General features: G+C 72.6%; 48 protein-coding genes and 2 tRNA genes (2 of these 50 running past the window's edge). 10 read left to right on the top strand and 40 right to left on the bottom strand.

Annotated elements, in window-relative coordinates:
- The 8 genes from AC4BG9_RS03950 to AC4BG9_RS03915 form a co-directional block, all read right to left on the bottom strand.
- On the bottom strand, positions 1–814 hold the 5' portion of the coding sequence (locus AC4BG9_RS03950) for an endonuclease/exonuclease/phosphatase family protein (protein ID WP_490569775.1). It extends 164 nt beyond the left edge of the window; only the first 814 of its 978 coding nucleotides appear in the window; the start codon lies at positions 812–814; the stop codon falls past the left edge of the window.
- An 11-nt stretch (positions 815–825) separates the two neighbouring features.
- Entirely contained in the window at positions 826–1,998 is a 1,173-nt protein-coding gene (proB, locus tag AC4BG9_RS03945) for a glutamate 5-kinase (protein WP_490569774.1), read from the bottom strand.
- Positions 1,995–3,539 carry a GTPase ObgE gene (obgE, locus tag AC4BG9_RS03940; RefSeq protein ID WP_490569773.1) on the bottom strand — a complete coding sequence of 515 codons (1,545 nt, stop codon included), beginning with the start codon at positions 3,537–3,539 and terminating at the stop codon, positions 1,995–1,997. Before obgE ends, proB begins: the two co-directional genes overlap by 4 nt.
- 95 nt (positions 3,540–3,634) lie before the next feature.
- Positions 3,635–3,889 carry a 50S ribosomal protein L27 gene (rpmA, locus tag AC4BG9_RS03935; protein WP_110181809.1) on the bottom strand — a complete coding sequence of 85 codons (255 nt, stop codon included), beginning with the start codon at positions 3,887–3,889 and terminating at the stop codon, positions 3,635–3,637.
- A gap of 39 nt (positions 3,890–3,928) precedes the next feature.
- On the bottom strand, positions 3,929–4,231 hold the full coding sequence (rplU, locus tag AC4BG9_RS03930; protein ID WP_489966941.1) for a 50S ribosomal protein L21: 303 nt from the start codon (positions 4,229–4,231) through the stop codon (positions 3,929–3,931).
- A gap of 206 nt (positions 4,232–4,437) precedes the next feature.
- Positions 4,438–7,626, bottom strand: a complete 3,189-nt coding sequence (locus AC4BG9_RS03925) for an Rne/Rng family ribonuclease (RefSeq protein WP_490569772.1) — start codon at positions 7,624–7,626, stop codon at positions 4,438–4,440.
- 355 nt (positions 7,627–7,981) lie between these two features.
- Positions 7,982–8,704, bottom strand: a complete 723-nt coding sequence (locus AC4BG9_RS03920; protein ID WP_490569771.1) for a TIGR03936 family radical SAM-associated protein — start codon at positions 8,702–8,704, stop codon at positions 7,982–7,984.
- An 18-nt stretch (positions 8,705–8,722) separates the two neighbouring features.
- A complete protein-coding gene (locus AC4BG9_RS03915) occupies positions 8,723–9,919 on the bottom strand; it encodes a winged helix DNA-binding domain-containing protein (RefSeq protein ID WP_490569770.1) in 1,197 nt (398 codons plus the stop codon).
- A gap of 43 nt (positions 9,920–9,962) precedes the next feature.
- Between AC4BG9_RS03915 and AC4BG9_RS03910 the strand changes: the two genes are divergently transcribed.
- Positions 9,963–11,090 carry an endonuclease/exonuclease/phosphatase family protein gene (locus tag AC4BG9_RS03910; protein WP_490569769.1) on the top strand — a complete coding sequence of 376 codons (1,128 nt, stop codon included), beginning with the start codon at positions 9,963–9,965 and terminating at the stop codon, positions 11,088–11,090.
- 13 nt (positions 11,091–11,103) lie between these two features.
- On the opposite strand, the gene AC4BG9_RS03905 is transcribed toward AC4BG9_RS03910, so the two are convergent.
- On the bottom strand, positions 11,104–13,071 hold the full coding sequence (locus AC4BG9_RS03905) for a TIGR03960 family B12-binding radical SAM protein (protein ID WP_490570213.1): 1,968 nt from the start codon (positions 13,069–13,071) through the stop codon (positions 11,104–11,106).
- A 118-nt stretch (positions 13,072–13,189) separates the two neighbouring features.
- Here AC4BG9_RS03905 and AC4BG9_RS03900 point away from each other — a divergent pair, with 118 nt between their 5' ends.
- Positions 13,190–14,311: a calcium:cation antiporter gene (locus AC4BG9_RS03900; protein ID WP_490569768.1), complete on the top strand. Its 1,122-nt coding sequence runs from the start codon at positions 13,190–13,192 to the stop codon at positions 14,309–14,311.
- Between the two features lie 66 nt (positions 14,312–14,377).
- Here the strand turns inward: AC4BG9_RS03900 and rodA are convergent, their stop codons facing one another.
- The 9 genes from rodA to AC4BG9_RS03855 form a co-directional block, all read right to left on the bottom strand.
- Positions 14,378–15,577 (bottom strand): rod shape-determining protein RodA, encoded by a 1,200-nt coding sequence (gene rodA, locus AC4BG9_RS03895; protein WP_490569767.1) that lies wholly within the window; start codon positions 15,575–15,577, stop codon positions 14,378–14,380.
- Entirely contained in the window at positions 15,574–17,694 is a 2,121-nt protein-coding gene (gene mrdA, locus AC4BG9_RS03890) for a penicillin-binding protein 2 (protein ID WP_490569766.1), read from the bottom strand. The genes rodA and mrdA overlap by 4 nt, the downstream gene beginning before the upstream one ends.
- Positions 17,694–18,215: a rod shape-determining protein MreD gene (gene mreD, locus AC4BG9_RS03885; RefSeq protein ID WP_490569765.1), complete on the bottom strand. Its 522-nt coding sequence runs from the start codon at positions 18,213–18,215 to the stop codon at positions 17,694–17,696. Before mreD ends, mrdA begins: the two co-directional genes overlap by 1 nt.
- Positions 18,212–19,120: a rod shape-determining protein MreC gene (gene mreC / locus AC4BG9_RS03880; protein ID WP_490569764.1), complete on the bottom strand. Its 909-nt coding sequence runs from the start codon at positions 19,118–19,120 to the stop codon at positions 18,212–18,214. The genes mreD and mreC overlap by 4 nt, the downstream gene beginning before the upstream one ends.
- Positions 19,120–20,148 (bottom strand): rod shape-determining protein, encoded by a 1,029-nt coding sequence (locus AC4BG9_RS03875; protein ID WP_490569763.1) that lies wholly within the window; start codon positions 20,146–20,148, stop codon positions 19,120–19,122. The genes mreC and AC4BG9_RS03875 overlap by 1 nt, the downstream gene beginning before the upstream one ends.
- A 145-nt stretch (positions 20,149–20,293) precedes the next feature.
- Complete coding sequence (gene ndk / locus AC4BG9_RS03870) at positions 20,294–20,707, bottom strand: nucleoside-diphosphate kinase (protein ID WP_490569762.1); 414 nt, start codon at positions 20,705–20,707, stop codon at positions 20,294–20,296.
- 57 nt (positions 20,708–20,764) lie between these two features.
- On the bottom strand, positions 20,765–21,169 hold the full coding sequence (locus AC4BG9_RS03865; RefSeq protein WP_490569761.1) for a DUF4233 domain-containing protein: 405 nt from the start codon (positions 21,167–21,169) through the stop codon (positions 20,765–20,767).
- Positions 21,166–22,746: a bifunctional folylpolyglutamate synthase/dihydrofolate synthase gene (locus tag AC4BG9_RS03860; RefSeq protein WP_490569760.1), complete on the bottom strand. Its 1,581-nt coding sequence runs from the start codon at positions 22,744–22,746 to the stop codon at positions 21,166–21,168. Before AC4BG9_RS03860 ends, AC4BG9_RS03865 begins: the two co-directional genes overlap by 4 nt.
- Before the next feature lie 35 nt (positions 22,747–22,781).
- Complete coding sequence (locus AC4BG9_RS03855; protein WP_490569759.1) at positions 22,782–23,675, bottom strand: GNAT family N-acetyltransferase; 894 nt, start codon at positions 23,673–23,675, stop codon at positions 22,782–22,784.
- A gap of 77 nt (positions 23,676–23,752) precedes the next feature.
- Here AC4BG9_RS03855 and valS point away from each other — a divergent pair, with 77 nt between their 5' ends.
- Positions 23,753–26,365 carry a valine--tRNA ligase gene (valS, locus tag AC4BG9_RS03850; protein ID WP_490569758.1) on the top strand — a complete coding sequence of 871 codons (2,613 nt, stop codon included), beginning with the start codon at positions 23,753–23,755 and terminating at the stop codon, positions 26,363–26,365.
- Positions 26,366–27,526: 1,161 nt separating this feature from the next.
- Here valS and clpX read toward each other — a convergent pair.
- From clpX to metG, 13 genes are all read right to left on the bottom strand, one after another.
- Positions 27,527–28,807 carry an ATP-dependent Clp protease ATP-binding subunit ClpX gene (gene clpX / locus AC4BG9_RS03845; protein WP_490569757.1) on the bottom strand — a complete coding sequence of 427 codons (1,281 nt, stop codon included), beginning with the start codon at positions 28,805–28,807 and terminating at the stop codon, positions 27,527–27,529.
- Between the two features lie 129 nt (positions 28,808–28,936).
- Positions 28,937–29,545, bottom strand: coding sequence for an ATP-dependent Clp protease proteolytic subunit (locus AC4BG9_RS03840; RefSeq protein WP_490569756.1), 609 nt, complete (start codon positions 29,543–29,545; stop codon positions 28,937–28,939).
- Positions 29,546–29,548: 3 nt separating this feature from the next.
- The gene (locus tag AC4BG9_RS03835) at positions 29,549–30,163 is read right to left on the bottom strand and encodes an ATP-dependent Clp protease proteolytic subunit (protein ID WP_489967098.1); all 615 of its coding nucleotides are present in this window, start codon (positions 30,161–30,163) and stop codon (positions 29,549–29,551) included.
- Between the two features lie 193 nt (positions 30,164–30,356).
- Entirely contained in the window at positions 30,357–31,085 is a 729-nt protein-coding gene (locus AC4BG9_RS03830) for a hypothetical protein (protein WP_490569755.1), read from the bottom strand.
- A gap of 223 nt (positions 31,086–31,308) precedes the next feature.
- Positions 31,309–32,721 (bottom strand): trigger factor, encoded by a 1,413-nt coding sequence (gene tig / locus AC4BG9_RS03825; RefSeq protein WP_490569754.1) that lies wholly within the window; start codon positions 32,719–32,721, stop codon positions 31,309–31,311.
- A 43-nt stretch (positions 32,722–32,764) separates the two neighbouring features.
- Positions 32,765–32,837, bottom strand: a tRNA-Pro gene (locus AC4BG9_RS03820).
- Between the two features lie 35 nt (positions 32,838–32,872).
- Positions 32,873–32,946, bottom strand: a tRNA-Gly gene (locus AC4BG9_RS03815).
- A gap of 125 nt (positions 32,947–33,071) precedes the next feature.
- On the bottom strand, positions 33,072–34,163 hold the full coding sequence (locus tag AC4BG9_RS03810; RefSeq protein WP_490569753.1) for a PP2C family protein-serine/threonine phosphatase: 1,092 nt from the start codon (positions 34,161–34,163) through the stop codon (positions 33,072–33,074).
- Positions 34,156–35,040 carry an Fpg/Nei family DNA glycosylase gene (locus AC4BG9_RS03805; protein WP_490569752.1) on the bottom strand — a complete coding sequence of 295 codons (885 nt, stop codon included), beginning with the start codon at positions 35,038–35,040 and terminating at the stop codon, positions 34,156–34,158. The genes AC4BG9_RS03810 and AC4BG9_RS03805 overlap by 8 nt, the downstream gene beginning before the upstream one ends.
- Positions 35,033–35,539, bottom strand: coding sequence for a ribose-5-phosphate isomerase (locus tag AC4BG9_RS03800; protein WP_490569751.1), 507 nt, complete (start codon positions 35,537–35,539; stop codon positions 35,033–35,035). The genes AC4BG9_RS03805 and AC4BG9_RS03800 overlap by 8 nt, the downstream gene beginning before the upstream one ends.
- A gap of 35 nt (positions 35,540–35,574) precedes the next feature.
- Complete coding sequence (locus tag AC4BG9_RS03795) at positions 35,575–36,474, bottom strand: alpha/beta hydrolase (protein WP_490569750.1); 900 nt, start codon at positions 36,472–36,474, stop codon at positions 35,575–35,577.
- Between the two features lie 9 nt (positions 36,475–36,483).
- Positions 36,484–37,068, bottom strand: a complete 585-nt coding sequence (locus AC4BG9_RS03790) for an LURP-one-related family protein (RefSeq protein ID WP_490569749.1) — start codon at positions 37,066–37,068, stop codon at positions 36,484–36,486.
- Positions 37,065–38,855 carry a methionine--tRNA ligase gene (gene metG / locus AC4BG9_RS03785; RefSeq protein WP_490569748.1) on the bottom strand — a complete coding sequence of 597 codons (1,791 nt, stop codon included), beginning with the start codon at positions 38,853–38,855 and terminating at the stop codon, positions 37,065–37,067. Before metG ends, AC4BG9_RS03790 begins: the two co-directional genes overlap by 4 nt.
- A 54-nt stretch (positions 38,856–38,909) precedes the next feature.
- On the opposite strand from metG, the gene AC4BG9_RS03780 reads away from it, so the two are divergent.
- Complete coding sequence (locus AC4BG9_RS03780; RefSeq protein ID WP_490569747.1) at positions 38,910–39,605, top strand: GOLPH3/VPS74 family protein; 696 nt, start codon at positions 38,910–38,912, stop codon at positions 39,603–39,605.
- A gap of 61 nt (positions 39,606–39,666) precedes the next feature.
- Here AC4BG9_RS03780 and AC4BG9_RS03775 read toward each other — a convergent pair whose 3' ends face one another.
- Positions 39,667–40,278 carry a mycothiol-dependent nitroreductase Rv2466c family protein gene (locus AC4BG9_RS03775; protein ID WP_490569746.1) on the bottom strand — a complete coding sequence of 204 codons (612 nt, stop codon included), beginning with the start codon at positions 40,276–40,278 and terminating at the stop codon, positions 39,667–39,669.
- Between the two features lie 42 nt (positions 40,279–40,320).
- Between AC4BG9_RS03775 and pepN the strand changes: the two genes are divergently transcribed.
- Entirely contained in the window at positions 40,321–42,915 is a 2,595-nt protein-coding gene (gene pepN / locus AC4BG9_RS03770; protein ID WP_490569745.1) for an aminopeptidase N, read from the top strand.
- A gap of 111 nt (positions 42,916–43,026) precedes the next feature.
- On the opposite strand, the gene AC4BG9_RS03765 is transcribed toward pepN, so the two are convergent.
- Both AC4BG9_RS03765 and AC4BG9_RS03760 read right to left on the bottom strand, forming a co-directional pair.
- The gene (locus AC4BG9_RS03765; RefSeq protein WP_490569744.1) at positions 43,027–43,419 is read right to left on the bottom strand and encodes a DUF5130 family protein; all 393 of its coding nucleotides are present in this window, start codon (positions 43,417–43,419) and stop codon (positions 43,027–43,029) included.
- Positions 43,397–43,774 (bottom strand): hypothetical protein, encoded by a 378-nt coding sequence (locus tag AC4BG9_RS03760; protein ID WP_490569743.1) that lies wholly within the window; start codon positions 43,772–43,774, stop codon positions 43,397–43,399. The genes AC4BG9_RS03765 and AC4BG9_RS03760 overlap by 23 nt, the downstream gene beginning before the upstream one ends.
- A gap of 79 nt (positions 43,775–43,853) precedes the next feature.
- Between AC4BG9_RS03760 and AC4BG9_RS03755 the strand changes: the two genes are divergently transcribed.
- Positions 43,854–44,930, top strand: coding sequence for a mechanosensitive ion channel family protein (locus AC4BG9_RS03755; protein WP_490569742.1), 1,077 nt, complete (start codon positions 43,854–43,856; stop codon positions 44,928–44,930).
- Positions 44,931–44,959: 29 nt separating this feature from the next.
- Positions 44,960–45,373, top strand: coding sequence for a globin (locus AC4BG9_RS03750; protein ID WP_490569741.1), 414 nt, complete (start codon positions 44,960–44,962; stop codon positions 45,371–45,373).
- A 2-nt stretch (positions 45,374–45,375) separates the two neighbouring features.
- On the opposite strand, the gene AC4BG9_RS03745 is transcribed toward AC4BG9_RS03750, so the two are convergent.
- Positions 45,376–46,248: an acyl-CoA thioesterase gene (locus AC4BG9_RS03745; RefSeq protein ID WP_490569740.1), complete on the bottom strand. Its 873-nt coding sequence runs from the start codon at positions 46,246–46,248 to the stop codon at positions 45,376–45,378.
- A gap of 147 nt (positions 46,249–46,395) precedes the next feature.
- Between AC4BG9_RS03745 and AC4BG9_RS03740 the strand changes: the two genes are divergently transcribed.
- Positions 46,396–47,610, top strand: coding sequence for an acetyl-CoA C-acetyltransferase (locus AC4BG9_RS03740; RefSeq protein ID WP_490569739.1), 1,215 nt, complete (start codon positions 46,396–46,398; stop codon positions 47,608–47,610).
- A gap of 104 nt (positions 47,611–47,714) precedes the next feature.
- Positions 47,715–48,212, top strand: a complete 498-nt coding sequence (locus AC4BG9_RS03735; protein WP_490569738.1) for a MarR family winged helix-turn-helix transcriptional regulator — start codon at positions 47,715–47,717, stop codon at positions 48,210–48,212.
- A gap of 248 nt (positions 48,213–48,460) precedes the next feature.
- Here AC4BG9_RS03735 and ettA read toward each other — a convergent pair whose 3' ends face one another.
- The 5 genes from ettA to AC4BG9_RS03710 all read right to left on the bottom strand — a co-directional run bounded on the left by ettA (position 48,461) and on the right by AC4BG9_RS03710 (position 55,469).
- A complete protein-coding gene (ettA, locus tag AC4BG9_RS03730) occupies positions 48,461–50,143 on the bottom strand; it encodes an energy-dependent translational throttle protein EttA (protein ID WP_490569737.1) in 1,683 nt (560 codons plus the stop codon).
- A 77-nt stretch (positions 50,144–50,220) separates the two neighbouring features.
- Positions 50,221–50,700: a single-stranded DNA-binding protein gene (locus tag AC4BG9_RS03725; protein WP_490569736.1), complete on the bottom strand. Its 480-nt coding sequence runs from the start codon at positions 50,698–50,700 to the stop codon at positions 50,221–50,223.
- 155 nt (positions 50,701–50,855) lie between these two features.
- Positions 50,856–52,511, bottom strand: coding sequence for a GTPase (locus AC4BG9_RS03720; protein ID WP_490569735.1), 1,656 nt, complete (start codon positions 52,509–52,511; stop codon positions 50,856–50,858).
- 58 nt (positions 52,512–52,569) lie between these two features.
- Complete coding sequence (locus tag AC4BG9_RS03715; protein WP_490569734.1) at positions 52,570–54,351, bottom strand: dynamin family protein; 1,782 nt, start codon at positions 54,349–54,351, stop codon at positions 52,570–52,572.
- A complete protein-coding gene (locus AC4BG9_RS03710) occupies positions 54,348–55,469 on the bottom strand; it encodes a PrsW family intramembrane metalloprotease (protein ID WP_490569733.1) in 1,122 nt (373 codons plus the stop codon). The genes AC4BG9_RS03715 and AC4BG9_RS03710 overlap by 4 nt, the downstream gene beginning before the upstream one ends.
- A 48-nt stretch (positions 55,470–55,517) precedes the next feature.
- On the opposite strand from AC4BG9_RS03710, the gene AC4BG9_RS03705 reads away from it, so the two are divergent.
- On the top strand, positions 55,518–56,451 hold the 5' portion of the coding sequence (locus tag AC4BG9_RS03705; protein WP_490569732.1) for an aminopeptidase P family protein. Its footprint extends 515 nt past the window's final position; only the first 934 of its 1,449 coding nucleotides appear in the window; it begins with the start codon at positions 55,518–55,520; its stop codon lies beyond the right edge, outside the window.

The raw sequence follows: 56,451 nt of genomic DNA, 5'->3' as shown, positions 1-56,451 counted from the left end.
AGGTGGGCTGCCACCCGGAGCCGGCGACCTCCGCGGCGTCGCGCAGCCCGCCCGCGTCGAGCAGGTCGCGGAAGACGCCGTGGTCCGGCGTGGCGTTCAGGTCGCCGAGCAGGAGCCCGGGCGGACGGCCGGCCACCGCCTCGCGCAGCACCCGGTGGTCGCTGCGCCAGCCCTCGGCGTCCCCCATCGGCGACTCGGGGTGGGTGACCACCACCGGGACCCGCTCCCCCGCCACGTCGACCCGCACCGCGAAGGAGGTCCACTGGGTGGGGATCGCCCGCTCCCCCACCAGCGGGTGCCGGGAGTAGAGCATCGTGCCCTCCACGCCGTAGTCCGCCTCCCCGGCGTGGAAGGGCAGCTGCACGTTGAGCCCCGCCTCCTCCATCATCAGCAGCGCGTAGGGGGTGACCTCCTGGACCGCCAGCAGGTCGACGTCCTCCTCGGCGGCCAGACGCACCAGGTCCTCGGGGTCCGCGGACCCGTTGAGCATGTTGAAGGTCATCACCTTGAGTCGCAGCGCGTCCTCTCCCGGCTCGGGCTCGCCGCCCACGAACTGCGGTGCCAGCCAGCCCAGGTGGAGCACCAGCCCCACGACGGCGGGCACCCCGGCCAGCAGGGCCAGCCGGCGGCTGCCGCCGAGCCGGAGGTCGAGCGCGACCACGGCCAGGACCAGCAGGTAGGCGAGCACCGCCCAGGGGGCGAACGAGACCAGCCTGACCAGGAGCCCCTGGTCGGGCTGGAGCAGGCGCAGCCCGGTCAGGAGCACACCCCCGAGCAGGCAGGCCCCGGCCCCGGTCCGCAGCAGGAGGGTCACAGGCCCAGAAACTACTGCCTGGGGCCCGTCGCGGGGGGCGATCCGCCCAGACGCGGCTCCAGGAGGACGAGGTCGTCGCGGTGCACCACCTCGCGCTCGTACCCGGCGCCCAGCTCCCGCTTGAGCTCGTGGGAGGACTTCCCGAGCAGGCCCGGGATCTCGGCGGAGTCGAAGTTGACGAGGCCTCGGGCGACCGGGCGTCCCTCGGCGTCGGTCAGGTCGACCGGGTCCCCGGCCACGAAGCGGCCCGCGACCGCGGTGATCCCGGCGGCCAGCAGCGAGGCGCGCCGCTCCACGACCGCCCGTACGGCCCCCTCGTCGAGGATCAGCCTGCCCTGGGGCTCGGAGGCGTGCGCCAGCCACAGCAGCCGGGTGGGACGACGCCGCCCCCGGGCGTGGAAGAGCGTGCCGACGGCCTCGCCGGCCAGCGCGGGGACGGCGTTGTCGGCGGAGGTGAGCACCACCGGGATGCCGGCGCCCGTGGCGATCCGGGCCGCCTCCACCTTGGTCACCATGCCCCCGGTGCCGAGGCCCGCGGCCCCTGCGCTGCCGATCCGTACGCCGTCGAGGTCGCCCGCCCCGCGCACGTCGGCGAGCAGGCGGGTCCCGGCGAGGTCGGGGGGTCCGTCGTAGAGCCCGTCCACGTCGGAGAGCAGCACCAGCAGGTCGGCGTGCACCAGGTGGGCGACCAGTGCGGCCAGCCGGTCGTTGTCGCCGAAGCGGATCTCGGAGGTGGCGACGGTGTCGTTCTCGTTGACGATCGGCAGGGCGCCGAGCTCGAGGAGCTTGGCGAAGGTCTGGTAGGCGTTGCGGTAGTGCGCGCGGCGGGTCACGTCGTCGACGGTGAGCAGCACCTGGCCGGTGACGAGCCCGTGCCGGGCGAACTCCTGCTGGTAGTGGTGGGCGAGCAGGCCCTGCCCGACCGACGCGGCGGCCTGCTGGGCGGCCAGGCCGCGCGGCCGGCGGCGCAGGCCGAGGGGTGAGAGCCCGGCCGCGATGGCCCCGGAGGAGACCAGCACCACCTCGGCGCCACGGCCACGCACGGCGGCCAGCACGTCTGCGAGGTCTGCCACGCGCTGCCGGTCGATGCCGCCACCCGCACTGGTGAGCGACGACGACCCGACCTTGACCACGATCCTGCTCGCCTCGACGACCGCCGGGCGCAGGCTGCCGCCCTCGCTCATGCGTCGGGGTCGTCCTCTGCCCAGTCGGGGTCGTCGGGCGAGCCGATCTCGTACGAGCTGGGGCCGAAGCGCTCGGGCTTGTCCTGCTTGTCCAGCCGCCTGGCCACGTCGGCTCGGGTCTCGTTCTCGCCCCGCTCCTCCATCGCCGCGTCGATGTCGCGGCGGCGGGTGCGCGCCGGGCGCTGCTCGTCGAAGCGCTGGTCCTCGCCGCGGCGGCCCAGCATCTCGGCGCCGGCCTCGATGTCGGGCTTGAAGTCGAAGACCACGGAGTTGTCGGGGTGCCCGATCAGCACGGTGTCCCCGGCCTCGGCACCACGCTTGACCAGGGCCTCCTCCACCCCGAGCCGGTTGAGCCGGTCGGCGAGGAAGCCGACGGCCTCGTCGTTGCTGAAGTCGGTCTGGCGGATCCACCGCTCGGGCTTGGTGCCCCGCACCCGCCACGCGTCCCCGTCGCGGGTGATCTCGAAGTCGCCGCCGCCCCCGACCGCGGGCGGCCTGATGACGATCCGGGTCGGCTCCACGGCCGGCTTCTCGGTGCGGCTCCTGGACACGATCTCGGCCATCGCGAAGGTCAGCTCCCGCACCCCGGCCCCCGAGGCGGCCGAGATCGGGAAGACCAGCATGCCGCGCTCCCGCAGGTCGTCGATGACCATGTCGGCGATGTCGGCGCCGTCGGGCACGTCGATCTTGTTGAGCGCCACCAGGCGGGGCCGGTCCTCCAGCCCGCCGTAGCGGGCCAGCTCGGACTCCATCACCTCCAGGTCGTCGACCGGGTTGCGCCCGGGCTCGATGGAGGCGGTGTCGACGACGTGCACGAGGGCCGCGCAGCGCTCGATGTGGCGCAGGAAGTCGTGGCCCAGGCCGCGTCCCTCGGCGGCGCCCTCGATCAGGCCGGGGACGTCGGCCACCGTGAAGGTGGTGTCGCCGGCGCGCACCACGCCCAGGTTGGGCACCAGGGTGGTGAAGGGGTAGTCGGCGATCTTGGGCCGGGCCCTCGAGATCGCGGCGATCAGGGAGGACTTGCCGGCGCTGGGGTAGCCCACCAGCCCGATGTCGGCGACCACCTTGAGCTCGAGGTGGATCTCGAGCTCATCGCCGGGCTCACCGAGCAGGGCGAAGCCGGGGGCCTTGCGCTTGGAGGAGGCCAGCGAGGCGTTGCCCAGACCGCCGCGGCCGCCGGTGGCGACCACCATCTCGCTGCCGGCGCCGATCAGGTCGCCCAGCACGTTGCCCTGGGCGTCGGTGACCACCGTGCCGTCGGGCACCGGCAGCACCAGGTCGGAGCCGTGGCCGCCGTTCTTGTGGTCCCCCGCCCCGTGGCCGCCGTTCTCGGCCCGCCGCTTGGGACTGTGGTGGTACTCGATCAGCGTGGTGACCTGCGGGTCGACGCGGAGGATGACCGATCCGCCCGGTCCCCCGTTGCCGCCGTCGGGCCCGCCGAGGGGCTTGAACTTCTCGCGGTGCACGGACGCCACGCCGTTTCCGCCGCGGCCTGCGCTGACGTGCAGCGTCACGCGGTCGACGAAGGTGGGTACGGCCATGTGGAGCTCTCCTCGATGGGGGTGGAACACACGAAGGGCGTCCCCAGGTCTAGGGACGCCCTTCGTTGGAAATGTGTGCTGCGTGAAGCGTCAGGTCACTCGCCCGGGACGACGTTGACGACCTTGCGGCCACGACGGGTGCCGAACTCGACGGCACCCGCGACGAGCGCGAAGAGCGTGTCGTCGCCGCCGCGGCCGACGCCGCTGCCCGGGTGGAAGTGCGTGCCGCGCTGGCGGACGATGATCTCGCCGGCGCCGACGACCTGGCCGCCGTAGCGCTTGACGCCGAGACGCTGTGCGTTGGAGTCGCGACCGTTCTTGGTCGAGGCCGCACCCTTCTTGTGTGCCATGAGTTCAGTCCTTCGTGGATCGCGAGGGCGGGAAGCCGCTCAGACGGAGATGTCGGTGACCTTGACCTGGGTGTACTTCTGGCGGTGACCCTGGCGCTTCTTGTAGCCGGTCTTGTTCTTGTACTTCTGGATGATGATCTTGGGGCCCTTGGTCCGCCCGAGGACCTCGACGGTCACCGAGGCCTTGTCCAGGCCGGTGGCGGTGACGGCCTCGCCGTCCACCACCATCACGACGGGAAGGGTCACGGACTCACCGGGGGTGGTCAGGACCTGGTCGATCTCGATGACATCGCCGACAGCAACCTTCTGCTGCTTGCTGCCACTCCGCACGATCGCGTACACCGCGACTCACTCTCCTCGTCGGACTCGAACAGTCCATCAACAATCTCAAGACTCAGGGCACCCACCGCGCGCCGACGACTCGTGTCCGACAAAGGGCCACGACGTGCAAGCACACCAGCGGGAAGGTGTTGGGACACACCGAAGGTCAATACTACGGACGGGGGGACGTGCGCGCAAAACGCGGCCCGTCCCCCCGGCCGGTCGGGTCAGCGCTTGCGCGCGCCCTTCTTCTTGATCGGGACGTGCTCGACCTGGACGCCGTCGGCATCGTCGTCCTGGTCCGCCGGGGCCGCACCGGCACCGGCATCGGCCGACCCGGTCGTCTCCACCGCCGGCTGCACGGTCGCCGGCGGGCCGGCGGGCCGCGACGCCGCACGGCGGCGGGTCCGGGTGACCACCGTCGTGGTGGGCGCCGGCTCGGGGGTCGGCTCGGGCTCGGGCGTCGGCTCAGGCTCGGGCGTCGGCTCGGGCGTCGGCTCAGGCTCGGGCGTCGGCTCGGGCTCGGGCGTCGGCTCGGGCTCGGGCGTCGGCTCAGGCGTCGCCACGGGCTCAGGCGTCACCTCAGGCGCCGGCACGGGCTCGGGCGTCGGCTCGGGCTTGACCTCGACGGGCGCGTCGCCGTCGGCCGCCGGCGCAGCGGTGCGCTCCGCGAGGTCGGCGTTCTCCGGCTTGGCCATCGCGGCGACCACCTTGGGCGACGGCGCGGCCGGTGGAGCACTCGGCGGCGTCGGCCGGTCGGAGCCGCCGCCGGAGCCCTGAGCGGACTCCTTGCCGCGGCCACCGCGTCCCCGCCGGCCACCACGGCGCCCGTCGTCGTCGGAGGCCGCGGAGGACCGCGGCTCGACCGGCGCGCTCTGCACCACGACCCCGCGGCCCTGGCAGTGCTCGCAGTCGGTGGAGAAGGCCTCCAGCAGGCCGGTGCCGATCCGCTTGCGCGTCATCTGGACCAGGCCCAGCGAGGTCACCTCGGCGACCTGGTGCCGGGTCCGGTCACGGCCCAGGCACTCCACCAGTCGCCGGACGACGAGGTCGCGGTTGGACTCCAGCACCATGTCGATGAAGTCGACGACGATGATGCCGCCGATGTCGCGCAGCCGCAGCTGGCGGACGATCTCCTCCGCCGCCTCGAGGTTGTTCTTGGTGACCGTCTCCTCCAGGTTGCCCCCGGAGCCGGTGAACTTGCCCGTGTTGACGTCGACCACGGTCATCGCCTCGGTGCGGTCGATCACCAGGGAGCCGCCCGAGGGCAGCCAGACCTTGCGGTCCAGGCCCTTGGCGATCTGCTCCTCGACGCGGTAGGCCGAGAAGACGTCGCCCTGCTGGGCCGAGGCGTTGTCGCCCGGCTGGTAGCGCTCGAGGCGCTCGCCGAGGTCGGGCGCCACGTGGGTGACGTAGCCCTTGACGGTCTCCCAGGCGTCGTCGCCCTCGATGACCAGCTTCTTGAAGTCCTCGGTGAAGAGGTCGCGGACCACCTTGAGGGTCAGGTCCGGCTCTCCGTAGAGCAGCTGCGGGGCGTTGCCCTTGGTCTTGGCCTCGATGTCCTCCCAGCGGGCCTTGAGCCGCTCGACGTCGCGGGTCAGCTCCTCCTCGCTGGCACCCTCGGCGGCGGTGCGCACGATCACGCCCGCGGTGTCCGGGACGATCTCCTTGAGCAGCGCCTTGAGGCGGTGACGCTCGGTGTCGGGGAGCTTGCGGGAGATGCCGCTGGTGGTGCCGTCCGGCACGTAGACCAGGAACCGGCCCGCGAGGCTGACCTGGCTGGTCAGCCGGGCGCCCTTGTGGCCGACCGGGTCCTTGGTGACCTGCACCAGGATGCTCTGGCCCGACGAGAGCACCGACTCGATCTTGCGGGGCTGGCCCTCCTTGTGACCCAGGGCGGACCAGTTGACCTCACCGGCGTAGAGCACCGCGTTGCGGCCCTTGCCGATGTCGATGAAGGCGGCCTCCATCGACGGCAGCACGTTCTGCACCCGGCCGAGGTAGACGTTGCCGATCAGCGAGGTCTGGGACTCCCGGGCCACGTAGTGCTCGACCAGCACGTTGTCCTCGAGGACCGCGATCTGGGTCAGGTCCTTGCGCTGACGGATCACCATCACCCGGTCGACGGCCTCGCGCCGGGCCAGGAACTCGGCCTCGCTCACGATGGGGGCGCGACGACGGCCGGCCTCGCGGCCCTCACGGCGCCGCTGCTTCTTGGCCTCCAGGCGGGTGGACCCGGCGACGGCGGTGATCTGGTCCTCGGCGGAGCGGGTCTTGCGCACCCGGGTCACGGTGTTGTCCGGGTCGTCGGCCCCCTCGGCGGGGCCGTCCCCGCTGCGGCGGCGACGGCGGCGACGGCGCGACCCCGAGGACGAGGAGTCGTCGTCGGCGGCTGCGGAGTCGTCGTCGCCGGCGCTGGCGCCGTCGGAGCGCTCGGTGTCCTCGCCGTTGTCGTCGCTCTCGTCGCTCTCGCCGTTCCCGCCGCCCTCGGCGGAGTCGCCGGCCTTGCGGCGCCGGCGGCCGCCGCGACGACGGCGGCGGCGCGAGGGGGTGCCGTCGCCGGACTCCTCGTCGGACCCGTCGTCGTCGGCGGAGTCGCCGGACTCCTCGGCCGACCCCGCGGTGTCGGTCTCGTCGTCGGAGTCGGACGGGGCCTCGGTCGGCGCGTCGAGGACGTCGGTCAGCTCCGCGGCGGCGGCGGCCTCCTCGTCGTCCTCCGGGACCTCCACCACCTCGGGCGCCACCGGCTCGGCGACCTTCTTGGCCGCCCGGCCGCCGCGGCTGCGGGCCGACCTGGTGGTCCTGGTGACCTTCGGCGCGGCGGTGGCGTCCTCGGTGGGGGCGGACGCCTGGTCCGCCGTCCCCTGGTCCGCCGTCCCCTCAGCCGCCGCGTCCGCGGCCGGGGCGGTCGGCTGGTCGGTGCTCACCGGGGCCGCAGCCCGCTTGCGGGTGCGGCGGGCGGGGGCCTTGACCGGCTCGGGTGCCTGGAAGAGCGGCAGCGTGGCCGAACCGGTCGGCTCCGCCTGGGCCGGGGCGGCGTCCCCGGTCGGCTGGCCGGGCTCGTCCGCCGGCTGCGCGGCGGCGACCTTCTTGGCGGTGCTCTTGCGCGGGGCCCGCTTGGCGGCGGCCCTCTTGGCCGGCGCCGGGGTCTCCGGGGTCTCCACGCCCTCCGCGGCGGCGCCCGAGGCCGCCTCGGCCGGCGCCTCCCCGGCGGGGACCTCCAGGGCCTCCTGCCCGGCGGCCGCCTTCTTGGCCGTGCTGCGCCGCGTCGTGGTCTTCTTGGCCGCGGCGGCCTTCTTGGCGGGCGCCCTCTTGGCAGCCGCCTTCTTCGCCGTCCCCGGCGCGGCATCGCCGGCGGAGGAGGTCGGGGCGGTCGTCGCCTGCGTGGTGTCGTTGTTCTCGGTCTCGTCGAGCATGTGCGCTCCTCGACCGGTGCGCTGCACCGGTGTGTAGGACGCCGGGACCCGGATGCTCAGGATCCGCGACGCAAAGCCTTCGGTGGCAACGACACCCTCCGCGGGCGCGTCGGGGGATGTCCGCCGCGCACCTGCCGCGGTCGCCGGGCTGTGCCACCCCAAGTGTCACGGGTGCCACGTGGGCGGGCCTCTGTCACCGACTCGCCCTGGCCGCGTCGCGGTCTGGCGTCGACTTCCATCCTCCGTGCCGTCCGACGGGTGTCGGACCGGCGAGAACGTCGTCGGGTCCCTCTTGCCGACGTGTGCCGTCAGGAGCGACCGAGGCGAGTATCGCACATCGGCGGCTTCTTCACCGCTATGGCGCGGAGCGCAGCGGGTCGCCGATGACCCCGGTGAGCTCGTCCAGCGGCCCCTGCTCCAGCCGGGTGAGCAGGGGCGTGCCGGTGCCGAGCCCCTCGCCGTCGTCGGCGACCTTGGCCAGCGCACTCAGCACGTCGTCGGGCCGGACGGCGGGCACGCTGTGGCGCAGCACCAGCTCGAGCACCACCCCGGCGGGGCCGGGCTCGGCGACCAGCGAGAGGACCGCGCCGCGGGCGTCGAACTCCCGCAGGCCCTTCTTGGTCATCCTCTCGACCAGGACCTCCTCCTGGGCCAGGAAGCGTGCCACCAGGGGCTCGAGGTCGGCGGCGCCGGGCAGGCCGATGCGCCACCGGCTGCCGGTGAGCCGGTCGCTCAGCGACCCGCCCTCGGACTCCACCACGTCCAGCAGGTCCAGCCCCTCGGGCAGCGCCTCGTCGAGCTGGGCGAGCACGTCAGCCGGGTCGACCACCTGGGCGAGCGCGAGCTCGAGGTACTCCGCCTCGGAGGCCGCGCCGGTGGGCGAGGCACCGGCGTAGGAGATCCGGGGGTGCGGGTTGAAGCCCGACGAGTAGGCCATCGGGATCCGGGCGCGGAAGACCGCGCGCTCGAAGGCACGGCTGAAGTCCCGGTGACTGGTGAAGCGGAGACGGCCACGCTTGGCGTAGCGGATCCGGAGTCGCTGGACGGGAGGGGCTTGCTGCTCGGGCTGCTCACGCACGCCGCACACCGTAGCCCGTCACGGCAGCGGAGCCGACTTCCGCTGCCTGGCGGTGTAGGCGTTCGTGATGCGCACCCCACCCAGCCATGCGGTGAGCCGCGCCGCCTCCGCCTCCAGCCGGGACCGCGCCTCACGGCCCACGTCGTCGTGGAGCACGACCTCGACCACGCCCTGCTCGTCCTGCACCCAGCAGCCGACGATCCGGCCGTCCCACCAGGCGGTGGTGGCGCCGTTGCCGGCACTGTCGTAGACCCGCGGGCGGACGCCGGGGGCGAGGTGGAAGTCGCGTCCCTGCCAGCCCATCGTGGTCGGGTCCAGGGTGGGCAGCAGCGCGCCCCAGGGCTCCACCGGCGGCACCGGGTCGAGGTCGTCGGGCAGCAGCCAGCCGACGGCGCCGTCCTCCAGCTGCACCTGGGCGGCTCCCACGGACGCGAGGGCACCGCGCACCGCACGCCTGGTCGCGCCCAGCCACCAGACCAGGTCGTCCTCGGTCCCGGGACCGAAGGTCCACAGCCACCGCCGCACCAGCTCGGCGTACCCCGCCTCTTCGGGCCACGGCTCCGGCCGCTCGCCGAGCCAGCGCTCCGCGGTGCACCAGGTGGGACGGTGCTGCCACCACGGGGCCCCCACCTCCCCGCCGTTGGGCCCGGACATGAGCGCCCCCTCGGCGCCCAGCACGGTGGTCACGGGCGTGGCCAGCCAGATCTGCACCGCCCAGCGGCCACGGCCCCTGGTGATCCGGGCAGCCAGCGCCGGGACCTCGCCGCGGAGCTCGGGGACCGACCGGGGCGCCGGCCGGGCGCGCAGGTGGTCCAGCGTCGTACCGCGCACGTCGGCGAACCACGCCTCCCCGTCAGCGGCGAGACCTGCCGCCTCGACGTCCTTGGCCAGGCGCCTGCGCTCGGCCTCCGCGACCCGGGCGGCCGCGCTGCCCAGGACCGCCGGGAGCAGGTCGCGCGGCAGCACCCACTTGGTCCGCCGCATCGCCAGCTGGCTGACCAGGGAGCGGTCCTCGCGCAGGGCGCGGTCGACCTGCTCGACCGTGAGCCCCTCCACCCGCGCCCACAGCGCCAGGTGCACGCTGGCGGCCTCGGTGGCGTGCAGCGCGGTCATCGCGGTGGCGGCGGTGACCGGGTCGGGAAAGCGCGCCGCCGGTGCCAGGCCGTGGCGGCGGGCCAGTCGACTGCGTCGTTCCACGTCCGTCACGGTGCGCACGGACCTATCATGTCCTGGACGTCCCAGAGTGCTCGGAGCCCGGATGAACCGCTGGAGTAGCACCCTGCCCTGGGTGCTGGCGGCGGCGCTGGGCACGGCCTGCGTCGCCGTGCTGGGCGTGCTGGCGCTCGACCCCACGCCCGGGCCGGCCCAGACCGCGCTCGAGGCGCTGACCGGCCAGGAGCAGCGGCCCGACCCCACCGACGCCGCCTGGACGGCCGCGCCGAGCGCGACCCCCACCACGTCGGGGCCGAGCCACGAGTCCTCGACCCCCGAGCCGACCGCCTCGCCCGCTCCGTCCCCGAGCGGGTCGCCCGGCCCCCGCCCCGGCGACCCCCGCACCGCTCCGGTCCCCGCGCCCACGGTGCGCCCCCCGCTCGAGACGCCCGCCGAGACGCCGGGGCGGATCTGCGTGCCGATCCCCCGGCTGACCCCGCTGAAGGTCCTCACCTTCAACATCCACGGGGGGCTCGGCCCCCGCGGCCGCGACCTGCCGCGGATCGTGGCGGAGATCCGCGCGTCGGGGGCCGACGTGGTGATGCTGCAGGAGGTCGACCGGTTCCGGCCGCGGACCGGCGCGATCGACATGCCCGCGGTGCTGGCCGCCGAGCTGGGGATGGAGTCCGCCTTCGCCCCCAACGTCCGCTTCCCGGGCCGAGCCGAGTACGGCGTGGCGACGCTCTCCCGCCTGCCCGTCCTGGAGACCGAGCACGTGCTCCTTCCCAACGACCCGGGCAAGGAGCAGCGCGGGGTGCTGCGCACCCGCATCTCGGTGGGACCGGAGGAGGTCGACGTCTACAACACGCACCTCGACCACACCTCGGACCCGCTGCGCCGGCGGCAGGCCGAGGCGGTGCGGGGCCTCGTCGAGCGGGGCGGCGCGCCCGTCGTGCTGGGCGGGGACTTCAACGCCTCGCCGGTGACGGCCCCCTACGGGACCATCACCTCGGCCCTCTCCGACGCCTGGGTCCAGGTGGGTCAGGGCCGAGGCCCGACGGCGGGCCGCGCCCCGGGCGCGAGGATCGACTACGTCTTCGTCCACGAGGCGGTGATCCCCCGGGCCGCCCGGGTGCTGCCGAGCGCCGTCTCCGACCACGCCGCGGTCGGGGTCGACGTGCTGGTGGCCGGGATCAGCGGCTGCCAGTGGCTCTCCCGGCCGTTCACGCCGTAGCCGCCGGCTCGGGTCAGACGACGCTGAGCGGCAGCAGCTTCTGGCCGGTGGGCCCGATCTGGATCTCGGTGCCCATCTCCGGGCACACCCCGCAGTCGTAGCAGGGGGTCCAGCGGCAGTCCTCCACCTCGATGTCGGCGCCCTCGGCAGCAGCGAGGGCGTCCTCCCAGTCGGCCCAGAGCCAGTCCTTGTCGAGGCCGGAGTCGAGGTGGTCCCAGGGCAGGACCTCGTCGAGGTCGCGCTCGCGGGTCGTGTACCAGCCGACGTCGACGCCGGTGCCGGCCAGCGCCCGCTCGGCGCACTCCATCCAGCGGTCGTAGGAGAAGTGCTCGCTCCAGCCGTCGAAGCGGCCGCCGTCGCGCCACACCTCCTCGATGACCCGCCCGATCCGGCGGTCGCCGCGGGAGAGGAGCCCTTCGACGATGCCGGGCTTGCCGTCGTGGTAGCGGAAGCCGATGGCCCGGCCGAAGCGCTTGTCGGCGCGGACCACGTCGCGCAGCTGCTTGAGGCGCTCGTCGGTGGTCTCGTGGTCGAGCTGGGCGGCCCACTGGAAGGGCGTGTGCGGCTTGGGCACGAAGCCGCCGATGGAGACCGTGCAGCGGATGTCGTTGCGCCCCGAGACCTCGCGTCCCTTGGCGATGACCTTCTTGGCCAGCTCGGCGACCTGGAGGACGTCCTCGTCGGTCTCGGTGGGCAGCCCGACCATGAAGTAGAGCTTCACCTGCCGCCACCCGTGGGAGTACGCCGCCGCGACCGTGCGGATCAGGTCCTCCTCGGTGACCATCTTGTTGATCACCCGGCGCATCCGCTCGCTGCCGCCCTCGGGCGCGAAGGTGAGGCCCGAGCGGCGACCGTTGCGGGAGAACTCGTTGGCCAGCGAGATGTTGAAGGCGTCCACCCGGGTGGAGGGCAGCGAGAGCGAGACGTTGGACCCCTCGTAGCGGTCGGCCAGCCCCTTGGCCACGTCGGCGATCTCGGTGTGGTCGGCGCTGGAGAGCGAGAGCAGCCCGACCTCCTCGAAGCCCGACTTCCGGATGCCGTTCTCCACCATGTCGCCGATGGTCTTGATCGACCGCTCGCGGACCGGGCGGGTGATCATCCCCGCCTGGCAGAAGCGGCAGCCCCGGGTGCAGCCGCGGAAGATCTCCACCGAGAACCGCTCGTGCACCGTCTCGGCCAGCGGGACGAGCGGCTTGGCCGGGTAGGGCCACGCGTCGAGGTCCATCAGGGTGTGCTTGCGCACCCGGGCGGGGATCCCCGGGCGGTTGGGCACGACCGCCTCGATCGCCCCGTCGGCGCCGTAGGTCACGTCGTAGAAGCGGGGCACGTAGACGCCGCCGCTGACCGCCAGCCGGCGCAGCAGCTCGTCCCGGCCTCCCGGGCGGCCCTCGTTCTTCCACTCCCGGACCACCTCGGAGATCGCGAGCACCACCTCCTCGCCGTCGCCCAGCACCGCGGCGTCGACGAAGTCGGCGATCGGCTCTGGGTTGAAGGCGGCGTGACCGCCCACCAGCACCACCGGGTCGTCCTCGCCCCGGTCGGCGGAGTGCAGCGGGATGCCGGCCAGGTCGAGCGCGTTGAGCATGTTGGTGTAGCCCAGCTCGGTGGAGAAGCTGATGCCGAAGACGTCGAAGGCGCGGACCGGGCGGTGCGCGTCGACGGTGAACTGCGGGATCCGGTCCTCGCGCATCACCTTCTCCATGTCGGGCCAGACCGCGTAGGTCCGCTCCGCCAGGATCCAGTCGCGCTCGTTGAGCACCTCGTAGAGGATCTGCACGCCCTGGTTGGGCAGGCCCACCTCGTAGGCGTCGGGGTACATCAGGGCCCAGCGCACGGTCTCGCCGCCCTCGGACGACGCCGCCGCGCAGTCCCACTCCTTGACGGTGGAGTTGAGCTCGCCGCCGACGTACTGGATGGGCTTGGAGACCGACGGCAGACGCGGTTCGAGCAGGTGGAAGACGGACGCGACGTCGCTCGACATCTCCGTGCGGGTGTCGGTGACGTGGGACATGGGGGTGAACCTCTCGGACGGGTGCGGCGATCCTGACAAGCCTACGTGGATTTCAAGGCGGGACCCCTACTGCGGCTAGGTTTGTGCCATGAGTGCCTCAACGGTCCACGGCCGTTTCAACTGGACACTCGCCGTCCCCCCGCTGGCCCTGGCCATGCTGGTCGCGACCTGGTCCCGGCACGAGCACTGGGCCGTGCTGGTGGCGCTGGCCGTGGCGCTGGTCGGTGCGGTGGTCGCCGCCGTGCACCACGCGGAGGTGGTCGCCCACAAGGTGGGCGAGCCCTACGGCTCGCTGATCTTGGCCGTCGCGGTGACGGTGATCGAGGTCGGCCTGATCGTGATGCTGATGACCAGCGGCGGCGCCGGAGCCAGCACGTATGCCCGCGACACGGTCTTCGCGGCGCTGATGATCACCCTCAACGGCATCGTCGGCCTCTCCCTGCTGGTCGGCGCCCTCAAGCACCACCTGGTCAGCTTCAACGCCTCCGGCACCGGCGCGGCCCTGGCCACGGTGATCACGCTGGCCGGCGTCACCCTGGTGCTGCCCGCCTTCACCACCTCGGGCGTCGGCCTGGAGTTCTCGGCCTCCCAGCTGGCCTTCGCGGCGGTCGCCTCCCTGGTGCTCTACGTCTCCTTCGTGCTCACCCAGACGGTCCGCCACCGCGACTTCTTCGTCCCCGTCTCCAGCGACGAGCTCGGGCGCTTCACCGGCCTGCTCGACGCCGACGACGACGACCACGCCGACCCGCCCTCCAGCCGGATCACGATGCTCAGTCTCGGGCTGCTGGTGGCCTCGCTGGTCGCCGTGGTCGGCCTGGCCAAGCTGCTCTCCCCCACCATCGAGGAGGGGGTCCGGGGCCTCGGCCTGCCCTACACCGTGGTCGGGGTGGTGATCGCGCTGCTGGTCCTCTCCCCCGAGTCCATCTCCGCGGTGCGCAACGCCTCCCGGGACCGGGTCCAGACCAGCCTCAACCTCGCCTACGGCTCCGCGATGGCCTCGATCGGCCTCACCATCCCGACGATCGCGCTCGCCATGATCTGGCTCGACGGCCCTCTCGAGCTCGGCCTGATGCCGATGCAGATGGTGCTGCTCGCCATCACCGTGGTGGTCTCGGTCCTCACCGTCGTCCAGGGCCGGGCCAAGACCCTGCAGGGCACGGTCCACCTGGTGCTGCTGGCCGCCTTCATCTTCTTGTCGATGAACCCCTGAGCCCCGGGCCCGGGACGCCCGGGCGCCGGAGCACGTGACCGGGACGTCTCCGACCCCCGGTACGCCCTAGCGCTTGGAGAGCGCCCGCGGCGGGGAGAGCACCCGGGTGGGCAGGCTGGTGCTGTTGCGCAGGTGCACGTTCTGCAGCAGGCCGACGGCCAGCAGCCCGGCGAACATCGAGGAGCCGCCGTAGGAGACGAAGGGCAGCGGCACCCCGGTGACCGGCATGATCCCCAGGCACATGCCGACGTTCTGGAAGGCCTGGAAGCCGAACCAGCAGGCGATCCCGGCCGCCGCCACCCGGCCGAACATGTCGTCGGTGCCGCCCGCGATCGCCAGCGCCCGCCAGATCACGGCCGCGGTCAGCAGGATCACCAGCCCGGCACCGAGGAGTCCGAGCTCCTCCCCCACGGCGGTGAAGATGAAGTCCGTGTGCTGCTCGGGCACGAAGCCCGACTGCGTCTGCGACCCGTCGAAGAGGCCCTGGCCGAAGAGGCCGCCGTTGCCGACCGCGATGCGGGCCTGCTCGGTGTTGTAGCCGGCCCCCCGCGGGTCCAGGTCGGGGTTGGTGAAGGCCATGAAGCGGGCGAGCTGGTAGTCCTTGAGCAGGCCCCCGCTCACCGCCACGGCCGCGGTCGCGATGCCGCCGACCAGCAGGCCGGCCAGCCACCGGCGCGGAGCACCGGCCACCGCCAGCACGCCGAAGACGGTGGCGGCCAGGACCAGCATCGTGCCGAGGTCGGGCTGGGACATGATCAGGGCCGCCGGCAGCCCGGCGATCAGCAGCATGCCGACCACGTCGACCGACCCCACCGAGCGCCGCCAGCTGCCCTCGGTGCGCTCGGCGACCAGCAGGGCCATCCCGACCACCACGGCCAGCTTGGCGAACTCCGAGGGCTGGATCGACATGCCGGCCAGCTGGAGCCAGGAGCGGGAGCCGTTGATCGTGGAGCCCATCGTGAGCACCAGGACGAGCCCGACGATCGAGGCGAGGTAGACCAGGGGGGCCAGGATCCGCACCCACCGGTGGTCGGTGGCGGTGACCAGGATCAGCAGCACGACGCCGATGGCGACGTTGACCAGCTGCTTGCGCAGGTAGGCCGTGGAGTCGCCGCCGGTGAGCAGGTCACGGCTCCCGGTGGTGGACCACACCATCAGGGTGCCCACGACCAACAGGCCGGCCACGGCGAGCATCAGCACCCAGTCGAGGCCCGGCGCTCGCAGGGACCCCGCGACCCGGACGGATCCGGGCGCCCGCCCGCTCACCGCTTCCTCCGGGTGGGCGGCATGATCGTGCCGTCTGCCTGGAAGGAGGGCAGCCTCGCCGGCGGGACGACCCCGGGGATCGCCGCCTTGCGGGCGACGACCTGGTCGCCCTCGACGCCGTACAGCGTCTCCCAGACGGCCCGGACCGAGTCGCCGACGCTGCCGGAGCCGGTCCCGCCCTGGCTGATCATCATCACCACGGTGTAGTCCTCGGTGTAGGAGGCCACCCAGCCGGTGGTCTGCTTGCCGTAGACCTCCGCCGACCCGGTCTTGGCGCGGATCTGGACCTGGTCGAGGGGGAAGCCGATCAGCTTCCAGCTCATGGTGCCCCGGGTGGAGACCCCCTTGAGCGCCTCGTCGATGAAGGCGAGCTCCTGCCGGGAGGCCTTGACCCGGCCCTGGCGCTTCGGCGGGATCTTGCGCAGCACCGTGCCGTCGGGGCTGACGATGGCCTTGCCGACCCGCGGCTCCCACAGGGTGCCGCCGTTGCCGAGCGAGGCGTAGGCGCGGGCCAGCTGGAGGGGGGTGACGATCGTGTCGCCCTGCCCGATGGAGAAGTTCACCGCGTCGCCGGCGCGGTAGGCGAAGCCCTCCACGCAGAACTCGCGGGCGAACCGGTAGACGAAGTCGGAGGTGTCGGCGTCCTGGGGCTTGCCCGCGATGTCGCAGTAGTAGTCCTTCTGCGACTCGAAGTAGGAGCGCTTCCAGGCCCGGTCCGCGATCCGGCCGGGTGCCTCGCCGGGCAGGTCGATCCCGGTCTCGGCGCCGAAGCCGAAGTCCTTGGCGCCCTCCACCAGCGGGTCCCGGGCCTCGACGTCGGCCACGTCGGAGCCGAGCCGCTGCCAGTAGTCGTAGCCGATCCGGTAGAAGAAGGTGTTGCAGGAGACCTCGAGGGCCCGGGCGAAGCCGATGGTGCCGTGGGCGCCGGACTCGAAGTTCTTGAAGACCCGGTTGCCGACCTGGAACCCCGACGAGCACGGCAGCGTGCTGTCCATGCCGTAGCCGTTGCCCAGCGCCGCGGCGGTCATGAAGGGCTTCCAGGTGGAGCCGGGGGCGAACTGCCCCTGGGTGGCGCGGGAGAGCAGCGGGGTCCCCGCCTTCTCGGAGTAGAGACGGGCGAGGTCCTCCTCGCTGATCCCCCCGACCCAGACGTCGGGGTCGTAGGTCGGCTGGCTGGCCATCGCCACGATCCGGCCGGTCTTCGTCTCCATCACCACCGCGGCCCCCGCGTCGGCCTCGTAGGGCCGGCCGGTGACCTTGTCGACCTGGGTGCGCTGGTAGGCGATGGAGCGGGCGAGCTCCCGCTCCACCACCCCCTGGACCTTGGCGTCGATGGAGGTCACCAGGGTGTCGCCGGGGGTCGCGGCGATCTCGCCGTCGTCGCCCAGGACCCGGCCCATCGAGTCGACCGCGACGCGGCGGTAGCCGGGCATCCCCCGCAGCCACGCGTCGTACTCGCGCTCCACGCCCGCGCGGCCCACCACCGAGGCGCCGTTGAGGGACCGGTCGTCGGCCTCGCTGGCCCGGTCGAACTCGGCCTCGGTGATCGGGCTGAGGTAGCCCAGCACGTGGGCCAGGTTGACCCCGTGCGGCCGGGGGTAGGCGCGCACGTGCTGCTGCTCGGCGATCACCCCGGGGTAGTCCTCGGGCTGCTCGAGGACCCGCAGGGCCACCGACTGCTCCACGTCGGTCGCGACCGGCACCGGCTGGAAGGGCGAGCCGTTCCAGCAGACCCCGGCGACAGCCCCCTCCCGGCCGCAGTCGATCAGCTTGCGCTCGACCTGGCCGGGCTTCTGCCCGACGACCGCGGCGACCCGAGCCACCAGCTGGTCGCGCTCGTCGTCGGCGAGCTTGGCCAGCACGCTTCGATCGACCGCGACCACCCAGGAGAGGCGGTTGGCGACCAGCGGGCGACCCATCGCGTCGACGACCAGGCCTCGCTGGGGCTGCACCACGATGTCGCGCACCGACTGGTCGGCCGCCTGGGCCTGGTAGCCCTCGCCGTCGATCACCTGGAGGTAGTAGAGCCGGACGAACAGGGTGGCGAAGAGGGAGAAGACCAGCGCCTGCACCACGATGAGGCGCAGCCGGCTCCGCTCGGACCCGGTGACGGCCATCAGGCGCTCGCCCGCTCCCGCGCCGAGACGCCCATCGCGCCGAAGAGTCGCATGGTGAGGGGCAGCACGAAGGGCGTCAGCAGCAGGTCCCACAGGACCGCCACACCGATCACCGCCAGGATCTCCGGGACCGTCCCCACCGGCTCGCCGAGGAGCAGGCCGGTGAGCGCGAAGACCGAGGTGCCGACGAACGAGCAGGCGGCCACGCAGGCCAGCACGACGGGGGTCGTCGGGCGCGTGTCCTGGCGGACCCGGGCGGCCACCCAGGCCACGATCACCAGGGCCAGCGCCCACCGCCCGGCGACGTGGTCGGCCGGCGGGGCCAGGTCCAGGAGCACGCCGGCGAAGAAGCCCAGGGGCAGCGCGAAGGACGCGCCGCGGGTCAGGCCACCGGCGACCACCACCAGCAGGACCAGGTTGGGGACCACCCCCTGCCACGCCAGGTGCGGGAAGAGCGAGACCTGGAGGGCGAGAGCCAGGACGACGGCCAGCAGCCCGCCGAGGGCGCGGGTCGGGTTCATCCGATCCTCCCGTCGGCCTCGACCAGGGCGCGGTCGCTGGCGGTGCCCTGCGGCACGACCACGCCGACCACGTCGAGCGCGGAGAAGTCGACGAACGGCTCGATGACCGCCCGCTGGGACTGCTCCCGGACGCTGGCGAAGACGTCGGTCACCCGCCCGACCGGGACGCCGGCCACGTAGGGCCCGGCCCCGTCGCTGCCCCAGGTGACCACGGTGTCGCCCTGCGCGGGCACCACCTTCTGGTCGACCAGCTCGAGGTCGAGGGTCTCCTCGTCACCGCCGCGGAGGAAGCCCAGCTCCATCGAGGAACCGAGACGGCCCCCCACCACCGACTCCGCGTCGATGACCAGCAGCACGGTGGCGTGCCGGGCGGTGACCCGGACCACCCGCCCGACGAGGCCGTCGTTGTTGACCACCGTCATGTCGGGTCGCAGCCCGGCGTCGGCGCCGGCGTCGAGGGTGACCGTCCGGGTGAAGGACTGGGCGGGCCCGTAGGCCACCACCCGGGCGGGCACCAGGCTCCGTCCCAGGTCGGCGGCGGCCGCGGTCAGCCCCTCGAACTGGGCCAGCCGGTTGCGGTCGAAGTCACCGGTGGCGACCTGCCCGCGGAGCGCTGCGTTCTCGGCCTCGAGCTCGCGCAGGTCGCGGCGCAGGTCGTCCTTGTCGCGGAACCAGGCGGGGACGGCGGTGAAGGGACGCACCAGCGCCGAGGTCACCGACTCCACCGGGGCGAAGGCCTCGCCGACGCCGGCGCGCAGGTGCTCGACGGGCGAGTCGTCACCGGTGGACTGGTCCAGCGTCATCAGCGTCGCGGCGGCCAGCACCAGGGCGACGAGCGTGGAGCGTGGCGGACGGGACCCCTCGTCGAGGCCGCGCCAGCGGCGCTCCCGGTCGAAGGGCGCCATCATCTCCTCCGGGGGTCCGAGACCAGGACCTGCTGGAGCGCCTCGAACTCCTCCACGCACCGCCCCGCCCCGAAGGCGACGGACTCCAACGGGTGCTCGGCCACGTGCACCGGCATGCCGGTCTCGTGACGCAGCCGCTCGTCGAGGCCGCGCAGCAGGGCGCCGCCCCCGGTCAGCACGATCCCGCGGTCCATGATGTCGCCGGCGAGCTCGGGCGGAGTCTGGTCGAGGGTGGCGCGGACCGCGTCGACGATGTCGACCACCTGCTCCTCGAGGGCGTGGCGCACCTCGGAGCTGGAGACGACCACCGTGCGCGGCAGCCCGGAGACCATGTCGCGGCCGCGGATCTCGGCCTCGGGCTCCTCCGGCAGCGGGAAGGCGGAGCCGAGGGTCATCTTGACCTCCTCGGCGGTGCGCTCCCCCAGCATCAGGGAGTACTCCTTCTTCATCCAGGCCATGATCGCCTGGTCGAGGTCGTCACCGGCGGTCCGCACGCTGAGGCTGGTCACGATCCCGCCGAGCGAGATGACGGCCACCTCGGTGGTCCCGCCGCCGACGTCGACGACCATGTTGCCGGTCGCCTCGTGGACCGGGAGGCCCGCGCCGATCGCGGCCGCCATGGGCTCCTCGACGATGTAGACCCGGCGTGCCCCGGCCTGGTAGCCGGCCTCCTTGACCGCCCGCTGCTCCACCGCGGTGATGCCGCTGGGCACGCAGATGACCATCCGGGGCTTGGCGAAGTAGCGCCGCCGGTGCACCTGCTGGATGAAGTAGCGCAGCATCTGCTCGGTGGCGTCGAAGTCGGCGATGACGCCGTCCTTGAGCGGGCGGATGGCGGCGATGTTGTCCGGGGTGCGGCCGATCATCCGCTTGGCCTCGTGCCCGACGGCGAGCACCTCGCCGGTGCTGGTGTTCATGGCCACGACGCTGGGCTCGTCGAGGACGACGCCCTTGCCGCGCACGTAGACCAACGTGTTGGCAGTGCCGAGGTCGACCGCCATGTCGCGGCCGATGACGCTGTTCGCCATGCGCAGGTGCCTTCACTGGTCGTCACTGGGGAAGGGCCACGCGTGACGGAGGTGGCCTCGACTCAGCGTAGGGAGAAGGCAGCACCGATCACGGCAGGACACGCGCGCGGGGCGGCACCGCCGCGCCGCGCGGTGCCGGCGCGGCTCAGCCGGCGAGCTCGGGGAACCAGATCGCGATCTCGCGCTCCGCCGAGGCGGTGCTGTCGGAGCCGTGGACCAGGTTCTCCCGGTTGGACATCGACAGGTCGCCGCGGATGGTGCCGGGGGCGGCGTTGCGCCCGTCGGTGGCACCGTTGAGCGCGCGCACCACCTCGACGGCGCCGTCGCCCTCGAGCACCAGCGCGACCAGCGGCCCGCTGGTGACGAACTCGCGCAGCGCCGGGTAGAAGTCCCGCTCCACGTGCTCGGCATAGTGGGCGTCGGAGACGGAGGCGTCGATGGTCCGCAGCTCCATCGCGACCACGGTGAGGCCCTTGGCCTCGTATCGGGACAGGATCGTCCCCGCCAGGCCGCGCTGGACGGCGTCGGGCTTCAACAGGACGAGAGTGCGCTGGGTCATATGACCAGCGTAACCACCGACACCGGAACCGGACCCACGGCGTGGGCGTCGGGGCCCTCAGCCCTGGGGGTCGCCCGCCCGGTAGGCCGCCCAGGCCTCGGCGCGCTCCCGCTCGATCTTGCGGCCCAGCCAGTCCGCCGCGCCCCACAGCGCGGCGAAGATGCCGCCCAGCGCGAACATCATGGGGATCACGAAGCCCAGGCCCACCGCCGCCACCTGGACCACCCACCCGGCCTTGTAGGCCCACTCGGCACGCAGCATCCCGGCCAGCAGCAGCGAGACCACCGCCAGGCCCAGCCCGACCGTCAGGGCGGTGCCGACCGGCACGTCGGCGATGGTGACCATCACCGGCGTGGTGAGCCCCAGGGCGATCGCCTCCAGGCCCAGCACGGCGGCGCACATGCCGCGCCGCGGCGAGCGCTCGGTGTTCGGGGCGGCGGGGGTGGGGGTCTCCTCGCTCACGCCTGCTCCCCCGGCCAGTCGTCCTGCCCGTCCTGGCCGTCCTGGCCCTCGTGGCCGTCCTGGCTGTCCTGGCCCTCGTGGCCGTCACGACCGTCGAGGTCCCCGAGATCGTCCGGGTCGTCGTGGAGGTCGAGGTCGTCCAAGTCGTCCAGGACCGACGGGCCGACGCCCGCCAGCCGTCGGTAGCCCGCCGGCCCGTCGCGCCGGGGGCCGCTGCGGGGCACGGCCGGCTTCAGCATCGCCCGCGCCTCCCCCACGGTGACCACGGAGCCGGTGACCAGCACCGCTCCGGCGCCGACCGAGTCGCCCAACTCCTGGCCGACCTCGGCCAGGGTGGCCGCGCGGTCGATCGCGTCGGCCAGTCGGGGCACCACGGTCACCCGGTCCTCGCCGAAGACCTGCACCGCCACCTCGCCGAGCGTCTCGGCGCGCATCGCCCGCGGGGTCGAGGCCTGGGTGACCACCAGGTGGGCCAGGTGCGGCTCGAAGGCCGCGAGCATCCCCTCGTAGTCCTTGTCGCCCATCACGCCGATGACGCCGATCAGCGGCGAGAACGCGAAGGAGTCCTCGAGCGCGGCGGCGGTCGCCTCGGCGCCGTGGGGGTTGTGGGCGGCGTCGAGCACGATCGTCGGCGAGCGCCGGATCACCTCGAGCCGGCCGGGCGAGGTGACCTCGGCGAAGGCCGCCCGGACCAGCTCCTCGTCCAGCGGGGAGTCACCGAGCAGCGCCTCCACGGCCGCCAGCGCGACCGCGGCATTCTGCGCCTGGTGAGCGCCGTGCAACGGCAGGAAGACGTCGTCGTACCGGGCGCGGAGGCCCTGCAGGGAGAGCATCTGGCCGCCGACCCCGGGCACCCGGGAGACGACGCCGAAGTCCACCCCCTCGCGGACCACCGTGGCACCGACCTCGGACGCCCGCTCCAGCAGCACGGCCGCCACCTCGGGGGTCTGCTCGGCGAGCACGGCGGTGCTGCCCGGCTTGATGATGCCGGCCTTCTCGACCGCGATGGAGACGGCGTCGTCGCCGAGGTACTGGGAGTGGTCGACCGCGATCGGCAGCACCACCGCCACCTGTGCCTCGACCACGTTGGTGGCGTCCCAGGAGCCCCCCATCCCGACCTCGACCACGGCCACGTCGACCGGGGCGTCGGCGAAGGCGGCGAAGGCCATGCCGACGACCGTCTCGAAGAAGGAGAGCGGGTGGTCGGCGTCCGCGTCGACGAGGTGGGTGTAGGGGGCGACGTCGTTGAAGGCGCGGACGAATGCCTCGTCGCTCAGCGGCTCGCCGTCGAGGCTGATCCGCTCGGTCATCCGCTCCACGTGCGGGCTGGTGAACCGGCCGGTGCGCAGCTCGAGGGTGCGCAGCAGCGTGTCGATCATCCGGGAGGTGGAGGTCTTGCCGTTGGTGCCGGTCAGGTGCACCACCTGGTAGGCGCGCTGGGGGTCGCCGAGCAGCTCGGTGAAGGCCTGGATCCGGTCGAGCGACGGCTCCAGCCTGGACTCGGGCCAGCGCGAGAGCAGGGCGTCCTCTGCCTCGGCGAAGGTCTCGGCGGGGCGGGGCTGCGCAGACTCGGTCATGATGGGCCGAGTCTATGGCCTGGCCCGCAGGGCGCTCAGCCCGCCAGCCCTGCGAGGTTGACCATGTCGACCACCGGCTCGTAGCCCAGCCGTTCGTAGACGGCGTTCGAGGTCGGGTTGGCCTGGTCGGTGAACAGGCAGGCCCGCCACCCGTCGGCGAGGATCCGGCGGGAGACCTCGGCCACCGCCGTGCTGGCGTACCCGCGCCCACGCTGCTCGCCCGGGGTGTAGACCGGCCCCACCCGGGCCACCCCGAAGGCCGGCGGGTTGGCCCCGGTCAGGTGGACCACCTCGCCGTCGTCCTCCCAGAGCCAGACCCGGCCCGCCGCGATCCGGCGCCGCACGGAGGCCAGGTCCTCCCCGAGGTCGTAGTGGCTGCCCACGGGTCGACCCGCCTGCGCGTCGGCGTCCGCGGCGAACGCCTCGATCCAGGCCAGGCAGAGCGCCGCCTCCTCGGGGCGGGCCGCCCGCAGGCGTCCGGACGCCGGTCGGGCGGGCGGGACCAGGACCCGCAGCTCGAAGAGGCGGGTGTGCTGCTCGACCACCACGCGGCCGCCGGCCAGCCGCGCGGTCTCGTCGGCGAAGGCGCGTACGGCGGGCAGCGCCCCGTTGGCGCCCCGCACCTCCTCCCCCCGTGCGTGCAGGGTCCGGGCCAGCTCCCGCGCCGCGGCTCCCGGCATGGGCAGCACGAACAGCGGCCGGGGCGCGAACCGGGCGGCCCGCATCGCCGCGCCGGTGACGGCGCCCGCCTCGTCGCGCGCCACGACGTACCAGCTGCGCGGGTCCTGAGGGACCCCGTCGGCCACCTCGGCGGCCGCGCGGGCGGCGAAGGTGGCCACCACCGTGCTCACCACCGGCTCCGCCGCCAGGTGGTCGCTGGCCGCGGCCAGGAACGCCGCGGGGTCGTGGTGGAACTCCAGCCGTGTCATGCGCCGAGGGTAGGTGCCCCGCCCACCACCGGGAACTCGTTTAGCCGACACCGAGGCGCCCTCCTAGACTTCGCCGTATGACTGAGAACCAGACCCCCGACCTGTCCCCGACGACGCCCGCGCCGCGCGACGTCGTCGTACCGGACAAGCCGGCGCTGGAGGGTCTGGAGGCCAGGTGGTCGCAGCGGTGGAAGGACGACGACACCTACCGCTTCGACCGCACCCAGCCGCGCGAGAACGTCTACTCCATCGACACCCCGCCGCCCACCGTCAGCGGGTCGCTGCACGTGGGCCACGTCTTCTCCTACACCCACACCGACCTGATCGCCCGCTACCAGCGGATGACCGGCAAGAGCGTGTTCTACCCGATGGGCTGGGACGACAACGGCCTGCCCACCGAGCGCCGGGTGCAGAACTACTACGGGGTGCGCTGCGACCCCTCGCTGCCCTACGACCCCGACTTCACCCCGCCGGAGAAGCCGGACCCCAAGCGTCAGGTCCCGGTGAGCCGACCCAACTTCGTCGAGCTGTGCGACCAGCTGGTCCAGGAGGACGAGAAGGTCTTCGAGTCGCTGTGGCGCACCCTGGGCCTCTCCGTGGACTGGAACCACCAGTACACGACCGTGAGCAAGCCGGCCCAGGTGGTCAGCCAGCGCGCCTTCCTGCGCAACTTCGCCCGGGGCGAGGCCTACCTGCAGGAGGCCCCCACGCTCTGGGACGTGACCTTCCAGACCGCGGTCGCCCAGGCCGAGCTCGAGTCGCGTGACTACGCCGGCGCCTACCACCGCGTGGCCTTCCACCGGCCGGACGGTGAGACGGTGGAGATCGAGACCACCCGGCCCGAGCTGATCCCGTCGGTGGTCGCGCTGGTCGCCCACCCCGACGACGAGCGCTGCCAGCCGCTCTTCGGCACCACCGTCACCTCCCCCGTCTTCGGGGTGGAGATCCCGGTCCTGGCCCACCCGGCCGCCGAGATGGACAAGGGCGCCGGCATCGCCATGAGCTGCACCTTCGGCGACCTGACCGACGTCACCTGGTGGCGCGAGCTCCAGCTGCCGGTGCGCACGGTGATCGGTCGCGACGGCCGCTTCACCCGCGAGACCCCGGAGTGGCTGGGTGCCGCGGCCACGGCGTACGCGGAGCTCGCCGGCAAGACGGTCTTCTCCGCCCGGGAGGCGATGGTCGCGCTGCTGCGCGAGAGCGGCGACCTGATCGGGGAGCCGAAGCCCACCCAGCGGATGGCGAACTTCTACGAGCGGGGCGACAAGCCGCTGGAGATCGTCTCCACCCGGCAGTGGTACATCACCAACGGCGGCCGCGACGAGGACCTGCGCACCGAGATGCTGGAGCGGGGCCAGGAGATCACCTGGCTGCCCGAGCACATGAAGCACCGCTACGACAACTGGGTGCGCGGCCTCAACGGCGACTGGCTGATCAGCCGCCAGCGGTTCTTCGGCATCCCGTTCCCGGTCTGGTACCCCCTGGACGCCGAGGGCGAGCCGGACTACGACCACCCGCTGCTGCCCACCGAGGCGGAGCTGCCGATCGACCCGTCCACCGACGTGCCCGGAGGCTACGAGGAGTCGCAGCGGGGCAAGCCCGGCGGCTTCGTCGGCGACCCGGACGTGATGGACACCTGGGCGACCTCGTCGCTGACCCCGCACATCGCGGGCGGCTGGGGCACCGACGACGACCTGTTCTCCCGGGTCTTCCCGATGGACCTGTGCACCCAGGGCCACGACATCATCCGCACCTGGCTCTTCTCCCGGGTGGTCCGCTCCCACTTCGAGAACCACGTCACCCCGTGGTCGCACGCGATGCTCTCGGGCTGGATCCTCGACCCGGACCGCAAGAAGATGTCGAAGTCGAAGGGCAACGTCGTGGTGCCCACCGAGATCCTCGAGAAGTTCGGTGCCGACGCCGTGCGCTGGCGCGCCGCGCTCGCCCGGCCGGGCCTGGACTCCCCCTTCGACGAGACCCAGATGAAGGTCGGACGCCGGCTGGCCATGAAGGTGCTCAACGTGGCGAAGTTCGTCCTCGCCGGCGTGGGCGCCACCGACCCCAACCCGGTCACCGTCTCCGAGCCGGTCGACTGCGCCCTGATGGGCCGGCTGGCCCAGGTGGTGCGCACCGCGACCGAGGCGTTCGAGAAGTACGACTACACCACTGCCCTCGAGGTCACCGAGCGGTTCTTCTGGGAGTTCTGCGACGACTACGTCGAGCTGGTCAAGGAGCGCGCGTACGACGAGGACGGCGGCGCCGCGACCGGGTCGGCCCGGGCCGCGCTCGCGGTCGCGCTGCACGTGCAGCTGCGGCTCCTGGCGCCGTTCCTGCCGTACGTGACCGAGGAGGTCTGGTCGTGGTGGCGGGAGGGCTCGGTCCACACCCAGGCGTGGCCCACCCCGCTCGAGCTCGGCTCGGCCGCGGCCTCCGACCCGGAGTCGCTGACCGGCGTCGCCGCCGCGCTGGCCGGGGTGCGCGGGGTGAAGTCGAAGGCCAAGGTCTCGATGCGCCACGAGCTCTCCAGCGTCATGGTGACCGGACCTGCGACCCTGGTCTCGGGTGCCGAGTCGGCAGCCGGCGACCTGCGCAGGGCCGGCAAGATCACCGGCGACCTGGCCTTCGTGGTCGACGAGGGCGCACAGGAGATCCGCGTGGAGGCCGAGCTCGCGCCCGTCCCGGAGGACTGAGCGAGCGGCTGCTGCCGCCGCACCCCCCCGGTTGCGCCGGTGCGCACACCTGCCGCCCCGGCCGGTGTGCGCCCGGTCAGCCTCGACCGGGGCTCTGGGGGCCCCGCGGTGCCGCGTGACCCGGTGCGCCCGGGGTGGCGGGGGTGGACTGGGCTCCCCGCGGGAGCTGGGGCGACGCAGCGGCCGGCAGCGGCTCCGGCCGCCCCTGGGGAGGCGTTGACCGGCCCCGTCCTGCCGTGGGCGGGGGCGTGGGGGGCACCGGGCCGGCCGGGTGCGGGGTGGGCACGGGGCTCACCGGGGCCGCGGGGGTCACCGGAGGCGCCGGAGCGACCGGGGTCACGGGGGCCTGCACCGCCGGCGCCGGGCCCTTCCCCCGGTGGCCGGGCTTGCCTGCCGGGACGGCGGGCGCGAGGCCGGGCGGAGCGGTGACCGGCTTCCTGACGACCGGCGGCGCCGGCTGGGGCGCCTTCGGTCCCTCCCCGGGCCGCTGGACCGGCGGGGTGGTCGGCGGGACCGTGGGCGGTGTGGTCGGCGAGAGCGTGGGCGGTTCGGTCGGCGGAGTCGTCGGCGGGGTCGTCGGCGGGGTCGGAGGGACCGCGGTGGGGTCCGTCGGGACCGGCGTCCGCGGCTCGAACCGCCGGGGCGCCGGTGGCGTCGCTGCGTGCCCCCGGGTCTCGGCCGGGGAGGAGACGGCGGGTGCGGCAGGCTGGCCGACCGTCGCGCGCGATCCCTCACTGCGCGTGGCCGGACGCAGCAGAACGGAGACGTCCGTCGGGGCGTGTGCATCGGGCTCGCCCGCCGCCGGCCGACCGCCATCCACTCCGCGGGCGGGAGCGCCGTCCGGGATCCACAGCTGGCCCGTCACCGGGCCCGGCAGGGCGCGGAGCACCCCGACGATCGCCTCGCTGCGGATCGCGTGGCCCAGGAAGAGGGCGCACAGCACCGCGACGGCGATGAAGGCGAACAACGGCCTCTTGTGCTCGGCGCTCATGGCAGAGTCCTGTTCCTCCCGAGTGGATCCGACCCGTCAAGTGTGCGACGCGGAGCGGGGTCCCGGGGGGCAAAAGGACCAAATGGTCACAAGTGACTACCCAGCCTGCCCCGAGTGGGTCAGGCCTTCGCGAGACCCACGGCCCCCCGGGGGGGCAGAAGGGCCGTGGCTCAGGCCGAGCGCTTCTTCTTCTCCGGCTCGCGGATCACCAGGGTCGGAGCCACGTCCTCGCGCACGACCTCGTTGGTCACGATGACCTTCGCGACGTCACCGCGCGACGGCACGTCGTACATGACGTGGAGCAGGACCTCCTCGATGATGGCGCGCAGCCCGCGGGCCCCGGTGCCACGCTCGAGCGCCTTCTCGGCGATCGCGGCGATCGCGTCCTCGGTGAACTCCAGCTCGACCCCGTCGAGGTCGAAGAGACGCTGGTACTGCTTGACCAGCGCGTTGCGGGGCTCGGTGAGGATCTGGACCAGCGCCTCGGTGTCCAGCTTGCTGACGCTGGCGATCAGCGGGAGCCGGCCGATGAACTCGGGGATCAGGCCGAACTTGGTCAGGTCCTCGGGGCGCACCAGGGCCATCAGGTCCTCGGCCTCGCGCTCGGCCTGACCGCGCACCTCGGCGGTGAACCCCAGCGACTTCTTGCCGACACGCTGCTCGACGATGTGCTCGAGCCCGGCGAAGGCACCACCCACGATGAAGAGGATGTTGGTGGTGTCGATCTGGATGAACTCCTGGTGCGGGTGCTTGCGCCCGCCCTGGGGCGGGACCGACGCGGTCGTGCCCTCCAGCATCTTGAGCAGGGCCTGCTGCACACCCTCGCCGGAGACGTCACGGGTGATCGAGGGGTTCTCCGCCTTGCGGGCCACCTTGTCGATCTCGTCGATGTAGATGATGCCGGTCTCGGCCTTCTTGACGTCGTAGTCGGCGGCTTGGATCAGCTTGAGCAGGATGTTCTCGACGTCCTCGCCGACGTAGCCGGCCTCGGTCAGCGCCGTGGCGTCGGCGATGGCGAAGGGGACGTTGAGCATCCGCGCCAGCGTCTGGGCCAGGTAGGTCTTGCCGCAGCCGGTGGGGCCGATGACCAGGATGTTGGACTTCGCGACCTCGACGACCTCGTCCTTGTGGTGCTTGCCGGCGGTGCCGCTCAGCCCGGACTGGACGCGCTTGTAGTGGTTGTAGACCGCGACCGCCAGGGACTTCTTGGCGTGCTCCTGGCCGATGACGTAGGAGTTGAGGAACTCGAAGATCTCCTTGGGCTTGGGCAGCTCCTCGAGGCCGACCTCGGTGCCCTCGGCCAGCTCCTCCTCGATGATCTCGTTGCACAGCTCGATGCACTCGTCACAGATGTAGACGTTCGGGCCGGCGATGAGCTTCTTGACCTGCTTCTGGCTCTTCCCGCAGAAGTTGCACTTCAACAGGTCGCCGCCGTCACCGATGCGTGCCACGGGCGATCATCCTCCGGTTCGGCCGGGCGGACCCGGCGTGGTGCTGCTGAAACTCCTTGACGGTACCCCGTGCCCGCCCCTGTCGGGGGCGGGACACGGAGACCGACGTGACTGTGTCCGGACCGCTCGTCAGCCGAGAGCGAGCGCGCTCGAGCGCGGAGCGAGCACCGAGTCGATCAGACCGTAGTCGACCGCCTGATCGGCGGTGAGGATCTTGTCGCGCTCGATGTCTCGACTCACGGTCTCGATGTCCTTGCCGCTGTGCTCGGCGATCATCTTCTCCAGCAGCTCGCGCATGCGGAGGATCTCGTTGGCCTGGATCTCGATGTCGGAGGTCTGGCCGAACGTGCCCTCGGTGTAGGGCTGGTGGATCAGGATGCGGCTGTTGGGCAGCGCCATCCGCTTGCCCGGCGTGCCGGCGGCCAGCAGGATCGCGGCGGCCGAGGCGGCCTGGCCCAGGCAGACGGTCTGGACGTCGGGCTTGATGAACCGCATCGTGTCGTAGATCGCGGTCAGGGCCGTGAAGGAGCCACCCGGGGAGTTGATGTAGATCGAGATGTCCTGGTCGGGGTTCATCGTCTCCAGGCAGAGCAGCTGCGCCATCACGGCGTTGGCCACGTCGTCGGAGATCGGCGAGCCGAGGAAGATGATGCGCTCCTCGAAGAGCTTCGCGTAGGGGTCGATCCGGCGGAACCCGTAGGAGGTCCGCTCCTCCCACTGCGGGATGTAGTAGTTCATCGATCAGTCCTTGTCGGAGTCGGTGGAGTGGGCGGGACGACCCTCGTCGGCGGCCTCGCGGGCGCTCTTGATGACCTGGTCGACCAAGCCGTAGTCGCGGGCCTGGTCGGCGGTGAACCACCGGTCGCGGTCCGCGTCGGCCTCCACCTGCTCGACGCTCTGACCGGTGTGCTGGGCGATGAGCTCGAGCAGCACCTTCTTGATGTGCAGCGACTGCTGGGCCTGGATCTTGATGTCCGAGGCGGAGCCGCCCATCCCGGAGGACGGCTGGTGCATCATGATGCGCGCGTGCGGGAGGGCGTAGCGCTTGCCCTTGGTGCCGGCGCAGAGCAGGAACTGACCCATCGAGGCGGCCAGGCCCATGCCCACGGTCGCGACGTCGTTGGGGATGTAGTTCATCGTGTCGTAGATCGCCATCCCCGCGTCCACGGAGCCACCGGGGCTGTTGATGTGGAGGAAGATGTCGGCCTCTGGGTCCTCCGCGGAGAGCAGGAGGAGCTGCGCGCAGATCGCGTTGGCGTTCTGGTCACGGACCTCGGAGCCGAGGAAGACGATCCGCTCCTTGAGGAGCCGCTGGTAGATGTGGTCGTCGAGCCCGTAGGAACCGCCGCCGTTCATCTGCGGCGTCGTCTGGGAAGCGCTGGAGTTCGGGTTCACGCCAGTGACACTAGCCCGTGGCTCCGACAGTTCCACGCGTTATCCACGCCTGTTCGCCCACAGCGCACAGCGGCCCGGACCGTGGGTCCGCGCCGCTGTACCCGCGTGTCGGCCCCGGCGGGGTGCGGCCGGGGCCCGTCCCTCCCCCGGCGCCTCAGCCGACCAGGTGGTTGCCGAAGAAGACGCAGGCGGGCGCGTCGTTGCGGTAGCCGATCCACACGCTGACCACCTCGCCGGCCGCCGTCACGAACTCGGCGGTCGCCGAGCCCAGCCCGTCACCGGCATCGGCCTCGAAGGTGAGCCCGGCGGCGCTCAGGTTGCCGGACCCGTTGGTGCGCAGCGCCTCGTTGTTGTCGATCGCGGTGGTCCGCAGCACCCCGCCGGGCACGGAGGAGGCCGCCAGGAGCCCGGGCACGCCGCCCCCGCACGAGGCGGTGACGGTGAACCCTCGGTCGGAGACCAGGGTGACCGGTGCACCGTCGGGCGCCACCCGGGCGACGAACTTCTTCACGTCCAGTCCCCCGACCTTGCCGGCGTTGGCGGCGTTCTGGGCGTTGGTGGCCATCGTGGCGTTGTCGGCCAGCGCCGCCCGGTCAGCCAGCGCCGCCCGGTCGGCGGTCAGGGCCCTGGTCGCGGTCTCCGCACTCCGGGCGGAGGCCACCGACAAGGTCGGCGCCTCGCGCTTCAGGATCTGGGCCGCCTGGCGGCGCGCGATCTTCGTGGCCAGCTTCTTCACGGCCTTCGTCTCGGCCTTCGAGAGGGGCGGCGCAGCCTGGTGGCGCTCCGCGCTCTGCGACGAGCCCGCGGTGGCGTTGCTCCCCCACGCCACGCTCAGTGCCAGCACGGCCACCGCCAACCCGGCGACGCCTCGGTTGTTCCTCATCATCATCTCGATCCTCGTCCTCGGCTCCGTGATGGTTCTCCGTCAGGCCGGGAGCCACAGGGCGTGGCGGAGTCCGCACGAGAGAAGGCGGATCCTCCTTTGTAGACCCAGGATCAACGTCTTCGCATCCGTAGTCCTGCGTATTGCCAGGTGCGGACAACGGGAAACGCCCCGCCGACGACCTGGTGGTCGCCGACGGGGCGTTCGGGAGGACGAGGGTGGCTCAGGCCTTCTCGGAGTCCTCGGAGTCGGTCTCCGAGCCGGACTCGGCGGCCGGCTCCGAGTCGTCGGCCTCGTCGGCGGGCTCGCCGAGGGTGCCGTCGGGGCGCAGGTTCTTCAGGTCGACCACGTTGCCGGAGGCGTCCTTGACCTCGGCCGACTCCACGACCCGGGCCAGAGCCTTGCCGCGCAGGATCTCCTGCACCAGGTCGGGGATGTGGTTGTGCTCGAACATGTGGTTGGCGAACTCCTGCGGGTCCTGGCCGGACTGCTGGGCGCGCATCACCATGTGCTGGGAGAGGTCGTTCTGGTCGACCCCCAGCTCCTCCTTCTTCGCGATGGCGTCGAGGACGAACTGGGCGGTGATCGCGTCGCGGACCCGGCGCTCGAGGTCGGCCTCGAACTCCTCGGTGGTCTGGCCCTCGTCCTCGAGGTACTTCTCCATCGTCATGCCCGCGTAGACCAGCTGCTGCTCGATGTTCTGGCGACGCGCGTTGAGCTCGTCGGTGACCAGGGTGTCGGGCAGCGGGATGGAGACCTTCTCCAGCAGGGCCTCGAGGACGGCGTCGCGCGCGGCGGCGGCCTGCTCGAGCCGCTTGCCGCGGCCGAGGCGCTCACGCACGTCGGCGGTGAGCTCCTCGACGGTGTCGAACTCGGAGGCGAGCTGGGCGAACTCGTCGTCGAGCTCGGGCAGCTGCTGCTCCTGGACGCCGGTCACCGTGACCGTGACCTCGACGTCGAGGCCGACCAGGTCACCGCCGACCAGCTGGGAGGAGAAGGTCTTCTCGTCGCCGGCCGCCATGCCGACCAGCGCCTCGTCCAGGCCGTCGAGCATGCCGCCGCGACCGACCTTGTAGGACATGCCGGAGACCTCGCCGCCCTCGACGGTCTCGCCGTCCTGGTCGGCGCGCAGGTCGATGGTGACGAAGTCGCCCTCGGCGGCGGGGCGCTCGACGTCGACCAGGGTGCCGAACCGCTCACGCAGCGCCTCGACCTGCTCCTCGACGTCGGCGTCGGAGACCTCGGTGTCCTCGACCTCGGCCGAGACACCCTCGTAGTCGGGCAGGTCGAACTGGGGCTTGACGTCGACCTCGGCGGAGAACTCGATCAGCTCGTTGTCCTCCAGGCGCGTCACCTCGATCTCGGGCTGGGCCAGCGGCTCGAGGTCGTGCTCCTGCATCGCCTCGATGTACTTGGCGGGCACCACCTGGTTGATCGCCTCGTCGAGGACGACACCGCGGCCGACCTGGCGGTCGATCACGGCCGGCGGGACCTTGCCGCGCCGGAAGCCGGGGACGTTGATCTGCTGGGCGATCTTCTTGTACGCCGCGTCGAGGCTCGGCTTGAGCTCCTCGAAGGGCACCTCGACAGTCAGCTTGGCCCGGGTCGGGCTCAAGTTCTCGACGGCGCTCTTCACAGGTGTTCTCCTTCATCGGTGGTACGTGGTCGTCGTGTGGAAGTCGGGGCGACAGGACTCGAACCTGCGGTCTCCTGCTCCCAAAGCAGGCGCGCTAGCCACTACGCTACGCCCCGCCAAGTGCCCTCGGCCTTGCCGGTCAGGGGCTCCTTGGAGCGGATGACGGGAATCGAACCCGCGTAATCAGTTTGGAAGACTGAGGCTCTACCATTGAGCTACATCCGCGTGCACGCCTCACGGAGGGCTCGCCGCCGCGGAAATGCGCGCTGCCATGGTGCCACACGCCGCCCCCCGATCCGTAACCGAGGGCGGGCCGCCGACCGGGCGGACCCGGGGCCGGAAGGGTCCGCCTACCGGCGCAGGTGTGCCATCAGCAGGGCGCGGTCGTCGTCCGGCGACCCGAGTGCGTCGATCAGCCGCGCGGCCCCGTCCTGGAAGTTCCCGCGGAGGATCCGCTCGGCCTGCCCCAGCATCCGGTCGATGCCCAGGGCGATGTCCAGCCCTCGGTCCTCGACCAGGCCGTCGGTGTAGAGCAGCATCGCGTCGCCCGGACGCAGCCACCCCGCCGCGGCCTCGAAGGTCGCGTCCTCGATCAGCCCCAGCAGGGGCCCGTGCGCCTCGACGACGCTCCACCGCCCCGTCCCCGCGTCGTGGACGGCCGGCGGCGGGTGACCGGCGGAGCGGATCTCGAAGCGTCCCGAGGAGAGGTCCAGCGAGAGGTGCACCGCCGTGGCGAAGCCCTCCTCCCAGTCCTGGCGCAGCAGGTAGGCGTTGGCGGCGGGCAGGAACTCCGCCGGTTCCATGGCGCCCAGCAGCCCGCCGAAGGCCCCGGAGAGGAGCAGCGCCCGGGTGCCGGCGTCCTCGCCCTTGCCGGAGACGTCGACCACCGCGACCTCGAGGCGCTGCGGCGCGGAGCGGCTCGCGACCACGAAGTCGCCGGCGAACGGCGTGCCGCCGGCCGAGCGCAGCTCCCAGTCGACCTCCCAACGGGGCGGCAGGGGCGGGATCGCGCCCTGCTTGAGGATGCGGTCGCGCAGGTCGACCAGCATCGACTCCCCCATCACGCCGGCCACCCCCAGCCGGGAGCGCCGGAACGACCCCAGCAGCACGATGAAGCCCAGCCCGAAGAGCACCGCCACGCTCACCGCGACCAGCAGCGTCACCCGCGGTTGCTGGGTCACGGTGACGGCCAGCGTGAGGAGCACGAAGACGATGAACCACGGCAGCTGGCGCGGGCCCAGCACCAGGCTGGCCACCACCATCGGCAGCACGAGCAGGATCAGCGGCGCCACGCTGGGCAGCCCGATGATGGCCGCGGCCATCAGCAGGGTCACCACGACCAGCAGCACCAGCTCGTCGGACATGCCCGTGCGCACGGCGCGCTGGTAGCGCTGGCGGACTCGTCGGGTGGAGGCGGCCAGCACCGAGTTCCTCTCAGCCATGGGTGTCCTCGCGTGCGGGTGCCTGTGATCCTAGGGCCCGCGACCGGAAACGGGGCTGGCATCGAGGACACCAGAAGATGTTCCGGCCGGCCAGCACGTCGGTGCGCACCGCGGTGCCGCACACCAGGCACGGCTGACCGGTCCGGCGGTAGACGTAGACCTCCCCGCCGTGGTCGTCGCGGCGGGCGGGCCGCCCCATCGCCTCGGGGGTGTGCTCGGGCCGCACCGTGTCGATCCGGCCCAGCCTGACCCCCTCGGCCATCAGCTCGGCGAGGTCGTCCCACACCGCCCGGAACCGCGAGGGGCGCACGCTGCTGCCCGGGCGCAGCGGGTGCAGCCGTTGCCGGAACAGCACCTCGGCGCGGTAGACGTTCCCGACTCCTGCGATCACGTCCTGCGACATCAGCAGCTCCCCGATCGAGCGGGGGCTGCGCCGGATCCGCTCCCAGGCCGCTGCCGGGTCGGCGTCCGATCGCAGCGGGTCGGGGCCCAGGCGCGCGAGCACCTGCTCCACGGCCGCCCGGCCCACCAGGTCGCACCGGGTGGCACCGCGCAGGTCGGCCCAGGCGAAGGTGCCGGGCCCGGTCGCGGCGACCAGCCGGAGCCGGACCTGCCCCACCGGCTCCGGGACCGTCGCCGCCCGGGGGTGGACGGCGAAGGTCCCGTAGAGCCCCAGGTGGACGTGGACGAAGCGGTCGCCGGCGAACTCGACGAACAGGTGCTTGCCCGCGGAGTCGGCGCCGACCAGCAGCGAGCCGTCGAGCTGGCGCGCCTCGGCCTCGAAGCGCCCCTGGGGGCTGGAGACGGCGACGAGGTGTCCGGTGAACGTGCGGCCCAGGTCGTCGGCGAGCCGTCGGAGGGTGTGCCCCTCAGGCATCCGGCCCCTTCAGGGCCGACTCCGGGAGCGGCGGGAGGTCGCGGGTCTGCTCGTAGTCGGCCATCTGGGAGATCCGGCGCACGTGCCGCTCGTCACCGGAGAAGGGGGTGGTGAGGAAGACCTCGACGAAGCGGGTCATCTCCTCCAGGGAGTGCATCCGGCCGCCGACCGAGACGACGTTGGCGTCGTTGTGCTCCTTGGCCAGCGCCGCGGTCTCCTCCGACCAGGCCAGCGCGCAGCGGACCCCGAGGACCTTGTTGGCCGCGATCTGCTCGCCGTTGCCGGAGCCGCCGATCACCACGCCGAGGCTGTCGAGCCCCTCGGCACGCTCCGCGGCGACCGCCTCGGCCGCACGCAGGCAGAAGACGGGGTAGTCGTCGAGGGCGTCGTAGACGAAGGGGCCGTGGTCGACGACCTCGTGGCCGGCGTCCACCAGCCAGTTCGTCAGGTGGTCCTTGAGCTCGAGGCCGGCATGGTCAGATCCGAGGTGCACGCGCATGACGGCATTCTCTCACCCACGGACGCGGCGCCTCCTCACAGGTGCTGGCGCAAGAAGCCCGCCACCTGTCCCATCAGCGGCTCGGCGGCGTCGAAGGCGTCCGGGTGACGCCAGAACCCGTGCAGCATCCCCAGGTAGCGGGTGCCCACCACCTCCACGCCGAGCTCGGCCAGCCGGGCGGCGAGCAGCTCGCCCTCGTCACGCAGCGGGTCGTGCTCGGCGGTCACCACCAGGGTCGGCGGCAGGGTGCCGAGCCGCTCGGAGCGCAGCGGGGCGAAGTCCGGGTCCTCGAGGTCCTGGGGCGAGGCGGCGTACTGGTCCCAGTACCAGCGGGCCTGCGCCGGCTCGAAGCCCTCCACCTCGGTGCGGTAGGACTCCCCCGCCATCGTGGGGTCGAGGAAGGGGTAGATGAGCACGAGCCCGGCGAAGCTCCCCGGGTGGCGCAGTGCGGCGACCAGGGCCAGGTTGGCCCCGGCGCTGTCCCCGTGCCCGAAGACCCGCGTGCCGGGCTCCAGGCCGAGTGCGGCCAGGCCGCCGTCGCCCAGCCAGGAGACCACCGCCGACACGTCGTCCGGAGCGGCCGGGAAGCGGTGCTCGGGCGGACGCCGGTAGTCGACGCTGAGCACCGCGAGGCCCGAGCGGTTGGCGAGCCGGCGCGCGGAGGCGTCGTGCACCTCGACGTCGTTGAGCACGAACCCGCCCCCGTGCAGGTGCACGACCAGCCCGGTTCCCGGGTCGCCCGCCGGTCGGTAGAACCGCGCGGGCACCCCGGCGGCCTCCACGTCGCGGACCTCGGCGACCTCCTCGCGCGGCGCGGCGAGCGCCGCGGCGCGGTCGGCCGCCCGGGAGGCCGCCACGTCGAAGCCGGGGTCGGTCACCGACGGCTCATCGGCAGCTGACTCCAGCACGGCCCGCGCCTGTGGATGCAGCACCATCTCTCCCCCTCAGCGACCCATCAGAGCGTCCATCGCCACCGCGAGGGCGGCGGCGACCCGGAAGTCCACCCGCGGGTCCGGCACGTCCACGGTGTAGCGGTCGGTCAGGCTCCGCTGTCGCGAGACCGAGATCAGCGGCGCCCCGCCCGGGTCGACGAAGTCGAAGTGGATCGGCAGGAACGGCACGTCGGTGAACCGGCGCACCAGCGCGACCAGGAGGCTCCGCTCCTGACCCGTGCCGGTGTAGCCGGGGCCCTCGAGGTGGAACGTCGAGCGCAGCAGGCTGGTGCCGAAGTCCTTGCGGAAGAACCCCAGCGGGGCGCCCGCCCCGTCGGTGATGTCGTAGCCCGCCCCGAGGTCCATCGCCTGACGGGCCTTGAACCCGAAGACCGCCTGGCCGCGGGTCGAGTCGCTCCAGAAGGTCACCTGCTCCTTGAACGCGAAGCGCTTCTGCTCGGCGAAGGCCAGCAGGGCACCCGGCGAGCCGTCCGGCTCGGCCGCCTGCACGTCGTAGCGGTTGACCATCATGGTGATCTGCTGCCGGAGGTAGAACCGGGGCACGTGCCGGACGGGCTGCCCTGCGGGTGAGGTCATGCCAGGCCCAGCCGGGCGAGCTCGTCGTCCACCAGCGTGGGGTCGAGCTTGGTGAAGACCGGTGCCGGCTTCTCCACCGGGGTGCCCACCACCACCGGCCTGCTCTCCCAGGCACGGATCGAGGTGTAGTCGCCGGTGATCACCGGGTAGCCGGCGCCGCCGTCGAGGTCGTCGACCTCCTCGATCCTGGGCAGCGGCTGCACCGTGCCGTCGCCGCCGAGCGCCCGGTCCACCTCGTTGGCGGTGAACGGCAGGAACGGGCTGAGCACGGTGTTGAGGTCCTGGACGCACTGGGTCATCACGTGCAGCACGGTCGCCAGCCTGGCCGGGTCGTCCTTGATCTTCCAGGGCTCGGAGTCGGTGACGTACTTGTTGACCTCCGCCACGGCGCGCATCGCCTCGGTGATGGCGTGGCGCATCCGGTTCCGCCCGATCTGAGCGCCGACGGTGTCGAAGGCCTCCGCGCAGGTGGCCAGGATCGCCCGGTCGGCGTCGGTGAGCTCGCCGGCGGCGGGGATCTCCCCGAAGTTCCTGGCGACCAGGGTGGCGGTGCGGCTGACCAGGTTGCCCCAGCCCGCCACCAGCTCGGAGTTGGTGCGCTGCACGAACTCGGCCCAGGAGAAGTCGGAGTCCTGGTTCTCCGGGCCGGCGGCGGCGACGAAGTAGCGGAAGGCGTCCGCCTGGTAGCGCGACAGGAGGTCGGCCACGTAGATGACCACCTTCTTGGAGGAGGAGAACTTGCGTCCCTCCATCGTGAGGAACTCCGAGCTCACCACCTCGGTGGGGAGGTTGAGGACGCCGTAGTCGTGCACCTCGCCACCCTTGCTGCCCTGACCGTTGTAGGCGAGGAGCTCCGCGGGCCAGATCTGGCTGTGGAAGGTGATGTTGTCCTTGCCCATGAAGTAGTAGGACAGGGCCTCGGGGTCGTTCCACCACTGGCGCCACGCCTCGGGGTCGCCGGTGCGGCGCGCCCACTCGATGGAGGCCGAGAGGTAGCCGATGACGGCGTCGAACCAGACGTAGAGCTTCTTGGTCGGGTTCTCCTGCCAGCCCTCCAGCGGCACCGCGATGCCCCAGTCGATGTCGCGGGTCATGGCCCGCGGCCGGATCTCGGAGAGGATGTTCTTGGAGAACTTGATGACGTTGGGGCGCCAGGTCCCCGAGGCGTCCCGCTCGTCGAGCCAGGCCCCCAGCGCCTCGGCCAGGGCGGGCAGGTCCAGGAAGAAGTGCTGGGTCTCGACGAACTCCGGCTTCTCGCCGTTGATCCGCGAGACGGGGTCGATGAGGTCGTGGGGGTCGAGCTGGTTGCCGCACGCGTCGCACTGGTCGCCGCGGGCGCCCGGGGTGCCGCAGATCGGGCAGGTGCCCTCGATGTAGCGGTCGGGCAGGGTGCGCCCCGTGGACGGCGAGATGGCGCCGTACGTCGTCTGCTCCACGAAGTAGCCGTTGTCGTAGACGCCGCGGAACATCTCCTGGACCACCGCGTGGTGGTTGCGGGTGGTGGTGCGGGTGTACATGTCGTAGGAGAGGCCGAGACCGACCAGGTCCTCGACGATCAGCCGGTGGTTCTTGTCGGCCAGCTCCTGCGGGGTCAGGCCGGCCTCGTCGGCGGCGATCAGGATCGGGGTCCCGTGCTCGTCGGAGCCGGAGACCATGAGCACGTCGTGCCCCGCCATCCGCATGTACCGACTGAAGACGTCGGAGGGCACGCCGAACCCGGCCACGTGGCCGATGTGGCGCGGGCCGTTGGCGTAGGGCCAGGCGACTGCGGAGAGGACTTTGGTCATGGGTCGATCCTAGTGACGTGCGTCGAGCCGAGCCGCCGCGGCTAGGGTCGCCCCATGCCCGAAACCCCCATGCTGGTCGCCGAGGACCTGATGCTGCTGCTCATGGACGACGAGAAGGGCCGGCTCGCCGCCTCGTCCCAGTCCCGGCCGCTGTTCGGCGGGGCCCTGCTCGTCGAGCTGGCGCTCGACGGGGCCGTCGAGGTGGAGGAGAAGCGGGGATTCCTCCACACACCCCGGGTGCACGCGCGTCAGCCCCGCTCCCAGGACCGGCCCGACCCGCTGCTGGCGGAGGCCTGGCAGACCGTCTCGGAGAAGCCGCGCACCGCATCCGACCTCGTCGGTCGCCTCGGCAGGGGGACGCGCGAGGAGCTGCAGCGGCGGCTGGTGGCGCGGGGCATCCTGGAGGAGCGGGAGACGCGCGTGCTGGGGCTCTTCCCCAGCCGCACCTGGCCGGCCTCGGACCGCAGGCACGAGCAGGAGCTCCGCGCCGCGCTGCAGCGGTGCCTGGTCGGCGGTGCACAGCCGGACCCGCGCACGGCGAGCCTGGTCGCCCTGCTCGCCGCGGTCGACCAGGCACACCGGGTGGTGGACCGCGGAGCGCTGAGCTCCCGGGAGGTGCGGGGGCGGGCGAAGGCCATCGCCGAGGGGAGCTGGGCGGCCCAGGGCGTGCGGGACGCCGTCGCGGCCTCGACCGCGGCGATCACCACCGCGGTGACGACCGCGGCCGCCGTCACCGCCGCCGGGTCCTGAGCGGGCAGCCGCGGCCGGGCCGGCCGCTGACCGCCGACCACCGGCGGTCAGCGGTCAGCGGTCAGCTGAAGTCGAGCTCGCCGGTCCGCGAGCGCTTGAGCTCGTAGAAGTAGGGCACCTTCGCCACCGCGACGCAGCCGTCCCAGAGCTGACCGGCCTCCTCGCCTCGCGGGATCTTCGAGAGCACCGGCCCGAAGAACGCCGCCCCCTCGATGGCGATGGTCGGGGTGCCCACGTCGTCGCCGACCTGGTCCATCCCCTCGTGGTGCGAGCGTGCCACCGCCTCGTCGTAGGAGGAGTCGTCCATCGCGTCGACCAGGTCGGCCTGGAGACCGGCCTCGGCGACGGCGGCCGTGATCAGCTCGCGGCTGATCGGCTGCTCCTGGAGGTGGATCCGGTTGCCCAGCGCGGTGTAGAGCGGGAGCAGGACCTTGCGGCCGTGGCGCTGCTCGGCTGCGATGCAGACCCGCACGGGGCCCCAGGCCGGCTCCAGCATCTTCCGGTAGTCCTCGGGGATGTCCTTGTCCTTGTTGAGGTAGGCCAGGCTCATCACGTGCCAGGTGACCTCGATGTCGCGCACCTGCTCCACCTCGAGGATCCATCGGGAGGTGATCCAGGCGAAGGGGCACAGAGGGTCGAACCAGAAGTCGGCCTCGGTCTTTGAGTTCGTCACCCCCGAAGTGAAGCAGACGCCCCTCGGCCGACCCTGGACGCCGTGGCCCGCAGTGACATGATGGACACCATGCCCGGAACCAACCTGACCAGGGACGAGGCGGCCACCCGCGCCGCTCTCCTGGACGTGACGTCCTACACCGTCGAGCTCGACCTCACCACGAGTGAGAAGACCTTCGGCTCCACCACGACGCTGGAGTTCTCCTGCCGAGAGCCTGGCGCGAGCACCTTCGCCGACCTGGTCGACGCCGAGGTCCACGAGATCACCCTGAACGGCCGCCCCCTGGACCCCGCCACCGCCTACGCCGACAGCCGGATCCTGCTGGACGACCTGCAGGGCGACAACGTGCTGGTGGTCCGTGCCGACTGCACCTACAGCCACACCGGCGAGGGCCTGCACCGCTTCGTCGACCCGGCCGACGACCGGGTCTACCTCTACAGCCAGTTCGAGGTGCCGGACGCGCGTCGCGTCTTCACCACCTTCGAGCAGCCCGACCTCAAGTCCAGCTTCACCTTCCACGTCACCGCGCCGGACCACTGGAAGGTGGTCTCCAACTCCCCCAGCCCCACCCCGGAGCCGCTGGGCGAGGGCAAGGCGGTGTGGCGCTTCGAGCCGACCGCACGGATGTCCACCTACATCACCGCGGTGGTGGCCGGCGAGTACCACGAGGTCCGCGACACCTACGAGGGCAAGTTCGGCACCATCCCGCTGGGGCACTACTGCCGGCAGTCGCTGGCGGAGCTGATGGACACCGAGGAGCTGGTGCGCACCACCCGGGCGAGCTTCGAGTTCTTCGAGGAGAAGTTCGACTTCCCCTACCCCTTCGGCAAGTACGACCAGCTCTACGTGCCGGAGTACAACATGGGCGCGATGGAGAACGCCGGGTGCGTCACCCTGCGTGACGAGTACCTGCCGCGCAGCCGGCAGCCGCGCTCCTTCTACGAGTTCCGCACCTCGGTGATCACCCACGAGATGGCGCACATGTGGTTCGGCAACCTCGTCACCATGCGCTGGTGGGACGACCTGTGGCTCAACGAGTCGTTCGCGGAGTGGGCCTGCTACTGGTGCGAGGCCGAGGCGACCGAGTTCACCGACGCCTGGACGGGCTTCGCCAACGCCCGCAAGCAGACCGGCTACCGGGCCGACCAGCTGCCCAGCACCCACCCGATCGCGGCCGACAACGTCGACCTGCACGCGGTCGAGGTCAACTTCGACATGATCACCTACGCCAAGGGCGCCTCGGTGCTCAAGCAGCTGGTGGCCTGGGTGGGCCTGGAGCCGTTCGTCGCCGGGCTGCGCCAGTACTTCAAGGACCACGCCTTCGGCAACGCCGAGTTCGGCGACCTGCTCACGGCCCTGGAGAGTGCCTCCGGGCGCGAGCTCCAGGGCTGGGCGCAGGAGTGGCTGCAGACCGCCGGCGTCAACACGCTGCGCCCCTCCTTCGAGGTGGCCGAGGACGGCACCTACTCCTCCTTCTCGGTCCTGCAGAGCGCCGCGCCCGAGCAGCCGACGCTGCGGCGCCACCGGCTGGGCATCGGCCTCTACGACGCCGTGCCCGGCGAGGACGGCGAGGACCGCCTGGTCCGCCGCGACTACCTGGAGGTCGACGTCGAGGGCGAGGCCACCGAGGTGGCCGAGCTGGTCGGCGTGCGGCAGCCGGCGCTGCTGCTCCTCAACGACGAGGACCACGCCTACGCCAAGATCCGGCTCGACGAGCGCTCCCTGGCCACCGCGGTCGACGGGCTCTCCCGGGTCGAGGACTCGCTGGCCCGTGCCCTGGTGTGGGGAGCGACCTGGGACATGACCCGCGACGGCGAGCTCCCGGCCCGTGACTTCGTGCGGCTGGTGCTGGCCAACATCGGGCACGAGACCGACTCCTGGGGCGTCACCCGGATCCCGGTCTCGGCGGCGATGGCGGTCAACCTCTACTCCGACCCGGCCACCCGGGCCGAGCTGCGCGCGGAGTGGGAGGCGGGGCTCCGCGCCCTGCTGCTCGCCGCGGAGGCCGGCAGCGACCACCAGCTCACCTTCGCCCGCTCCTACGCCGCGGCCGCCCGCTCCGACTACGCCCTGGCGGACGTGGCCGGGCTGCTGGACGGCTCCGTGGTCATCGACGGCCTCGCCGTCGACCAGGACCTGCGCTGGGCGCTGCTGACCTCGCTCGCCGCCGCCGGCCGTGCCGACGACGCCGCGATCGACGCCGAGCTCGCGAACGACGCGACGATCGAGGGCAAGGAGAAGGCGGCCGCCGCCCGGGTCGCCCAGCCGACCGAGCAGGCCAAGGCCGCCGGGTGGGCCGCGATCATGGACCCGGCCACCCCCAACGAGACCTCCCGGGAGATGGTCCTCTCCATCTTCCGCCCCGGTCAGGAGGAGGTCGTGGCGCCCTACCTGGAGAAGTACCTGGAGGCGGCCGACACCCTCATCGACACCCTCGGGTTCCACAAGGCCTCGACGGTGCTGGAGTACGGCTTCCCCAAGGTCCTGGCCTCGCCCGAGCTGGCGACCCGGGTCCGTGCCTGGCTGGAGGGCTCGACCGCGCCGAAGGGGGCCCAGCGCTACGCGCGGGAGGGCCTGGCCGACGTGGAGCGGGCGCTGGCCGCGCAGGAGTGCGACGCCCGGGCCGCCGCCGGCTGACCGAGCCGGTCGGCCCCGCCGACGACGTGGAGGAGCCCGGAGGCGTGACGCCTCCGGGCTCCTTCTCGTCGTGCCCCCGGGCCGGGCTCGCGCGGCGAGCAGGGCGGGGAGTCAGTTGCGCGCGTGCAGGGTGCGGGGCGCGACGGCGTGCTCGGCCAGCAGCGAGATCCCTCGCTTGAGGCCCGCGACCTCGTCGCCCTCGGCGAAGGCGGTCTGCATGGCGACCACGGCGAGGCCCACCTGGTCGTCGGTGAGGTGACGGCGCACCTCGCGGCCGGTCACCACCTCCAGGTGCCGGGCCATCGGGTCGACGACGATCAGCACGCTGCGCTCCGGGGTGGCGAGCGCGGCGTGCAGCCGCTCGGCGAACGGGCGCGGGGGGCCGTCGACGACCCCGCGGAAGAGGGAGAACTCGAACCTGCTGGTCTGTTCGGCCGCGCGGATGGCCCGGTCGAGCTCGGCCTGCTGCCGGCCGGTCAGCTCACCAGCTGCCACTTGCCCCACCGGTCTCCTTCGACGCGGTGGTCGACTCCTCGACCTCGGCGCGGCCACCGCGCGGCCCGCCGAGCCACTGGTCCTCGACGGGAGCGGTGCGGGTCGAGATCTTCTCGCCGCGCGCCAGGATGGGGGCGTAGAAGAGCAGGGTCACCAGCGCCACGCCACCCAGCGGCAGGGCGACCAGCAGGAGCAGGAAGTCCATGGCGGAGACGGGGTCGGGCTCCGACCAGCCCTCCGGGACGTCGGCGAGGGCGGGCGCGGCGAGGAGCACCGAGCCGGCCACGACCACCGGGACGATCAGGCGCAGCGACGAGCGCAGGACGCGGGCGGGGCTGGTCTCGGAGGAGGTCGTGGAGGTCACGGGGTGAGGATATCGCGCCCGCTCCGCGAGCCGGCACCTGACCACGGTGGCTCACCACCGGCTCGACATACTGAGCGCCATGCCTGCGCTGTCTCTCCTGCCCTCCGGCCCCTGCGAGGACGACCAGACCCTGTGCGAGTGGACCGAGCGGACGACCGGGAACGACCGGCTCGCCCAGCTGGCCGACATCGTGATCGGCAAGCCGCTCACCATCTCGCTGCTGGTGCTCGGTGCCCTGCTGCTGCGCTGGATGCTGCACCGGGTGGTCGACCGGGTGGTGCGTCGCGCCGAGCTGGGCATGGTCCCGGACCGGGTCGCCCGGGCGGCGATCACCACCTCGGCCAGGCTCGGCCGGAGTGCGGAGACCTCGCCGCGCGACCTGGCGGCCCGGACCCGTCGGGTCCAGCGGGCCAAGACGATGGGCAGCCTGCTCAAGAGCATCATCAGCGGTGTCGTGCTGGCCATCGCGGCGACGATGATCCTCTCGGAGCTGGGGGTCAACATCGCGCCGATCATCGCCAGCGCGGGGATCCTGGGCCTGGCCCTGGGCTTCGGCGCCCAGACGCTGGTCAAGGACTTCCTCTCCGGCATCTTCATGCTCGTCGAGGACCAGTACGGCGTGGGCGACGTGGTCGACCTCGGCGAGGCCTCCGGCACCGTGGAGGCGGTCAGCCTGCGGGTCACCCGGCTGCGCGACATCAACGGCACCGTCTGGTACGTCCGCAACGGCGAGATCCTCCGGGTGGGCAACATGAGCCAGAACTGGGCCCGTGCCGTCCTGGACATCACCGTCACCTACGACGCCGACCTGGCCCGGGTGCGCCGGGTGCTCGCCGAGGTCGCCGAGGGCATGTGGGAGGACGAGGACTTCAAGGGCCGGGTGATCGAGAAGCCGGACGACCCCGGGGTCGAGGCGATGACCCTGGACGGGATCACCGTGCGGGTCTCGCTCAAGACCGCGCCGATGGAGCAGTGGTCGGTGGCACGGACCCTGCGCGAGCGGATCAAGGCGCGCTTCGACCACGAGGGGATCGTCATCCCGCACACCCGCTACGTGGAGTGGACGCCGGAGATGCCCGAGGAGGACTCCCCCGCCCAGCGCGCGGCCGACGGGGGCGAGTGGCCGGGCGAGCGGCCGGACGCCCCGCGGCGGTGAGGCGGGGCGACGGCCTGCACAATGGGGGCGTGAGCAGCTTCTACGACGAGATCGGCGGGATGGAGACCATCCGCACGCTCGTGGACACGTTCTACGAGGGCGTCGCGACCGATCCGCTCCTCCGCCCGATGTATCCCGAGGAGGACCTCGGGCCGGCCGCCGAGCGGTTCACCCTCTTCCTGGTGCAGTACTGGGGCGGCCCCAGCACCTACTCCGAGACCCGCGGCCACCCCCGGCTGCGGATGCGCCACGCGCCGTTCGAGGTGACCCCGACGGCCGCCCAGCGCTGGCTGGTGCACTTCCGTGCCGGGCTGGACAAGGTCGGGCTGACGCCGGAGCAGGACGCGCAGTTCTGGGACTACGTCACCCACGCCGCCCAGTTCATGGTCAACGCCAACGAGGTCCCCCGGGCCACCGACGGTCCGGCCGCGCGGCCGTCCTGACCTCAGCCGACGGCGAGCTCGGCCAACCGGGCGCGCAGGGCCTCGGGCGGCTCGGTGCTGCGCTGGGTGCGGGGGTCGAAGAAGACCAGGACCACCGCGGCCCGGCTCATCAGCCGGTCGCCGTCGCGGATCTGCGACTCGACGACCATCGAGCGTGAGCCCAGCCGGGTGACCCACGAGCTGACCGTGTAGGGCTCGGCCCGGAAGAGGATCGGCGAGCGGTACTCCACCTGGGTGCGGGCCAGCACCGTCACCACCCCCTGGCCGCTCTCCTCGGTCGCCAGCCGGCCCATCATGGCGATCCGGGCCTCCTGGTAGTACTCCAGGTACTTCACGTTGTTGACGTGCCCGTAGACGTCCACGTCGCTGAAGCGCACCCGGAGGTCGTAGCTGCCCGACGGCTCGGCCTGCGGCGCGTTGCGGCCGAGCAGCGACCCGGCGGCCTCGGCGGGCTCCCAGAAGCGCTCGAGCACCTCGCGCTCGTCCGCGCTCAGCCGGCGGGGACGGTCCTCGGTGAAGACGAACGGGGTGAGCAGCGTGGTGGCCCGGGCATAGGTGGTCCGGATGCCGTCGGCCTCGTCGAAGATCTCGTAGGCCATGGTGAAGCTGGCCGCCCTGATCTCGGTCACCCAGCACTCGATCCGCACCGGCTCCGGCCGCAGCTCGAGCGGGGTCAGGTAGGAGATGTCGTGCTGGGCCACCACCAGCCCCTCCCCCGGCCGCTCCCCGGCCGGGTGGTCCCCGCGGCCGGGCGCATGGGTGCGGAGCATGTCGACCCGGGCCTCCTGGAGATAGTCGACGTAGACGACGTTGTTGACGTGGTGGAGGACGTCGAGGTCGGCCCAGCGCATCGGGCACTCGTAGAGGTGGCGCACGCTCGCGATGCTCTCATCCGGCCCACCGGGCCGGGACCGGCAGGCTCGGCGCCCAAGGACCCTGGGGCGGGCGCACACTGCCGCGGTGCGCGCCCCCGACGTAGGGTGGGCGCCGTCTTGACGATGAGTACACGAAGAGGAGCTTCCATGCCCGAGGCAGTGATCGTTTCCGCAGCTCGTTCGCCGATCGGCCGCGCCAACAAGGGGTCCCTCAAGGACCTGCGCCCCGACGACCTGGCGGCCACGATCATCAAGGCCGCGCTGGACAAGGTCCCCGCCCTCGACCCCCACACCGTCGACGACACCCTGCTCGGCTGCGGGCTGCCCGGCGGCGAGTCGGGCAACAACATGGGCCGCGTGGTCAACGTCATCAACGGCATGGACGACGTGCCGGGGGCCACGATCACCCGCTACTGCTCCTCCTCGGTGCAGACCACCCGGATGGCCTTCCACGCCATCAAGGCCGGTGAGGGCGACGTCTTCATCTCCGCCGGCGTGGAGACCGTCTCGCGCTTCGCCAAGGGCACCTCCGACCACCTGCCCAACACGGTCAACCCGCTCTTCGACGACGCTCAGAGCCGCACCGCCAAGCTGGCCGAAGGCGGCCACGAGTGGTCCGACCCGCGCGACCAGGGCCTGCTGCCCGACGTCTACATCGCGATGGGCCAGACGGCCGAGAACGTCGCCCGGCTGCGCGGCCTGGACCGCAAGGAGCTCGACGAGTTCGCGGTCCGCTCCCAGAACCTGGCCGAGAAGGCGATCGCCGACGGCTTCTGGGCCCGGGAGATCACCCCGGTCACCACCCCGGACGGCACCGTGGTCACCGCCGACGACGGCCCCCGCGCCGGCGTCACCTACGACGCGCTCGCCGGCCTGCAGCCCGTCTTCCGCCCCGACGGGGTGGTCACCGCCGGCAACTGCTGCGCCCTCAACGACGGCGCCGCCGCCGTGGTGGTCATGAGCGACACCAAGGCCGCCGAGCTCGGCCTCACGCCGCTGGCCCGGATCGTGGCCACGGGCGTCTCGGGCCTCTCCCCCGAGATCATGGGCCTCGGCCCCGTCGAGGCCACCCGGCGCGCCCTGGCCAACGCGGGCATGAGCATCGGCGACATCGACCTGGTCGAGATCAACGAGGCCTTCGCCGCCCAGGTCGTCCCGTCCTACCAGGAGCTGGGCATCGACCTGGACCGCCTCAACGTCAACGGCGGGGCCATCGCCGTCGGTCACCCGTTCGGGATGACCGGGGCCCGGCTCCAGGCCACCATGCTCAACAGCCTGGACTGGCACGACAAGTCCACCGGCCTGATCACCATGTGCGTCGGTGGCGGCCAGGGCATGGCGCTGATCCTCGAGCGCATCTGAGGTACCGACCGACCGACCGACCGCCACGCCCGCCCCAGGAGCCGCCCGGCTCTCGGGGCGGGCGTTGCCGTCTGTTGGACATCGGGGGAGATAGGCTCGTCCCCATGACCGACTCGGGGGCGACCAGGTGGCTCGACGAGCCACAACAACGGGCGTGGCGGGCCCTGATGCTCGGCCACACCCTGCTGCTGGACCGGCTGGACGACGACCTTCGGGAGTCCTTCGACATCTCGCTGGCCGAGTACGAGATCCTCGTCCGCCTCTCCGAGCGCGAGGGCCGTGCCATGCGGATGGCCCAGCTCGCCGACGCCCTGGCCCACAGCCGCAGCCGGGTCACGCACACGATCGCGCGGCTCGAACGCAGCGGCTACGTGGTGCGCGCCGCCTCCCCCGACGACGGTCGTGGCGTCGTCGCGACGCTGACCGACGAGGGGATGGAGCTGCTGCGCAACGCCGCCCACGTCCACGTCACGGGGGTCCGCAACAACCTGGTCGACCTGGTCTCGGACGAGGACTTCCAGGCCGTGGGCCGGGTGATGAACGCGGTCGCCGACCACCTCATCGCCCGCCACCCCGAGATGGAGATGCGCGCCTCCCCCTGAGCCCCTCGGACCCGGGGGGCCAGCCTCGTCGGGCTTCGCCCCCTGGGGCATCTTCCGGGCGGTCTCCGCGTGGTCCCGCCACCCGCCGCGAGGCGGTGGCCGTTCAGTGGCGAGCGGCCCAGAGGAAGGGCCCCGCCGCCAGGCGCTCCAGCACCAGGCCCTGGACGGCCCTCCCCGCGGCGGCGAGCGTCGACTCCTCGTACTCCCGGTGACTCATGCCCGACCCCCCTGGTCGTGCGCCCGCGGGTTCAGTCGCGGGTGAGCCGCCGGTGGGTGACCCGGTGCGGTCGCGCCGCCTCGGCACCCAGGCGCTCGATCTTGTTCTCCTCGTAGGAGGCGAAGTTCCCCTCGAACCAGAACCACTTGCCGCCGTCCTCCTCGGTGCCCTCCCACGCGAGGATGTGGGTGGCGACGCGGTCGAGGAACCACCGGTCGTGGGAGGTGACCACGGCACAGCCGGGGAAGTCGAGCAGCGCGTCCTCGAGCGCCGAGAGGGTCTCCACGTCGAGGTCGTTGGTGGGCTCGTCGAGGAGCAGCATGTTGCCGCCCATCTTGAGCGTCAGCGCGAGGTTGAGCCGGTTGCGCTCACCGCCGGACAGGACGCCGGCCTTCTTCTGCTGGTCCGGGCCCTTGAAGCCGAACGACGCCACGTAGGCGCGGCTGTTCATCTCGAAGTTGGCGACCTTGATGAAGTCCAGGCCGTCGGAGACGACCTCCCAGACGTTCTTGTTGGGGTCGATGCCGCCGCGGCTCTGGTCGGCGTAGGAGATCTTCACCGTCTGCCCGACCGTGAGCTTGCCGGAGTCGGGGGTCTCGTCGCCGGTGATCATCCGGAACAGGGTCGTCTTGCCGACGCCGTTGGGGCCGATCACGCCGACGATGCCCGCGCGGGGCAGGGTGAAGCTGATGTCGTTCCACAGCACGCGGTCGTCATAACCCTTGGTCAGGTGCGAGGCCTCGAGCACCACGTCGCCCAGCCGCGGGCCGGGCGGGATGTTGATGTCGGCGGTGTCGATCTTGCGGGCCTTGTCGGCCTCTGCCGCCAGCTCCTCGTAACGGGCCAGGCGGGACTTGCTCTTGGTCTGGCGGGCCTTGGCGTTGGAGCGGACCCACTCCAGCTCCTTCTCGAGCATCTTGGCGCGCTTGGCGTCCTTCTGCCCCTCGATCTTGAGCCGTTCCTTCTTGGTCTCCAGGTAGGTGGAGTAGTTGCCCTCGTAGCCGTGGATGGAGCCGCGGTCGACCTCGGCGATCCACTCCGCGACGTTGTCGAGGAAGTACCGGTCGTGGGTGATCGCCAGCACGGCGCCCGGGTAGCTCTTCAGGTGGCCCTCGAGCCACTGCACCGACTCGGCGTCGAGGTGGTTGGTGGGCTCGTCGAGCAGGAGCAGGTCGGGCTGCTGGAGGAGCAGCTTGCAGAGGGCGACGCGACGACGCTCACCACCCGAGAGGTTGTCGACCAGCACGTCCGGCGGCGGGCAGCGCAGCGCGTCCATCGCCTGCTCGAGGCGGCTGTCGACGTCCCAGGCGGCGTGGTCGTCCAGGAACGTCTGCAGCTCCCCGGTCTCGGCCATCAGCGCGTCCTGGTCGGCGTCGGGCTCGCCCATCTCCATGTATGCGTCCTCGAGGCGCTTCATCTTGCTCTTGATCTCGAAGACCGCCTCCTCGACGTTCTCCAGGACCGTCTTGCCCTCGGTCAGCGGCGGCTCCTGCTGGAGCATGCCCACGGTGGCCTCGGGGTCCTTGATGGCATCCCCGTTGTTGGGCTGCTCGAGACCCGCCATGATCTTGAGCAGGGTCGACTTGCCGGCACCGTTGGGTCCGACGACACCGATCTTGGCGCCGTGCAGGAACGAGAGGGTGACGTTGTCAAGGACCACTTTGTCGCCGTGGGCCTTGCGCACGTTGCGCAACGTGAAGACGTACTCAGCCATGCCTGCGACCCTACCTGTGGGACCGCGCCCGCACCGCACCGCCGTCACCGGGTGAGCACCGCACCGCGGCCGGCCCGTCAGGCCGCGGGCTCCCGGCCGGCGGCCGCCCGGTCCTCGCCGTCCGGCTGCGCCCCCGCCTGCTCCTCGGCGTGGGGCGGCTCGGGGTCGGCGCCGTCCGAGGACGGAGCCGCCGACGGGCCGCGCGCGCTTCGCGCGAACGTGCTGGTCCCGCGGGTGAGGTCGTGGCCGACCGAGGCCGCGACCACGACGTAGCGGGAGGAGACGGTGCCGTCCTCGCGCTTCCACACCTCGGCGACCAGCTTGCCGGAGACCACCACCGGGTCACCGGTGCGCACCGAGGCGGCGACGTTGTCGGCCAGGGCCCGCCAGGCCTTCACCGCGTACCAGATGGTCTCCCCGTCCTCCCACACCCCGCCGCGGAACCGCCTCGGAGTGCTGCCGACCCGGAAGGTCGCGACGCGGACGCCGTGGCCGACCTCGCTCAGCGTCACCTCCGAGCCCACCCAGCCGCTGAAGGTGATCGTGCTGTCGTTCATCTGACTCCTCCTCGCCGTCGTCGTCGAGGGCACCGTGCCCAGGACGAGGCTGGCCGCGCCCGCCGGGGAGCGGCGGGCGCGGCGGGAGTCTCTGTGGAGCACGAGCCCGCCGAACCGGGCTGTGGAGGGGCAGCGGCCCGGGATCGGCGAGGGAATCAGCGCAGGGCCGTCTCGAGCCCCTCGACCGTCTGTCGGTAGGCCTCGAGCTCGGCCTTGACCGGAGCCAGGACCAGGTCGTCGGAGGCATCGCCGATCGCCCGGCGCAGGCGCTGGTCGGCGACCCTGGCCCGGCGGCGCGCCGTGCCGGCCACCAGGAGGCGGCAGAGCAGGGCCAGCAGCAGGCCCAGCCCCAGTCCGCCGAGGAGAAGCAGCGTGGGCAGCGGCCAGCCCTGCCACTGCGGCGTCGGAGGCTCGGGCACCCGGGCATAGCTGGCGAGCGCGAGCAGGCCGAGCCAGGCGGCCCCGACCACCGCGGCCACGATGAGGATCCACTGCAGGACCCGGACCAGGCCGGCCCAGACCGGGAGCCGGTCCGCGCCGAGGTCGGTGCCCGACAGCGCCTGGTCGAGACGGTCGCCCAGGTCGGGCAGGCGCGAGACCGAGGCGCGGCGCACCGCGTGCGCCCACGCCGGCTGGAGGTCCTCGGTGACCTCGTCGACCAGGGCGCGCACCTCGGTGTCGACCCGGGCCCGCTGCACCCGGGTGGGCTCGGGGACCGAGCTGCGCGGGGTGCCGGTCAGCTCCTTGCCCACGGAGCCGAGGTCGAGGTGGAGCCGCTTGAGGGGGTCGGGGCGGAAGCGGCTCAGCCAGGCCGTCGCGGGCCAGCCGGTGGCGCGGTTGGCGCGCACCCGGGTCGACGCCTCCACCGCCCGGACGACGGTCGGCACGCCCGCGGCCTCGGCGAAGGAGTCCTCGAGGGCCTCCAGCCGGGTCCGGGAGACCTCGGGGACGGGGGCCTCGCCGGTCACCGTGCGCATCCGCAGCGCCGCGGCCCGGACGTCGGCCTCGAGGCGCTGCTTGGCGACCTTCTTGCTGGCCACCCGGCGGGCGATCTCCTCCCGGAGCTCGGCCATCCCCACGTCTTCGCGGGCGCTGACGCCCAGCACCGGGACGCCGGTGAGGCCGTCGGCGGCCAGCAGCCGGCGGACGTCGCCCAGCATCGCCTCGCGCCGTTCCTCGGGGACCCGGTCGATCTGGTTGAGCACCACGAGCATGACGTCCTGGTGACCGGCCAGCGGGGCGAGGTAGCGCTCGTGGACGGCGGCGTCGGCGTACTTCTGCGGGTCAAGGACCCAGATGAGCATGTCGGCGAGCGCCACCAGCCGGTCGACCTCGAGGTGGTGGCTGACCTCGGTGGAGTCGTGGTCGGGCAGGTCGAGCAGCACGACGCCCTGCATGGCGCTGTCCTCGCGGCCCTGGGAGAGCAGGTTGTCCCGGACCACCTGGTGGCGCTCGGGGATGCCGAGGAACTCCAGCAGCTCCGAGGCGCCCTCGGAGCCCCACACGCAGGCCGTCGCCCAGGAGGTGGTGGGCCGGCGCACGCCGACCGCGCTCAGCTCCAGGCCGGTCAGCGCGTTGAAGGTGGAGGACTTGCCGGACCCGGTGGCGCCCGCGAGCGCCACCACGGTGTGGTCGGCGGAGAGGCGGAGCCGGCGCGCGGCCCGGTCGGCGGCGGAGCCCGCCGCCTCGACCACGTCGTCGTCCAGGCGCCCTCGGCTCGCCTCCACGGCCCGCGAGAGTCCTTCGACCCTCGTGCCGATGTCGGAGCCGCGGGTCACCAGCTTCTTGGCGCCCTCGAGAAGAGACGTCATGGTGTCCTCTGCGCAGATGGTCGGTTGAAGGCCCTCACACTAACCTCCGCACCGGTGCTCACGCCGTCCCGGCACTGGCCTCAGGCTTCGAGGAGCGGGCGAAGCGCAGGTCGTCCACGCGCCGCGCGGCCTGGCGCAACGTCTCCGGGGAGCTGGTGCTGAGCCCGAGGGAGTCGAGCAGGTCGGTGTAGCGGGCCCGCTCCTCGGCGTACATCTCCTCCACCCGGCGCTCCAGGTCCTTGCGGGCGCGCTCGGCCAGGGACCTGACCGCCTGGTCCCCGAAGACCGCCTCCAGCAACTTCTGGCCGAGCACCGCACCGCCCCCGGCGATCCCGGCCTCGGCGCCCACCAGCGCCCCGCCGGTGTGGGCGAAGACGACGACCATGAGCGCCACGGAGAGGCCGTTGACGCCGTAGGCGAGGAAGCGCGCGGTCGTCCGCTTGTCGGCGCCCTCCTGCCGGACCATCTCCAGCACGCCGCCCTGCCAGTCGCGCACCGCCCGCTCGGCCCGGCGGCGGAAGTCGCGCGAGGCGCGACCCAGGTCCTGGTCGGCCTCGCGCAGCAGCGCCTGGCCCGAGGCCAGCGACTGCCAGGAGGCCTCCGCCCGCTCGGCGGCCGCCTCGGCGTGCTCGGTCAGCAGCGTCTCCAGGCCCGACTCCACCGCCACCTGGACCCGCTCCGCCTGCTGGGGCTTGCCCTTGATCGCGTTGACCAGCCGGTCCCGCAGCCACCCGACCCGGGTCTCCAGGGTGCGCAGCAGCTCACCGGTCCCCACGAACTCCTGCCACCGCGCGAGCACCTCGCCGCGCAGCAGGGTGCCGTCGGCCGAGGCCTCCTTGACGGCGGCCAGGCTGGCGGCATAGGCCTTCTCGGCGTCCTCACGGAGCCTGGTCATGGCGTTGACCTGCAGGGTCTCGGCGTCGGCGACCAGGTGGGTACGCCGTGCGACGGTGCGGATGGCGCCCTCCAGGGTCTGGCGCACCACGCCCGCCCGCGCCTCCGCGTCGGCGGCCAGCGACTCCAGCCAGGCCCGGATCTCCGCGACGGACTCGGGGGGCAGCAGCCCCTCGTCGTCGACCGGGCCCTCGTGGACGGTGAAGAGCGGGGAGTCCTTGAGCCCCCGGCTGGCCAGCATCCGGGCCAGGTGGCTGGCCACCGTCTCCACCGCCTCCGGCGGGGTGCGGTCGAGCACGATGGCGACCGCGGCGGAGCGCTCCGCGGCCTCGCGCAGGAACTGCCACGGCACCTGGTCGGCGTAGCGGGCGGCCGAGGTGACGAAGAGCCACAGGTCGGCGGCGGCGAGGAGCTGGGCCGCGAGCGTCCGGTTGGCCTCCTCCACCGAGTCGATGTCGGGGGCGTCGAGCACCGCCAGCCCGGCCGGGACCGTCTCCGACGGCACCAGCTGCAGTGCCGAGGGGTCGTTGGTCGAGGTCGTCACCCGCTCGAGCTCGGGCAGCAGCCGGTCCTGCCCGAACCAGTGCGCGTCGTCGGGGTGGTGCACCAGCACCGGCGACCTCGTCGTGGGCCGCAGCACCCCGGGCTGGGTGACCCGGCGCCCGACCAGCGAGTTGACCAGGGTGGACTTCCCGGCCCCGGTGGAGCCCCCCACCACGGCCAGCATCGGTGCCTCGATGGTCATCAGCCGCGGGATCACGTAGTCCTCGAGCTGGGCGATCATGTCGGCGCGGGCGGCGCGGTGCGCCTCCACGTCGGGCACCTCCAAGGGCAGCGCGGCGCCCTGGAGGGCACCGCGCAGCTGGACCAGCGCGGTGAGCATCTGGGTCGCGTCCGGCGACGGTTCGCCGACCGGGGAGCCGCCGTGGGTCTGGGAGTCGCTCATCGTGTGGGGACCACCTGTCCGGGGAAGGAGACGTAGGGACGGGCGGCGTTCAGTCGACGGACGAAGACCTGCCCTCTGGCCGCGTAACCGGGCGGAGGCGTACCTCGCAGGTAGCGGTGGTGCAGGAAGCCCAGCTCGATCGCGGCCTGCTGATAGTCGCGCATGGCCTGCTCGGCCTCCTCACCGCCCATGCGACTGGCGTGCCGGCGGCTGGCCCGGCGGGCCCCGAGGTCGACGATCCAGTCGATGTCGGAGGCCGGGAGCAGGCCGATCCGGGCGGCGTCCTCCAGCGAGCGGGCCAGCATCCGGCGCTCGGAGCGGCGCAGCCAGACCGCGAAGCAGACGACGGCGACGAAGGCCGGGGCCATCGTGGTCACGTAGACGGCCAGGAAGCCCCCGGTCCCCGTGAGGCTGGAGGCGTTCCACAGACCATGGGAGAGCACGGCCAGCACGTACCCCGCGAACGGGGCGAGCACACGGACGGCCGCGCTGCGGCTCGAGACCGCCACCCCGACGCCGATGCCGATGAAGGCGGTGAAGAGCGGGTGGGCGAAGGGGCTGATCAGGCACCGCAGCACGAAGACCACCGTCAGCGCCTCGGTGCCGCCGGGGCCCATCGCGTCGGTGCCGTCGTAGGCGGCGGCCAGATAGAGGATGTTCTCGACGAAGGCGAAGCCCACGCCGACCATCCCGGCGTAGACGATGCCGTCCAGGACGCCGTCGAGCTCACCGCGGCGCCACCACAGCAGCAGCAGGAGGAAGAGGCCCTTGGTGGCCTCCTCGGTGACCGGGGCGACCCCGGCGAGCATCTGCGCGTCGTCGAAGCCGCCGAAGAAGCCGCCGAGCCCCTGGAGCAGGATGGCGCCGGCGGTGGCCACGAACGCCCCCCACGCCAGACCGGCGGCCAGCAGCCGCCGGGGCTCGGGCTCGTAGCGGTCGAGCCACAGGAAGCAGGCCAGCAGCGGGCCCACCGGCAGCACCGCCAGCAGGGTGGCCAGGGCCAGGGTGGACGGCGCTCCGGAGAGGGCGATGACCAGCAGCATCGCGGCCGCTCCCACCAGCGCCAACAGCGTCACCACGAGGGTGAACGCGACGCTGCCGCGACCATGGGAAGACATGGGCCGCAGCCTAACGGGACGAACCGGGCGCGGCGTACAGTGATCGTCGTGAGCGAGCAGCCGAGCAGCGAGTCGACCACTCCCCCACGCACCGACCCCGAGGCGGCGCCGGGCACCCAGTCCCACGACCCGGCCGTGCCCGACGCCTACGCCGCCTTCATGCGCACCGGGTGGGCCGACCACGAGCAGCGGGTCGACCGGCACCCCGTGGCCCCGCTCGCGGCGACTCGGCGCGCCCGGCTCGCGGAGGCGTTCCCGGGCGAGCGGCTGGTGCTGCCGGCCGGCACCTTCAAGGTGCGCTCCAACGACACCGACTACCGCTTCCGGCCCGACACCGCCCACACCTACTTCTCCGGGAACCAGACCACCGATGCCGTCCTGGTCGTCCACGACGGCGAGGCCGTGCTCTACGCCCGGCCCCGCTCCTCGCGGGAGACCGACGAGTTCTTCCGCGACCGGCAGTACGGCGCCCTGTGGGCCGGCCGCCGCCCCTCGCTGGGCGAGATGGCGGACTCCCTGGACCTCGAGGTGCGCCACGCCGACGAGCTCCCCGACGCCCTCGCGCGGGGCCCCAAGACCCGGGTCCACCGGGGGATCAGCGCCGAGGTCGACGCGCTGGTGCCGGGCGACGCGACCACCGACGCCGACCTGGCCCGCGTCGTCTCCGAGATGCGCCTGGTCAAGGAGGAGTGGGAGGTCGCCCAGCTCCAGGAGGCCTGCGACATCACCACCTTGGGCTTCGAGGACTCGGTGCGCGAGTGGGACCGGGTGCTCGAGCACGGCGAGCGCTGGATCGAGGGCACCTTCTTCCGCCGGGCCCGGGCGATGGGCAACGACATCGGCTACGACTCGATCGTCGGGGGCGGCTCCCACGCCACGACGCTGCACTGGATCGACAACACCGGCCCGATCGTCCCCGGCGAGCTGGTCCTGCTGGACATGGGCGTGGAGAACCGCAACCTCTACACCGCGGACGTCACCA

This window comes from Nocardioides sp. Z40_12 (assembly GCF_058215795.1).
This window is presented reverse-complemented; position numbering and strand designations above follow the sequence as displayed.

What these genes read in the sequence shown, in the direction of transcription:
- AC4BG9_RS03830 (WP_490569755.1), bottom strand. Translation starts at nt 31,085, where the DNA reads ATGAGGAACAACCGAGGCGTCGCCGGGTTGGCGGTGGCCGTGCTGGCA.
- rpmA (WP_110181809.1), bottom strand. Translation starts at nt 3,889, where the DNA reads ATGGCACACAAGAAGGGTGCGGCCTCGACCAAGAACGGTCGCGACTCC.
- AC4BG9_RS03755 (WP_490569742.1), top strand. Translation starts at nt 43,854, where the DNA reads ATGCCTGCGCTGTCTCTCCTGCCCTCCGGCCCCTGCGAGGACGACCAG.
- AC4BG9_RS03910 (WP_490569769.1), top strand. Translation starts at nt 9,963, where the DNA reads ATGAACCGCTGGAGTAGCACCCTGCCCTGGGTGCTGGCGGCGGCGCTG.
- ettA (WP_490569737.1), bottom strand. Translation starts at nt 50,143, where the DNA reads ATGGCTGAGTACGTCTTCACGTTGCGCAACGTGCGCAAGGCCCACGGC.
- AC4BG9_RS03780 (WP_490569747.1), top strand. Translation starts at nt 38,910, where the DNA reads ATGCCCGAAACCCCCATGCTGGTCGCCGAGGACCTGATGCTGCTGCTC.
- AC4BG9_RS03905 (WP_490570213.1), bottom strand. Translation starts at nt 13,071, where the DNA reads ATGTCGAGCGACGTCGCGTCCGTCTTCCACCTGCTCGAACCGCGTCTG.
- AC4BG9_RS03715 (WP_490569734.1), bottom strand. Translation starts at nt 54,351, where the DNA reads ATGAGCGACTCCCAGACCCACGGCGGCTCCCCGGTCGGCGAACCGTCG.
- metG (WP_490569748.1), bottom strand. Translation starts at nt 38,855, where the DNA reads ATGACCAAAGTCCTCTCCGCAGTCGCCTGGCCCTACGCCAACGGCCCG.
- valS (WP_490569758.1), top strand. Translation starts at nt 23,753, where the DNA reads ATGACTGAGAACCAGACCCCCGACCTGTCCCCGACGACGCCCGCGCCG.
- AC4BG9_RS03800 (WP_490569751.1), bottom strand. Translation starts at nt 35,539, where the DNA reads ATGCGCGTGCACCTCGGATCTGACCATGCCGGCCTCGAGCTCAAGGAC.
- ndk (WP_490569762.1), bottom strand. Translation starts at nt 20,707, where the DNA reads ATGACCCAGCGCACTCTCGTCCTGTTGAAGCCCGACGCCGTCCAGCGC.
- AC4BG9_RS03720 (WP_490569735.1), bottom strand. Translation starts at nt 52,511, where the DNA reads ATGACGTCTCTTCTCGAGGGCGCCAAGAAGCTGGTGACCCGCGGCTCC.
- proB (WP_490569774.1), bottom strand. Translation starts at nt 1,998, where the DNA reads ATGAGCGAGGGCGGCAGCCTGCGCCCGGCGGTCGTCGAGGCGAGCAGG.
- mrdA (WP_490569766.1), bottom strand. Translation starts at nt 17,694, where the DNA reads ATGGCCGTCACCGGGTCCGAGCGGAGCCGGCTGCGCCTCATCGTGGTG.
- mreD (WP_490569765.1), bottom strand. Translation starts at nt 18,215, where the DNA reads ATGAACCCGACCCGCGCCCTCGGCGGGCTGCTGGCCGTCGTCCTGGCT.
- AC4BG9_RS03810 (WP_490569753.1), bottom strand. Translation starts at nt 34,163, where the DNA reads ATGGCTGAGAGGAACTCGGTGCTGGCCGCCTCCACCCGACGAGTCCGC.
- AC4BG9_RS03860 (WP_490569760.1), bottom strand. Translation starts at nt 22,746, where the DNA reads ATGACCGAGTCTGCGCAGCCCCGCCCCGCCGAGACCTTCGCCGAGGCA.
- AC4BG9_RS03925 (WP_490569772.1), bottom strand. Translation starts at nt 7,626, where the DNA reads ATGCTCGACGAGACCGAGAACAACGACACCACGCAGGCGACGACCGCC.
- AC4BG9_RS03900 (WP_490569768.1), top strand. Translation starts at nt 13,190, where the DNA reads ATGAGTGCCTCAACGGTCCACGGCCGTTTCAACTGGACACTCGCCGTC.
- AC4BG9_RS03840 (WP_490569756.1), bottom strand. Translation starts at nt 29,545, where the DNA reads ATGAACTACTACATCCCGCAGTGGGAGGAGCGGACCTCCTACGGGTTC.
- mreC (WP_490569764.1), bottom strand. Translation starts at nt 19,120, where the DNA reads ATGGCGCCCTTCGACCGGGAGCGCCGCTGGCGCGGCCTCGACGAGGGG.
- obgE (WP_490569773.1), bottom strand. Translation starts at nt 3,539, where the DNA reads ATGGCCGTACCCACCTTCGTCGACCGCGTGACGCTGCACGTCAGCGCA.
- AC4BG9_RS03835 (WP_489967098.1), bottom strand. Translation starts at nt 30,163, where the DNA reads ATGAACGGCGGCGGTTCCTACGGGCTCGACGACCACATCTACCAGCGG.
- AC4BG9_RS03740 (WP_490569739.1), top strand. Translation starts at nt 46,396, where the DNA reads ATGCCCGAGGCAGTGATCGTTTCCGCAGCTCGTTCGCCGATCGGCCGC.
- AC4BG9_RS03790 (WP_490569749.1), bottom strand. Translation starts at nt 37,068, where the DNA reads ATGACCTCACCCGCAGGGCAGCCCGTCCGGCACGTGCCCCGGTTCTAC.
- AC4BG9_RS03875 (WP_490569763.1), bottom strand. Translation starts at nt 20,148, where the DNA reads ATGGCGAACAGCGTCATCGGCCGCGACATGGCGGTCGACCTCGGCACT.
- AC4BG9_RS03795 (WP_490569750.1), bottom strand. Translation starts at nt 36,474, where the DNA reads ATGGTGCTGCATCCACAGGCGCGGGCCGTGCTGGAGTCAGCTGCCGAT.
- AC4BG9_RS03735 (WP_490569738.1), top strand. Translation starts at nt 47,715, where the DNA reads ATGACCGACTCGGGGGCGACCAGGTGGCTCGACGAGCCACAACAACGG.
- AC4BG9_RS03710 (WP_490569733.1), bottom strand. Translation starts at nt 55,469, where the DNA reads ATGTCTTCCCATGGTCGCGGCAGCGTCGCGTTCACCCTCGTGGTGACG.
- AC4BG9_RS03725 (WP_490569736.1), bottom strand. Translation starts at nt 50,700, where the DNA reads ATGAACGACAGCACGATCACCTTCAGCGGCTGGGTGGGCTCGGAGGTG.
- AC4BG9_RS03855 (WP_490569759.1), bottom strand. Translation starts at nt 23,675, where the DNA reads ATGACACGGCTGGAGTTCCACCACGACCCCGCGGCGTTCCTGGCCGCG.
- AC4BG9_RS03805 (WP_490569752.1), bottom strand. Translation starts at nt 35,040, where the DNA reads ATGCCTGAGGGGCACACCCTCCGACGGCTCGCCGACGACCTGGGCCGC.